Raw genomic sequence first — 44,572 nt, forward strand, 5'->3', positions numbered from 1 at the left:
CGTGCGGCGCCGTCGGCGTTTCAAGGGTTGGTGCGCGCGTCAGTCCTGGCGCACGAGACCCAATACCGTGTCCCGCACGCGCTCCATGGTTGCGGTGTCCGGGGCCTCTACGTTCAGGCGCAGGAACGGCTCGGTGTTGGAAGGGCGCAGATTGAACCACCAGCCCTCGCCCGGGTGGGTGAAGGTGGTGCCGTCCATGTCCTCGACCGTGACGGAGGGATCCTGCTCGGCGTAGTGGGCGCGTACCCGATCCACGGCGGCGGCTTTGTCCTCGATTTCGGAGTTGATCTCCCCGGAGGCCACGTACGGGTCGTAGCGTTCCATCAGATCGCTGAGCGTGCCCTGCTGCTCGCCGAGGGCGGCCAGCACGTGCATGGCTGCAAGCATTCCGGTGTCCGCGTTGTAGAAATCCTTGAAGTAGTAGTGCGCCGAGTGCTCACCGCCGAAGACGGCCTTCTCGGATGCCATGACGGCCTTGATGAAGGAGTGGCCCACTCGCGTGCGGACCGCGCGGCCGCCGCTGGCTTCAACGAGTTCCGGCACAGCTTTGGACGTGATCAGGTTGTGGATCACCACGGGCTGCTCATTGCCTTCGGTCTGGGCGCGGGCAATCTCCCGCTCTGCCACGATGGCGGCAATGGCCGAGGGCGAGACGGGTTCGCCGCGCTCGTCGACCACGAAACAGCGGTCGGCGTCCCCGTCGAAGGCCAGCCCGATATCGGCTTGGTGCTCACGCACTGCGGCCTGCAGATCCACCAAGTTGGCGGGTTCGAGCGGGTTCGCGGGGTGATTGGGGAATGTGCCGTCCAATTCGAAGTACAAGGGCACGATCTCTAGGGGCAGTGCCTCGAGTTCGGCATCACCGAGGACGGCGGGAGTCGTGAGGCCGGCCATGCCGTTGCCTGCATCGACAACCACCTTGAGCGGGCGGCTCTCGCGCAAGTCCACTAATTCGCGCAGGTAGCGCGCGTAGTCTGCCAGCACGTCACGGCTGGTCTCGGTGCCCTGCTGCTCCGCCTGCGGGATGTCGCCGGAATCCAAGTACTGCTGGGCAAGGTCCCGAATGTCGAACAACCCCGTGTCCGAGGACACTGGTACGGCCCCGGCCATGGACATCTTGATGCCGTTGTAGGCAGCGGGGTTATGGCTAGCGGTGAAGGTCACACCGGCGCAATTGAGCGTGCCGCATGCAAAGTACAGCTCATCGGTGGAGATGTTGCCGATCTTGATCACATCCGCGCCCCGCATCATGGCGCCCTGTGCGAACGCGTCGATGAATTCCGGGGACGATGGGCGCATGTCGCCGCCCACGGCCACCGTGGAGCCGGCCAGGCCGAGCACGTCGACGTAAGCCGCACCGGTGGCTCGCACGCTGTCCGCAGTGATGGTGGAGCCCACGATGCCGCGCACGTCGTAGGCCTTGAACGAGGAAGAAAGATCTATGTTCACAAGGTCGAATTCTACGTGAGGCCACCGAAAGAGCGGACGAAGCCCTCACGAATCCTCAAGCCCGCTGTGGTTGGATGATCTGCATGGCAGAGTTCTTTCGGATGGACAATCCGATTCAGAATTACGCGTGGGGTTCACGATCGGTGTTGGCCACCATGCAGGGTAGGCCTGTCCCCAGCGACCAGCCGGAGGCTGAACTGTGGATGGGCGCCCACCCGAGCGCACCCTCCCGCATTGACCTGGGGGAGCACACTAAGAGTCTTGCGGAGGTCCTGCCCGATCTGCCCTTCCTGCTGAAGATTCTCGCCATCGCCGCGCCGTTGTCGATCCAGGTGCACCCTTCGACCCAGCAGGCGCAGGCTGGCTTCGCGCGGGACAACGAACGGCAAGTGCCACTGGATTCCCCGCAGCGCAACTACAAGGACGACCGCGCCAAACCGGAAACTGTGGTCGCCCTCACCAGCATGTGGCTCCTTGCGGGGCAACAATCCGGTGCAGAGTTGCGTGAACTTGCTCACGAATTGCGTCTGGACTGGCTGGCTTGGGCCGCCAATCAACCGTCAGCGCTGCAGGCCGCACTGACCCTGTCCGAGGACTATGCCCGGGACTCACTCCGGGCGTGTGTGAGCGCTGCAGCCAGGCTGCGCAAGACGCATCTGGCGCACCTGCCCGAAGCTGACGATGATTATGTGGCGTTGTGTCCCAAGGCCACGCAACTGGAGCGGGCGGTCTACCTCATCGAGCTGCTCGATCATCACTACCCGGGGGATCCGGGGATGCTCGTGGCGCTGTGCATGAACATGGTGCACTTGTATCCGGGGCAGGCTATGCATACCCCGCCCCAGCAGCTGCACGCCTATATGTCCGGTACGGCGGTGGAAATCATGGGCTGCTCGGACAACGTGCTGCGCGCCGGCCTGACCGAGAAGCACATGGACGTGCCGGAGCTGCTGTCCGTGCTGGCACCCCAGCAGGCGCCCATCGAGATTCTGGATCCGGATTTCAGTCCGGACGGGTCAGTGGATTACCCCCTGTGGGACGCCAACCTGAGTTTGATTGCGTTCCAGGTCCACCGCAAACATGCCGTTCGGCGGCGGATCAGGGGCACATCCGTGGTGCTCGTTGCCGAGGGGAACGTGTCCGCCACACTGTCGGAACCGGAGGCTGAGACTCACGAGATTTTCGCGGGACATTCGCTGTTGTACTCCGGCGACCCCGGGTTCGTGGACTTTCAGGGAGAAGGCCTGGTGTTTGTCGTCACCGGCGAGATGGGGCCCTGACTCTAAAATCCCACCCCTTAAGGGGTGCCCCGAATTCCGAGGATTACGTTAAATATAAAGTGAGCGTACTATTTAACTTCTCATCGGATTTTGGAGTTTCCCATGGATCGACGGATTGAACGAACGCGGAGAGCGGTGGTTGACGCCACGGTCGATCTGGTGTCCCGCTGCGGATCACACGTGGGCATGACGGAAATTGCGCAGGCTGCGGGGGTGAGTCGCAAGGCCGTGTACGAAAATTTCGGCTCCCGGGACCAAGTCCTCCTGCAAACCACCGTGAACCTACTGCGGGCCGAATTGTCCTTGAAGAGCGCAACCACTCATAGCGAAGGCGACATCCTGGAGCGACTCGCACATACTGTGGCCGATCATATGATCGGCTACAAGGACTACTACGCGGCCGTGCTCTCCGGCCCCGGTGGCTACCTGGCCGGTAACGCCCTGGTCGTACAACTTGCCGCGGCATGCCGCCAACTGCGCAGTGAACAGCACCAGCCCAGCGCATCCAATCTGCAGGAACGGTTCATGATCCACGGACTGTTGGGTGTGTTGACGGAAGCTCTGGTGGAACATGACAGTGCTGACTTGCACGCCGTGGTGACGCGGCTCTATCACGAGATGGTGGCGTCCCACAGACATTCGTAGGAGGCCCCGACTTGGCACAGGAATACAGGCTCACTGGAGCTGATCGCCCCAACGTTCCCATTCCCTCACTGGAATGGGTGGACAAAGTGTGGAAGCGCCGCGTGACGGTGGTGGGGATCGTCGCGCTGGTTGCAGCTATCGCCGGTGTGTTGTTCAACGAGCAGCTGGATCGGACCGGACTTTTCGACACCGCTTGGCAATGGCCGGTGCTCCTCGCGGGGGTCGTGGTTTCACTGGGCGGTGTGATCCTCTCGTTCATGCGCGTGGATCAAGTGCCCCACGTGGGAATGATGGAAGAACGCTCCACCGGATCCAAAGGTGTCCGAGCCAGCGCTCGTACGGGCCGTCTGCCGCAGGACAGTGCGCATCTGAGGGTTCAGGACTACATGGCCGTGGAGATGGTGCAGTACGGCTGGCCAATGATTCCGGCGCTGGTGGGAATGATCTTGGTACTCATCGCGCTATGGACAGTGGCACCCGCCGTGGTCGTCGCCCTGCTGCTCGTAGCGGTGTGGGCCGCCATCCGAATCAACGGAACGGCTACGGCTCGGAAGTACTACCGTCTACGGAAGGATTAATCCATGTCGGACATCATGATCATCGGAGGCCACGGAAAGGTGGCCCTCAAGCTCAGCCAGATTCTGACGGGCGAGGGGCACCGTGTGAACTCGGTGATCCGCTCCGCATCACAGGTCCAGGACGTCGAGGACACCGGTGCTAACGCGGTCGTCGCGGACGTGCAGGATCTTGACACGGACGGTCTCACCAAGTTGCTGGCCGACCAGGACGCCGTCGTGTGGTCCGCGGGAGCTGGTGGCGGGGACCCGGAGCGTACCTACGCCGTGGATCGTGACGCCGCCATTCGTTCCATGGACGCGGCCCAGGCCGCGGGCGTGGAACGTTACGTCATGGTCTCCTACATCGGGGCTGGCCAGGACCACGGTGTTCCTGAGGGCGACTCTTTCTACGCATACGCGCAGTCCAAGGCTGACGCCGACGACCACTTGCGCGCCAGCTCGCTCAAGTGGACCATTCTGGGGCCGGGCACGCTCACTGATGACGAGGCCAGTGGCATGATCACCACCGAGCCGGGCCAGAACGACGACGGCGCCGACACGGCGCGCGGCAACGTGGCCTTGGTCGCCGCGGCGGTTTTGACCGCCCCCGACACCACAATCGGTCAGAAGATCGACTTCGCGGACGGGGACACCATCATCACCGAGGCGTTGGCGAACCTCTCCTAGGAGATAGCCGCCAGAAAATCACTCATACCCAGGTCACGCTGGGAAGCACCCCCGGGGTCGTTCTCCCAGCGTTGACCGCGGGACACCCGACGCTGATTGATTCGCCACCCTTGCTCGGTGCGGATCCACTCGTCCAGGTAATCGCCTGAGGCCAGCGACCCGTCGTGTCTCACAATGAGGTACTTGCTCCACGATCGCGCGCACTCCCTGCCATCCGATGTGGCGGGGAGGCGCGCGATCACCGTATCCGTGGTGTAGTGCGGATGGTACGGGGCGACCTGTTCGATGCGTCCGGGAATGTCATCGCGTGACCGTGTGTAATTGCCGGGTGCCCCGAAACGCGCGTCTGCGGTGAAAATCAGGTGCAGCCTGTCCCAATCGCGGTTGTCGATGCAGTGCGCGTACCGCGCGAGCGTTTCGTGAATCTGCACGGCATCCTCGGCGGTGACGCGCTCCCAACCTTGCTGGCTCATCGGGGCAATTCACCGTCCTGGTGCGCGCTCGCGTCTGTGACCGCTTGCTGGGCCTGGACGATGGCCTCGTCGAAATGCATGAACGTGTAGGGGCCGGGCACGTAACCGCCGCCCTGGCGTTGCTGATCGCGCAGCATGTTGCGCGCGTGAACCACCCGCCGTGAGATGCGCCAACCAGCCGGGGTACGGATCAGGGTGTCCACGACATCCGCGCCCACCGCGCGCTGATCGAAGGACACCATGATCAATCGGCTCCATGTGACCGCTGTGTCCTGGTCGATGGGTTCAATCACGGTGTTGAGCGTGTGCACGCTGCCGTACTGGGCCAGCTGGGAGAGCTCGTAGCCCTGGCGGATCCCCGCGGGGCCAGGCAAAGCCATGACGGGAGCCAGATCCTCCAGCGTTTCGGGGGCATCGGTGCGCGGGGACAGGAATTCGACGTCTTCGGTGACAGCGTCGGCCAGGTGGTCCCATTCCCGATTGTCGATCACGTGAGACAGAAAATGCAGGGTCTCCAGAATGTCGAGTCGATCCTGGGGGTTGAGCACTGGGCTTCCGGTCATGGATGGAGCAACCTTTCACGGGTTCTGCCGAACATCAGCAGTATGTTCTTCCAGCAGTATCTCCTAATCTGGGCCTATGGAGATGCCATCACTGCACCCGCGTCCGTCTGAAGACCGTGAACGCGAAGAAATCGATCTCAACGAATCGCTCGCCATGACAGCCGTGATCCACGGGACTGTCCAGGGCGTGGGTTTTCGGTACTGGGCCTGGAGGCACGCCGAGAAACTGGGATTGGTGGGCCACGCAACCAACAACTCGGACGGCACCGTGACCATCGAGGTGGAAGGTCCGCGCTGGGCGTTGCAAGAACTACTCAAGTCGCTGAACTCGAGCGACACTCCAGGAGTCGTCATGACCGTTGATGCGCATTACGGCCCGGCCACCGGACGTTTCAGCGAGTTCACCCGGAACTGATCTGACCCTGTTCACCTCGCGTAAATCTGTTGTTACTACGGTGATTGAACACCATCGGACCAGGGGGTTGAAACGATCATGAGCCAAGTGCCGGAGCATGTGTTCCAGCAACGCAGTGAACAGGCGTCGCACGCTATGGATGCGGTGGAGGAGCTGTTCCGCGTGGTTCGGTCCGCTCGGTCCGCGCAATTGGACCGGATCAACAGGGTGCAGCCCCGCCACCGCTGGTCAGCGGTCAACCTGGTGGACTACACCGCCGTTCGCAGCCAGGACGTGCGGCAGTTGCAAGCGGACCTTTCGGATCTGGGGCTCTCCTCGCTGGGCCGTATGGAAGCCGGCGTGGAAGACCACCTCAAAGCGGTTCTACTGAGCCTGGCCGCCATTGCGGGGCGTCCCGAACCCAACCTGGACATGCTTGATGTGGGCATCGACCCCGGAGAGGATCACGGCAGCGGGCAGGAAGTCCTTGAGCGCAATTCGGTGCAGCTGCTCGGCCACAGCCCCGAGGATCGCGAAACTCGGATCATGGTCACGCTGCCCTCGGAGGCCGCCAACGACGCCGCCCTGGTCCGGGACATGGTGGCCGCCGGGATGAACGTGGCGCGCGTGAACTGCGCGCACGACGGCCCCGAGGAATGGGGGCGCATGATCGATCACGTGCGCGCGGCGGCGTCGGACTTGGACAAGGATCTTCGCGTCTCAATGGATCTGGGTGGGCCCAAGGTGCGTACCGGACCGATCGAACCGGGCCCGCGGGTCGAGAAAATCAAGCCCGAGCGCGATGCCACGGGGCAGGTCACCGAACGGGCTCGATTGTGGCTGGGGTCCTCGCCCCATGACGACGTGATTCCCTCCGTTCCGGTGAGCCCCGAAACGTGGTTGTCCGAACGAACTGTGGGGGAGCGGATTCGGCTCCGGGACGCGCGTGATTCGGGGCGCTCCTTGCGCGTGATGGCCGTGGAAGATGGCGGTGTGTTGGTGGAGTTCGCCAAGACCGTGTACTTCGCGACCGGGTTGGTGCTCAAAGCCGGTAACGGAGACGAAGTAACCCTCGGCGAGTTACCGGAAACCGAACAAGCCCTGCGCCTGAATATCGGGGACACCCTGCGCCTGGTGCGCAGCCTGGAACCGGTGCCGGCTGTCACTCAATCCCCGTTCACCATTGGCTGCACCCTGCCCGAGGCCTTCCACGACGTAGCGCCCGGGGACCGGGTGTGGCTGGACGACGGCAAGATCGGCGGGGTCGTGCGAACCTCGACCCCGGACAGCATGGACATCGAGGTGCTGCACACCGGCCCCAATGGTTCCAATCTCAAGGCCGAGAAGGGCATCAACTTCCCGGATACGGACCTGCAGATCCGTTCCCTCACCCCGCAGGACCGGAAGGACCTGGAGTTCGTGGCGCGCCACGCGGACATCGTGAACATGTCCTTTGTGCGTAGCCGCACGGACGTCACGGATCTGCTGGACGAACTCACCCGGTTGAAAGCCACCGAGGTGGATGTGACCCTCAAGATCGAGACGGTGGGCGGATTCGAACAGCTGCCCCAAATGCTGTTGGAGGTCATGCGCTGGAAGGACGCCGGGGTCATGATCGCCCGCGGTGACTTGGCAGTGGAGACCGGTTTCGAGCGTCTCGCGGAAGTTCAACAGGAAATCCTGTGGCTGTGCGAGGCCGCTCATGTGCCGGTCATCTGGGCCACCCAAGTGCTCGAAAGCCTGGCCAAGAAGGGCATTCCCTCCCGCGCCGAAGTCACGGACGCGGCCGAGGGTCAACGCGCGGAGTGCGTGATGCTCAACAAGGGTCCGTTCATCATCGAAACCATCGAGGCCCTCGCCTCGATCCTGGGGCGGATGTCGGGGCACGTCATCAAGAAGACGGATCTGCTGCGCAAACTGCATGCGTGGCGCGAATTCGTGAGCGCTTAGGCGACCACCCGGCCGGGTGGGAGATTCTGCGGAGCGGGCCGGGGCGGCGTCGTCGTCGGATAGCGAACGCACGCGCGGTGATCAGCGGGCTTGTGGAATAGTTGACCCGAGTGACAGGCGAGACCCGCCCCAACCGATCAGTAAGCCTTGAGGAGTGCACCGTCATGGACATGAACCCGCTGAATAAGGCCTTTGACGAGGACGGCAAGCCCAAGCCGGGCGTCAACAAATTCTTGAACCACGTGCTGCGCGCGCAGCGACCCATGGTGATCAAGGCGCTGCAGCGTGAACGCGAGCAGCACCCCAATGACTCTCCCGCGCAGATCGCCAAGCGGATGACCAAGACCTACCAGCGCACCGTGACCATGGGTGGCGGGGCCGTGGGCGCTACCGCCATGGTTCCCGGAATTGGCACCATCGCCTCTCTGGGACTCTCATCCGTGGCCGTGGTGGGTTATCTCGAGGCCACCGCGCTGTACGCGCAGGCCATGGCCGAGCTGCACGGTGTATTCCCGGACAACGAGGAGCAGAACCGCGCCATGGTCATGGCCCTGATGCTGGGTGAGGACGGCAACCAGCTGATGAGCCAGATCCTGGCCAACTCCAGCCGCTCCAAGGGCCTCACCAACAAGTGGGGCCTCATGCTCGGCAAGGGCGACAACGACAAGAAGTTCGACGCCGGCCGCACCATCCGCAACATGTTCGTCAAGCGCTTCTTGGCCAAGCAGACCGGTGCGGTCATGGGCCGTGCCCTGCCGTTCGGTATCGGTGCCGTGGTGGGTGGCGGCGCCAACCTGGCTATGTCGCGCCAGGTCATCAAGGCCGCAGAAGAGGCCTTCGGCGAGTTGCCCGCCGAGTTCCCGTCAGCCTTGGACACGGAAGACCGTGCCGAGGCCTTCAAGGACGGCACCAAGGTCAAGGACCCGGAGTCGATCGAGAAGAAGAAGTAGCCCGACCAGTCGGTTGAGTAGTACGCCCCGGGGTGCCATGCAAGATGGCCCCGGGGCGTTCACATTCCCGTCACATGCATTTAGCCGGTGTCTCAGTGGGGCTTTAGTCCCGGGTGATACGGTGGCCGCGTGTTCACCACAAGTGGCTCCCACGGACATTCCTCCGCCCCCACGCTGCCGGACCCATCACGGACCGACTCTCGACGCCCGGAACGCCCCCTGGTCTACGCCCACCGTGGCTCATCAGCGGCCTACCCCGAACTCACCCGGTCCGCTTATGTGCAGGCGCTCCTGGACGGGGCGGACGGCGTGGAGTGCGATGTTCAACTCACCCGCGACGGGCACTTGGTCCTGCACCACGACACCCAGTTGGGCCGCACTTCCAACGGCACAGGTCCCGTTGCACACCACACGCTCGCGCAGCTGCGGGGGTTGGACTTCACGTCCTGGAGGGGCATGTCGATTCCTCCGTCCCACGGCGGTCTGGACGAGCAGCTCCTGACGTTGGACGAGCTGTTGGACCTGTTGGAAGCCGCCGGCCGCCCCGTTGGTCTGGCGGTAGAGACCAAACACCCCAGCTCGTTCGGGCACGGCCTGGAAGAGGCCGTCCTGGTGTTGCTCATGCGCCGGGGGTGGGATCCCGAGACCGGCTGGCTGGGAAACATCAAGGTGTCCATCATGAGCTTTCACCCCGACGGCGTTCGCTACCTTCTGCAGTCGGTCTCCCCCCGACACGTGTGCCAGCTGGTTGCGGACACCACGGCGAGCACCGTGCGCGACAGCATGCGTGTGAGCCCGGCCGCAGCCATGGTCTACCGGGCAGGGATGCGGCTCGTGCTGCCCCCGGCCGTGCCGATCATCGCGCAGGGAGAAGTGGAACTGGCCGGTCCTGGAATCCAATTCGTGCGGGATCACCTCCGGGATGTCACCACCTGGCTCTCCAACGGGTCGGTGCTGCGGGTGTGGACGGTCGACACGTTCGTTGACACGCACCTGTGCCTGGCCATCGGCGTTCAGCAGATCACCACCAACGTGCCCGCGGACGTGTTGCGCTGGGTCGGTGCGGCCACGGATGCTTTGGGCGCCACAACGCCCGCGGTCCGTCTCACCGCCGAGCTGGACGGGGCCGGTAATCGGCGTGCCACTGTGCAGGTGAAGAGCCGAGGGCCACACGTTATCGGCAACCCCGTGTATGCGTAGCCCCCGGCACCCGTTGCTCAGAGCCCTGTCTGACCAGCTCCGTACGTCGCTTGCTCCTGTGTGAATCCCTCGAAGACCAACTGATCGATCAGGCCGGCCCGGGAGAAGGACGAATAATCAAGGTATTCCTGGGCCTTCTTCGCGGCTTGCTCGTTGTAGTCGATGTTCAAGCTGTCGACCGCAGCGGCCGAATCTTCGGGCGAGAAATCTTCAAACTCCAGCTGCTCGATCAGCCCGCTCCGAGAAAAGGCCGAATAGTCGATGTAATCTTCAGCCTTTTTCTTTGCTTGCTCACCGTAATCGACATCAAGGGAGTCAACCGCAAGAGTTGCTTCCTCGGGTGAGAACCCCTCGTATTCCAGCTGCTCGATCAGCCCACTCCGAGAAAAGGCCGAGAACCGCAGATAACTCTCTGCTTTGTCCACAGCATTCTGCTGAGACAACGACGTTGAATCAGAACCCTCGTTCTGCTCGGTCTCGGCGGAATCCCCTTCCGTCTCTTCGAGGGGCTGTTCGCTGGCGACAGCGCTTTCTTCGGATGTGGGTTGCGTGGCTTCCGCCAGTTCAGCCGGTTCTTCGCTGGGAGCATCTTCCGTCACCGCCGCGGCAGGAGGTTCCGTAGTGCTCTCCGGGGCAGTTTCAGGGGCGGTTGAAGGAGTTCCGACTGGACTCTCGGACGGAGAGGCGCTTGAGGTCTCGCTGCTTACTGGTGCGGGATCGTCAGCTCCGCCGCCGAACAGGGCCGCACACCCGGCGAACAAGAGGATGACCAGTACAAATAAACCCAAGCAGCCTATGGCCCATTTCTTCTTGCCAGTCTTGCGGGGCGGTACCTGGCCGTTCCCGCTTTGAGGGTATTGCTGGGGGTACGAATCGTACTGGCCATTGTGCGGCCCTGGTTGATTCGGGGGGATTTGTGACATGACAGTCTCTTTCTCAGGGGAGTGACTTCATGTTCACTATAGGGACCGACACGAGCTGGAGCGGAGCACCCGATCGGCAGGATTCGTGTCGGTCCCTATATTTCAATTCGCGTAGCGGTCCACCAGCTGCTCGGCCAAACCGGTGTACTGACCGGGTGTCAGACCCTTGAGTCGCTGCTCCGCGGCGTCGGACAGGCCCAGGCCGCCGATGAACTCGCGCATGCGCTCGCCGTCCACGCGGTGACCGCGGGTCAGTTCCTTGAGACGCTCGTAGGGGTTGTCCATGCCTTCGCGGCCAGCGATGGCCTCGGCGCGCATGGCGGTCTGCACAGCTTCGCCCAGCACTTCCCAGTTCTCGTCGAGGTCCTCGGCCAGGAGGTCCTCGGCCACGTCCAGGCGCTCCAGGCCCTTGACCACGTTGGAGATGGCGAGCATCGAGTGACCGAAGGCCACACCGATGTTGCGCTGTGACGAGGAGTCCGTGAGGTCACGCTGCCAACGCGAGGTCACCAGCGTGGCGCCCAGGGTGTCCAGGAGCGAGCAGGAAATCTCCGCATTGGCCTCGGCATTTTCGAAGCGAATGGGGTTGACCTTGTGCGGCATGGTGGAGGAACCGGTGGCACCCTCGACCGGGATCTGCTGGAAGTACCCGATGGAAATGTAGGACCACACGTCCGTGCACAGGTTGTGCAGGATCCGGTTGAACCGCGCAATGTCCGAGTAGAGCTCGGCCTGCCAGTCGTGGGATTCGATCTGGGTGGTCAGCGGGTTCCAGTCCAGTCCCAGACCCTCCACGAAGGATCGGGAGATGGCCGGCCAATCGGTGTCCGGGGCCGCCGCAACGTGGGCGGCGAACGTGCCGGTGGCGCCGTTGATCTTGCCCAGGAATTCGGTTTTGGCAATGCGATTCAGCTGGCGGTTCAGGCGGTGCGCGAAGACCGCGAGTTCTTTGCCCAGTGTGGTGGGGGTCGCCGGCTGACCGTGCGTGCGAGAGAGCATGGGGGTCGCCTTGGCTTCCTGGGCCATGGCGCTGACCGCGGCCACGAGCTTGCGAGCGGCGGGCAGCCAGGCATCCTGCACGGCGTCCTTGATGCCCAACGCGTAGGAGAGGTTGTTGATGTCCTCGGAGGTGCACGCGAAGTGCACGAGGGCCTTGAGGTGCTCCAGTCCCAGCTCCGGCAGGCGGCGGCCGATGTAGTACTCCACGGCCTTTACATCGTGCACGGTCACGGCTTCGATCTCGGCCAGCTCCGCTACGGACTGCGCGTCGAAATCAGCGACGATGGCCCGCAGACCATCCTTCTGGTCCTGTGTCAGCGATTCCAAGCCGGGCAAGGCGCGCTGTTCACACAGATGAATGAACCATTCGACCTCCACGTGCACGCGCTCGCGGTTCAGCGATGCTTCCGAGAGGTAATCGACCAGGATGCCGGCCTGGGGGCGGTAGCGGCCGTCCAAAGGTCCCAACGCAATGGGAGGGGTCTGCTGGCTCAGGGCCACGCGTCCGGAGGGGAGAGTGTGTGGAGTCTTCGACATGGTCTTCATTCTTCCACGCCTCCGTTGACGCTCCGGCTCGGTGTCCATCCACGACGACGCCGCGGTGCCCGTACTCCACGGGCGTTCCGGGACGCGTGGGCTTCGGTGGCTCATCCCCAAACGGTCCTGTTCGACCCATCGAGTCACGGGCGGGTTCTAGCGTGAAGTTCTCCGCGGAATCCGCGCCTGGAAGGAAACTGGCATGTCGTCACTGATTGCACCGAGCGGCTCGGGCTCACCCGGGTCCGGGGTCCACGAACCAGCTGGACCCTCGCCGGCGGGTGTGGCGGGTCTCGTGCACGAACGCATCGTGATGCTCGCTGTAACGTACGAGCGCACTGCCGATGAATTGCTGGCCCTGGCCGCGGTACTCGCCGGTGCGCAATCGCCGGAATGGAAGGGACAAGCGGCTCAGTCATATCGGACTCGGCTGGACGAGGTGATGGCAGACATCCGGAGAGTGGCACATGGATACCGGAATGTGGCGGCGGAGCTGCGAATGGGCGCTTCCGGTCTTTCGGCCCAACTCGGGGCCGTGGAGCAGTTCCTGGACCTGGGCGCCCTGGGTGCTTCCGTGTTGGGGGTGCTCGCGCAAGCCGGTCAGCCGGTGCCCCACCACGGACTCGCGGGATTGCTGCGATGACTGGGAACGTGGAGCGGGACATCACGGGGCGCGCAGAAGACGTCCAGGCCACGCTGTTCGGTGTGACTTCGGGCGGTAGGCCTCCACTGGAACATGCCAACGTCCCGTCCAGTACCCGTGCGGCCATCACATCAGCCACGGAATCCATGCGGGTGAGCGGCGGCGGCGCACCCGGGGCCATGGAGGTCAACACCGGGGCCATCGTCTCGGCGATCGGCGCGTTGTCACGGGTGAACGAGCAAACCGGTGATGCGCTCCTGGGAACAACAGCCGCGGACGCGGAAGTCGCTGCGTGGAGCATGACGGGACATCCGCTGCTTGTGGCCGCCGCGGCGTCGGCGGCGGTGTCGAAAGCCGCGTTGATCGCTGCCCAGGCGCGTCTCACGCTCATCCATGTGCAGTTGGCGAGCGCGAAACAGCACTACGACATGGTGGAGGCGAGTGTGGGGTCCTTGTTCGGGCCGCGCATTCTGACCATGCCGGGATGGAATCTGAGCGGTTCGGCGACTCGTGGGCTGCGCACAGCCCTGGACGAATTCGGCACCGCCGTGAAACGTGCTGACATCACCACACCCGCGGAACTCGCGAGCAAGGTGCGCATCACGTCCTTCGGTGTGATGGTGGCCGGAGGCGGTCCGGAAGGCACCAACGCGGTGATCCGCGGCGTGGGCCTGGACGACGTGCTCGACTCGACTCTGCAAACCCCCATGCCCTCCGCGTTCATGAGCGGAACGCGGGCCTATGGGGAGCTCGGGGGTCAACCGGGGGACGGGTTCACCCTCGGGCAATACGCACGGGTGTGGGCGGAGAACCTGCTGACGGGGATCGGGGAGACCGAGGCGCAGGTGGGCACGGAAGAGGCGGCTCTGCAGGCCGAGCTGGGTGGCTCCTGGCCGGTGGTCCGCACCGCCATCAATGGCCTGAGCGGCAAACCTGGTTTCACCTGGCTCACGCCGTACTCGACCGGCAGGAGCCTCTCACCGGCGGAGCGGCTGCTGTACCCGTTCGTGCACGGTCACGCGGTGCGTCCGAAGGCCAAGGAGACGATGACCGGCATCACGCGGAAGAACGCCGCCGAGCACGGGATCGTGGGATTGGCCGAGCGGCCTCTTCCCGGAGGCATCAATTTCGACGGCGCCGCTCCAGCGACGGTCGCGGGCACGGCCGCGGTGCTCAAGGATGCCAAGAACATCGTTCAGGACCGGGAGAACAGCACGGTCATGGTGCAGAAGACCACCGATGGCTCCGGCCGAAGGGCGTTTTCGGTTGTGCTCACCGGCACGGAGGTGTGGCATGACGGCCAGGGCATCCACGACATCGCGGGGATCGTCGAAGGCATGAGGGTGCAACCCCACGATGCTCTGAATGAGTTACCTCCCGCCCAACGTGCGGTCCTTGAAGCGCTGAGGGATGCGGGGATTCAACCCGGCGATTCAGTGGTGCTGACCGGTCATAGCCTGGGAGGCATCGATGCGGCGGGGCTCGCGACGAACAAAGAGTTCCAGCGGCTGTACTCGGTGAAGGCTTTAACCACCTTCGGTGCGCCCGTCGGCGGTTTTGAGTTCCCTCAGGACACCTCGGTCATGGCGGTTGAACACCACGACGACTTGGTTCCGCCGCTGGACGGCGTCAAGAACCCGGATGGGAAGAATCGCTCCACGGTCCGAGTGGACACCCAGTACAACGGTCAGTACTCGAACGTCGGCAGTCTCAGCGGGGTAGCGGCTCACGACATGTACACCTACACACTGGGGGCCCAGGGCATCAGCAACTCGGGGCACGCCGCAGTGGAGAAACATGAACGGGCCCTGCGGTCTGCGGTGCCCGCGGGATCCCAGGCCAACACCGAAACCTACATATACGCAGCCACGGAAGAACACATAGTCCACAACCCGGAGGACCGATAGCGAGAGTTAGCATTGGGCCCATGAGTAACGCCACGCCCTCAGCCGATTCATCAGGCGCCGAGCAGAATGCGGAGCGGGTCAGCCCCCGAGCCGCCTTGGCACAGCTACCCGCGTACGCCGCCGGGAAGCCCGCCGTGGAGGTTCCCGGGCTGGTGGCCTACAAGTTGGCGTCCAATGAGAACCCCTACGGGCCAGTCCCCGCGGTTCGTCAGGCTCTCCACGACTTCGACCTGTTCAACCGCTACCCGGACCCCTCGGCCACGGTGCTGTGCGAGGCGCTCGCGGGCTACCTCTCGGTTCCCGCCGCGGACATCGTGGCCGGTGCGGGCAGCTTGGGAGCACTGAATCAGCTATTGGCCGCATTTGCGGGAACCGGGCAGGACGGTCAGCCGGATGAAGTGATCTACGCCTGGCGTTCCTTCGAGGCCTATCCGATTTCGGTGGGATTGGCCGGGGCGCAGAGCGTGCAGGTTCCCAATTTGCCGGACGGATCCCACGACCTGGACGCCATGGCGGACGCGGTGAACGATCGCACCCGAGTGATCCTGCTGTGCACGCCCAACAACCCCACCGGGCCCAGCCTCCGCGCGCAGGACGTGCACGAGTTCATGAAGCGCATCCCGTCACGCGTGCTGGTGGTTATCGACGAGGCCTACTGGGAGTTCCAGCGGGCCGAGAATCTGGTCAACGGCATCGACTTCTATCGCCAGTACCCCAATGTGGTGGCGCTGCGCACCCTGTCCAAGGCCCACGGTCTGGCTGGTTTGCGCGTGGGGTACACGGTCTCCCAACCGCACGTGACCCAGTACCTGCGGCAAGCGACGCCCGCCTTCAGCGTCACGCAGGTGGCCCAATTGGCCGCGGTGGCATCCATCGAGAACATCGACCAGGTCGAGGAACGCGTCCAGCAGGTGGTCGACGAGCGTGAACGCGTCCTGGCGGGCCTGGACGAACTCGGATGGCAGTACCCGGAAACCCAGGCCAATTTCGTGTGGCTTCCGCTGGGTGAACACAGCCAGGGCTTTGCCGAATTGTGTGATGACCACGCGTTGTCGGTTCGGCGGTTCGGATCCGAAGGCGTGCGTGTGAGTTTCGGTGAGGCGGAGGCCAACACGCGGCTTCTCGAACTGTGCGCGCAGTACCCGCATCCCAGCACCATGCCCATGAGCAGCACCAACTAAGCCACTCGGAAGGACAATCCAACCATGGCAGCAAAGACGCACCCCGGGACGGTTGAGAGCACCGTGCCCCGGCTCCAGTTGCTCGACGAACAGGGCACGGTCCACGAGGACCCCAAACTCTCGCCGTTCGTCCAAGACATCGACACGGTGGAACTCAAGGGGCTGTACCGCTCCATGGCGTTGGCTCGGCGGGTGGACGAGGAAGCCACCTCCCTGCAGCGTCAGGGCCAACTGGTGCTGTGGGTTCCGCTGCGCGGTCAAGAAGCTGCGCAGGTGGGTTCCGCATGGGCCACCCAACCCACGGATCGCCTCTTCCCGTCCTACCGGGAGCACGCGGTGGTCTTTCACCGCGGCGTCAAACCCGGCCAGCTGTTGCAGTTGTTCCGCGGTCACACAGCTGGCGGCTGGGACCCCAACGAGTACAGGGTGAACCTTTACACCATGGTGTTGGCCGCTCAGGTGCCGCATGCCGTGGGCTACGCGATGGGCACGGCCCTTGATCGCAAGGCGGCCGAGGACGCGGGGGAGCCTGTGAACGAGACCCCGGAGGCTGTGGTGGCCTATTACGGTGACGGTGCCAGCACCGAAGGCGAGATTCACGAATCCATGGTGTTCGCCGCTTCTTACGATGCACCGGTGCTGTTCTTCGTGCAGAACAACCAGTGGGCCATCTCGGTGCCGTTCTCGACCCAGTCCCGCGTGCCCCTGGCCACTCGCGCTGCCGGATACGGATTCGAAGGACTGCGCGTGGACGGCAACGATATCCTTGCCGTGCTCGCCGCAACCCGCTACGCACTCGACAAGATCCGTCGCGGGGAAGGCCCCGTGATGATTGAAGCCGAAACCTATCGCATGGGTGCGCACACCACCGCGGACGACCCCACCAAGTACCGGCAACGGGACGAAGAAGAAGAGTGGGGCACCCTGGATCCGATCGAGCGGCTGGAGATGTATCTGCGCGAGACCCACCACGTGGGTGATGAGTTCTTCGACTCGGTGGCCAACGAAGGCCGCGAACTGGCGGATGAGCTGCGCGCGGATGTACTGGCCATGGTGCCGCCCACCTTGGATGAATTCTTCGCCAAGGCCTACGCGGACCCGCACACCCTGATCGAGGCGGAACGAGCCGAGTACCTGGACTACCAGGCCGGATTCGCGCCCCAGGAGGACCAGGAAGATTCCGGCTCGGAAGGAGCTCACGCGTGAAGCAGCTGACCATTGCCAAAGCGATCAACGCGGGGTTGTCCCGGGCCATGGCGGAAAACCCCAAGGTCATGCTCATGGGCGAAGATATCGGATCACTGGGCGGCGTCTACCGCGTGACCGAAGGCCTCAAGGACCACTACGGGGCTCACCGAGTCCTCGACACCCCCCTGGGCGAAGCGGGCATTGTGGGAACCGCCATCGGTCTGGCCGAACGGGGTTACCGGCCCGTGTGCGAAATCCAGTTCGACGGGTTCACGTTCCCCGCGTTCAACCAGATCACCACGCAGCTGGCGAAAATCCACGCCCGCTCCGACGGAAACCTGACGGTCCCCGTGACCATTCGCATTCCCTACGGCGGGGTGATCGGCTCGGTGGAACACCACTCGGAGTCCCCCGAAGCCCTGTTCGCCCACACCGCGGGGCTGCGGATTCTGACGCCCTCCAATGCGCAGGATGCGTACTGGATGTCCCAGCAGGCCATTGAATGCAACGATCCGGTCATCATTTTCGAACCCAAACGCCGTTACTGGCTCAAGGGTGAGGTGGACGAGGACCAGCCCACGGGCGATCCGTTCAGCGCAGCCGTGGTCCGTGAAGGCCAGGAAGCCACCATCGTTGCGTGGGGCCCCCTGGTCCCCGTGGCGCTCGCGGCTGCTCAAGCGGCACAGGAAGATGGCCGCAGCGTGGAGGTCATCGACCTGCGTAGCCTCTCACCCATCGACTTCGACACGGTCACCGCGTCCGTGCGCAAGACCGGTCGCCTCATCATTGCCCACGAGGCTCCCACCTTCGGTGGGTTAGGCGGGGAAATCGCCGCGCGCGTGACGGAACGGGCCTTCTATTCATTGGAAGCACCCGTGCTGCGAGTGGGGGCCTTCCACATGCCTTATCCGCCGGCGGCCGTGGAAGAGCATTACGTTCCGGACCTGGATCGCGTGTTGGAAGCACTCGACCGTTCCTTCGCCTACTAAATCGCCCTAAGTTACGAACCGCCCCGCGCAAGCGGTGTTGCAGGAGGTAGAACTCATGTCCCAGGTTTTCACGTTGCCCGATGTGGGCGAGGGCCTGACCGAAGCGGAGATCCTGTCCTGGAAGGTGGCCGAGGGGCAAACCGTCTCGGTCAATCAGGTGATCTGTGAGATCGAGACCGCCAAGTCCGTGGTGGAACTGCCTTCGCCGTTCGCCGGAACCGTTCTGAACATCATGGTGACCGAGGGCACCACGGTCGAGGTGGGCACGCCCATCATCACCGTGGGTGACTCCGAGTCCGCACCGTCGGGCACGCCCGATCCCGGGTACACCGGGTCCGCTCCCAAGGACGGGGTGGAGGGTGAGCCCAGGCCCGAACAGCTGGGCCCCAAGGAGGAATCCACGTCCGGAAGCGGGCGCAGCATGGATTCCAGTGAGTCCGGCAAAGCACTCGTGGGTGCGGGCCCCAAGGCTGACCCGGTGCGACGCCGCCAGCGCACCCGCACGGCCATGCGAATCGACGCTGAGCAGCCCCAGGGCCTCGACCAGCAGGGCAAACCCGCTCCCCGGCAGGACCAGGATTCGGCACGGGGAGGTGCGGCACGTGTGGCCGCAGGCTGGGCCGATCGGTTCTCCAAGTCGGGTCTGGGCACCGCGGCCCAGGACCTGGCCGACAAGGCCGGGAAGTTCCGCGACCGTGGGGAGACATGGTTGCGTTCCCTCGACGACACCGCGTCCCAACAGCAAGGTACCGCTCAGGCATCCATCCCGCGCCGCCCCAGCATGGCCAAACCGCCGGTTCGCAAGGCCGCCAAGGAAATGGGTATCGATCTTGCGGACGTAACCGCCACGGGTGAGGGCGGTCAGGTCACCAAACGTGACTTGCTGGCTTACGCCGCCCACCTGCGCGAAGTAGAGGACGGCCCGGACACGTTCTGGACCTCAACCAACGCGTCGGCCCGTTCTCGCGACGAGCGCATCCCGGTCAAGGGGGTGCGCAAGGTAACCGCGCAGAACATGGTGCGTTCGGCCTTCAGCGCTCCCCACGTATCCATTTTCGTGGATGTGGATGCGTCCCGGACCATGGAATTCATCAAGCGACTCAAGACCTCACCGCACTTCGAGGGGGTCAAGGTCACTCCGCTGTTGATCCTGGCCAAGGCCGTGATCTGGGCTGCCGCCCGCAACCCGCAGGTCAATGCCACGTGGACCGATTCCGAGATCATCATCAAGCGCTACATGAATCTGGGTATTGCAGCGGCCACCCCGCGCGGCCTGCTGGTGCCCAACATCAAGGATGCTCAGGACCTCAACCTGCGTGAGCTGGCCATTGCGCTCAATGAGTTGGCGCAGACGGCCCGCCAGGGAAAGACCCAGCCCGGTGATATGCAGGGTGGCACGCTGTCGATCACCAATATCGGAGCCTTGGGCATCGACACGGGTACACCCATCATTAATCCCGGGGAAGTGGCCATCGTGGCCTTCGGCACCATCAAGCAGAAGCCGTGGGTCGTTGATGGAGAGGTGATCCCACGCTGGATCACCACCCTGGGCGGTTCCTTCGACCACCGTGTGGTGGACGGGGATCTGTCCGCACGATTCATGGCGGATGTCGCCAGGATTCTCGAGGAACCCGCCCTGCTGCTCGACTAAGTCCGCTCCGCCTGCGCGCGGAAACAGCCCTGGACGTGTCCGGGGGCCAGGGCCGTGCGCTGCAACCACCGGTGCGCGGTGACGGGGCCGACGAGCTTGAACCCGTGTTCCCGGAAGAGCCCGGAGAGTTTCCGGGACTCCGGTGTGCTGTCCGCTAGATCCAAGGAACGCAGAGGCGGTGCGGCCAGGGGCGGGACGTGGGCCTCGGCCAATAGCTCCTGCCATTCCGTGAGCGACCAGTCTTCGCATACTTGTGCATTGTGGATTACTGCCTCAATTTTGGCCCTGTTGCGAATGAGCTCCGGGTTGAGGAGCAGGTCCTCCACATCGTCCTGGTCGAGACGTGCCACCCGTGATGGTTCGAGGTCTGCCATGTACAGGTACCACGATGGGTGTCTACCGGACTGCGACCAGCGCGCGAGGCCAGAGTCGAAGAGTTCGATGCTGAGCGCCTGGAAGTACTCCGTGGGCGTGCGCGGTGACACCGCCCATTCGTGATCGTGGTCGACGAGCGTGCCGGGAGTCGCCACGGCCCACGGGCATCGCGATTTTCCGTCCGCGCAGTCTATGGCGGCGAAGGCCGAATACGGGTGATCTTCGGGGTCGGACGGGTCGAAAGGGCCGGTCGAGGTATCCATGAGTATCTCCATGTAGCACACGCTAGGCAGCATCAGCGCCGGCGAACGCCGCCAGCTGGGCGGATCTGGACAACCGGCTGCCCCGTGGCAGAGGTGCGAGTCGGTGCAGTGCGGTCACCGCGGCGGCGTCGGCATTGCGAGCGGGGGAGGGTTGGAACGGGTGCCGTAGGCGGCGCTAGAAGCGCGAGACCTCGCCGGTGACGTCCGCGATCTCGATTGCGATCGGATCCTCGTTCTCGTCGTCATTGTCGTGCACGATGAACACTGCCGTGGGATCGCCTTTGGGGAAGGCCCGAATCGTGACCACGCCGCACTGGGCGTGATTGAGAACCTCGGCGACCTGCTCGGTGGTGGCCTCCATGACCTTGGGCGGCAGAGGTTGCCCTCGCTCATCCAGGATGTCCACCCGCACACCGCGGTCGCGGGCTGTGCGGGTGATTTCCAGGATGTAGGGCGTGGCAATTGAGCGGCCCCGAATGGTGTCCCGCAGCTGCGCCTCGGTGAGCCGGAACTGATCGATGTCGTACTCCGTGACCTCTGATGGGTCATGGGCGATGCGTTCGAGTAGACCACCGGCGAGCCGGCGCACATATTGCACACGCTGATAGGAGGCGTTCTTGGAATCCTGCTCGGCCTCGTCATTGGTGCGTGCAGTGAGGAGCATGCGCCGGATCTCACGTTTTCGCTGCGTGAACCGGATGAACTCCTGATATCCCATCCCCGTGGCCACGAAGACTCCCAGCGCCATTACGGCATAACTTTCCGTGGGTAGCAGACTCCCGTTCACCATGGTCCAGCGCCGCATGGACATGAGCGAGACGACCGCCCATAACAGCACCGCCCACCAGATCCGCTGCCGCAGGCACAGCGCGAAAACCATCACGGTGAAACCCATGGCGAACCAGGGAGTCTGCCCCGCAATGGGAACCACTGTGGTGGCTGCGTATCCTTGCTCGACCGCGAGCATGAAGAACAGCACGGCCAGCATGGTGGACAGCAGGGGCAACTGTTGCGTAGCCCATCGGGGAACCGCGACGATCACGGCGGCGGCTGCGTAGAACACGAGGGACATGATCATGGCGTTGGGGTCCTTGACCGAATCCACCTCGGTCACCCCTATGGCGAAGGGGACCCCGAAGCCCGCGATGGCCAGCGCCGTCAGAGCTTTGGGGCTGATTCCGGAGTTCCTCATGACAGTGCGTCCTTGGGCCACGTCAGAATCACCGCGGTGCCGCGGCCGGAGGAGGAGCGCAGTTCCACATCTCCGCCCACCTTTTCAATGTTCTCCACGATGGAAACCCGGACGCCCAAACGTTGTGTGTCCACATCGTGAAGGGCAAAACCACGGCCTTCGTCCCGAACGGTGAAGCGCAGATAGAAACCCTCGGGATTAATGGGGGTGGGTGGGCACTGCCCGCCATCCATGGAGACGTAGGTGACGTCCGTACCGGAGTGCCGGGCGCTGTTGGACACGGCCTCGGTGATGGCCTGCGTCAGACCCTGAGCCACGAACGTGGGAACGAAAACGCGAGGCTCACCCGCCGGGCGAATATGGGACCGAAGATTGCTGAAGCGCACCCTTGAACGCCAAGGGGAAAGGGACTCCATGAGCTCATCCATGAGTACGTGGACCATAGTGGTGGTCTTGCCGGAGAGCCGGTCGTTCTCGTCATCGAGGACTTCCAACGCTCGGGTGGCCAGTTCACGCGTGCGTTTTGCCAGAGGTCCCTCCGCGCGGGAGGCATCCAGCAGGGCGGCCATCACGTTGTCGTGAATGAGGCGGTCCATGCGTTCCTGGTCCGCGGTTTCGGAGCGGCTTCGGGTGAGGGCGAGTTCCTGCGAGAGTGCTTCGGTGTAGTCCTGGTCCAGGGTGTCAACCGCGCGTTTGGAAATCACGACCACCAGGATCGAGATGAGTCCAAAACAAATGCGGCTGAACGTCACCACACCCAGGGAATCGGCGCGAGAGTCCACGGGAATGAGTTGCACCATGATTAGTCCGTAGGCCAGCTCAATGCACAGCTGGTACAGCAGAGCCGCCCAAGGGCTCCAGGCGAGCGTGATGCTGCTGAGGCTCACAATGATGAAGCCGCTGATCCAGGGATACTGCAGTAGCACGCCGCCGTTCCACGCCAGGGGCAGGGTCAGAACCCCCAATGCCACCACACCGGCCAGAGACAGCAGAATCCACGGTTGCACCGAATGAAGGACCCCGAAGACGACCAGCATCGCCGCGATCACCAGAATCGCCGCCAGGAACGCCGTGTACCAGGGAGCAAAGGCCGTCTGTTGTTGTTGCAGCAGCGGCAGCGTTTCAATGAACAGCGCCACGGTGAGCAGAGAAATGCCGATCATCCACAGCCAGTACGCCCGGTAGGAATTGAGGCCGAGCTCCTGGGGGGATGTGGTGGCTAGGAACTTTTTCCGTCGAAGCCGCGTGGGGACCTTACGGTAGGTACCCAGACGGCTGTTTTTGGGGGCGACGTGTTTGTTCATTCCGCACCATTATTCAGTGGCGCGGAAACGCTACAAGTGTTTTTCAGCGGTGGTGATGTCCGCTTCAGGTTCGACCAACCCGTCTTCAATGGCACGGATGCGGAGGTCGATCTTGGTGGGCGCGGGGCGGCCGATGCGCGCGTACTTCTCGCGGATCCGGTCGATGTTGGTCTTGACGGCGGACTGCTTGATACCCATGCGCCGCGCCACCTGGACCTGAGCGAAGCCGGACGCGTACAAGCGCAATGTTTCTTGCTCTCGCGGGGACAGCGCGGCACGGGAGAACTCCACGTCGCCGTCGATCGCGGCGGCGAGTTCCTTGGTGATCACGGGCTTGCCGTCAGCGATGTTGCGTGCTTCTTCGATGGCGTGTTCGAGCGGTTCCGACTTGCGGACCAGTCCCAACGCGCCGGCGCGCAGGGCTTCACGAATCAGCGCGGCGTTCTCACCGATGCTGAAGATCAACACCTTCATGCCGGCGCTGCGCAACCGTTCCACATTGGTGGCCGGCCGTGAGCGGTCCTCGAGGGAGAGGTCCAACAGCACCACGTCGCACTCGATCCGCTTTGCCCCGCGCGCTGTGAGCGCCGGGTTATCGGGATCGCGACCCAGCTGGTCCAGCAGAGTTGAGACGGAGTCTGAGGAGCCCACGAGTTTAACGTCCGCCTGCGATGTCATGGACACCAGGCGAACTCCTTCGCGAACCACTTCATGATCATCGACAATGGCGACAAGAGTGGACGGCATGGGTTGAGACCTCCAAGTACTCCCCAGGTGATTCCGCCCCCCGGAATCACCTACAGATGTGAGTCTAGGTGTTAATGACGTTCGAATTGGTCCACGCATCGACTTTACGGTGGTACCGCATGCCCCACGTGCCACCCAGGATGGCGGCGATGAGATCCAGGATCACCACGGCGGCCAGTGCTACCAAGCCCCAGCCGAGAACCGGGCCGATCACGGACTGCGCGGCCAAGCTGTGGGGCGCTAATCCCACACTGTCAGCCCAGACCAGAGCGGCCACGGATGCGATCGCACGTGCCAACAGGGACCACAGCCAAACGCTGACACCCTGGGCCACGCCGGAGAACCGTGCCATGCGCCCCGCAACGTACCCGCCGGCGAGCAGCGCCAAGAATTCGACCACGGCAAAGACGGCCAGCGCCAACCACCCCGTGGTGTCCTGCGGGTTGAGGAGCCCGTGGTCGAGCGCGCGGCCGATCCCGTGGGCGGTTTCGATGCCCCATTGTGGGCCGAACAAACCGGACGCCAGCAGGAGCACACCGCTCACGGAGAGGGCAGCGAGCCAACCGAAGAGCCCGGGAAGTAACTGCATTCCACCGAACCGCTTCTTCTGAGCGCCGCGGACGTCCTCCGTGGTCAGTCTTCTCGCCCCGTTGCCGGGAGCCGGTACCGCCGGGCGCACGCTGTCCCACTCGGCGGTGGCCGTGACCCGTTCGTCCTGCGGGGTCAAATGCTCATTGCGGATGGGCTCGGTTACGCCGGTGTCCGGATCGCGGCGATGCAACCGCCCGGAGGCGACCCCTGAGCGGGAAGAACCAGCGTTGTCCGCTTGTGGAAGCGGCCTGGTGGTTTGGGCGTCAGTGGAGTCCAAGGGCGTGGCGTGCTGCTCGGTCCAGGGCGCATTGCCGTTGCCCAGCGGGTCACGTGAAGCGGAAGAGGGTGTCATGGGGGCTCGATTCATCCATGTGAGCGGTGATTCAACTGATCGGAGTCTATCGACTCGGGACCCGCTCGCGCGCGGACCCGGGCGGACCCAGTGCGGTCGCCGTCTGTGAGGGGGCCCACGGGAACGGGTAACCTCGACACCATGGCTAGCGAGACCTCCCGAGATTTTTTGGCAACCCGTCCGTGGACCCGGAGCTACAGCCCCGATGTCCCGCGAGACCTCAACCTCCCCGATACTTCCCTGATCCATATGCTCGAGAAGTCCGTGGCTCGCCACGGCGGTAAGACCGCGCTCGAATTCTTCGGCGCCGGCGTCAGCTACGCGGAACTGGGCGACCAGGTCCAGCGCGCGGCCGAAGGCCTGCGCCTGATGGGCGTGGAGGCTGGTGATCGCGTGGCCATCGTGCTGCCCAATTGCCCGCAGCACATCGTGGCGTACTACGCAGCCATGCGCCTGGGTGCGATCGTGGTTGAACACAATCCGCTGTACACCGCGCCCGAACTCCGGCACCAGTTCGAGGACCACGGTGCCCGTGTGGCGATCGTGTGGGACAAGATCGCCTCTCGTATTACCTCCATGCCCAAAGACCTCAATATTGAGCACATCGTGTCCGTGGACATTACGGCAGCCATGCCCAAGGTCATGCGGATCGCCTTGCAGTTGCCCATCAAGAAGCTCAAGCAGCAGCGGGCGGAGCTCACCGAATCCGCTCCGGGCACCGTTCCGTGGCGGAAACTGATCAGCGCAGACCCCATTCGCTCGGATCACAGGCGCCCTTCGGCCACTGACGTAGCGCTGTTGCAGTACACTTCGGGCACCACGGGCGCCCCCAAGGGTGCCATGCTCACGCATCGGAACCTGGAGTCCAACGCGGTCATGGGCCAGCACTGGCTGGGTACCACCTCGGATGAGGTGGTGTATGGGGTGCTCCCGCTCTTCCACGCGTTCGGACTGACTCTGGGAATGACGTTCGCGATGTCCCTGGGTGCCAAGCTCGTGCTGTTTCCCACGGTGCGAGCGGACCTGATCCTCAAGGCTATGAAGAAGTCCATGCCCACCGTTCTGCCCGCCGTTCCGCCGGTGTACCAGAAGGTCTTGGACGCGGCATCGGAGCAAGGAAAAGACCTGTCCGGAATTCGTGTGGCGGTCTCCGGTGCCATGACCCTGCCCGTCCCGCTGGTCAAGACGTGGGAAGATGCCACGGGCGGCATGCTTATCGAGGGCTACGGGCTCACCGAATGTTCACCGCTGGTCTCATGCAATCCGCTCAGTGATCACCGCGAAGCCGGCTCCATCGGCATCCCCTTCCCGAGCACCGATATCCGCCTGGTCGACCCGGAAACCTGTGAGGACGTGGCCCTGGGCGAGGAAGGGGAGCTCTGGGTCAAGGGTCCCCAGGTCGCTCAGGGTTATTGGAAGCGTCCTGAGGAGACCGCCAAGCTGATCACCGAGGACGGCTGGCTGCGCACCGGTGACATCGTCACCGTCGATGAAAAAGGGTTCCTGCGCGTGGTGGACCGCATCAAGGAAGTCATCATCACGGGTGGCTTCAACGTGGCACCCACCGAGGTGGAGACCGCTCTCAAACTCCACGACTCCATCGAGGACGCCGCCGTGGTCGGCATTGCCAACGACAAGGGCAACGAGTCCGTGGTGGCCGCGGTGGTCCTCGCCCCCGGCATGACTCTCAACGAGGACGAGCTGCGCGAGCATTGCTACGACAAGGTCACCCGTTACAAGGTCCCCCGTCGCATCGTGGCCATGGACGAGCTGCCGCGCACCATGCTGGGTAAGACACTGCGCCGCGCGGTCAAGGAACAGATCGTCCAGGAGAAGTTGCTGGACCGCTGAATCCGGTGGGGGCGGTTTCGGTGACGGTCCTGTCCTGCGCTAGCCCTGAACCACCACGATTGACGACGTCGCTGCGAGACTCTCGCGGCGGCGTCGTCAATTTTTGTTCGGACCAGACGCGGCCTCTGCGCAGCGGCGGGTCCTGTGGCGCGTTAGGCGGGATTCTTGATGCTGTCGTACGGGATGCGACGGATCGAGCGGATGTGGCCGAGACCTGCCCACTCGTCGTGGCCCAGGCGGGCGATGGGGTCGAGCCTGCGTGCGTCTGGGCCGCGCTCGCCGAGAGCTTCCGGGGCCACGGCTACGTGCTGGACCTCGCCGAAGACCACGTAACCGTTGCCCACCTTTAAGGGCTCGCCGTGCACGGTGCATTCCATGCTGGCCGGCGACTCTGCCACTCGAGGGGCAGAGACGGTACGGGATGGCTCCCGGGTGAGACCCACCTCGTCGAACTCGCTCACGTTCCGCGGGTAGTCGGTGCCCGTGGCGTTGATCTTCTCGAAGAGCTCTACGGGGGTGTGGTTGACCACGAATTCGCGGGTCTCCAGAACGTTGCGCAGCGTGTCCTTCACGCCGGTCGAGACGAACTGAATGATGACCGGATCGGAAGAGGCCATGGTGAAGTACGAGTGCGGTGAGAGATTGTCCACTCCGGCGGCCGAGCGCGATGAGACCCAGGCGATGGGGCGGGGAATCACCAGCGACTTCACGATGCTCGCCCACGAGCCATGGGCATCCGGGGTGAGTTCCTCTTTGGGCATGTCCGTCATGGGTTCCATTGCATCACGTGATCGCCGGATTCGGGGTCGGTGAAAATGTGTGCGATCAATAACTATTGACATTCACAACGATTGACGATTCCATGGTCTGCACGTGACGTCCGTCGCAGTGCTGCGCTCCCTCGGGAGCTGAGGAGGAAAACCGTGAACCTTGGAATCGGCACGTGGCCCGCTCGCCGCGTCATGGTCCGTCCGGATGCGACCGCCCTGGTGTTCGAGGGGCAGTCCGTGACCTATCGGGAATTCGAGGTGCGGGTCCGCAGGCTGGCAAACGCCCTGCGTGACTCCGGGGTGCGGCACGGTGATCGGATTGCCTACATGGGGTTCAACCACCCGTCGATCTTGGAAACTTTCTTTGCGGCCGGCCTACTCGATGCAGCCGCGGTGCTGATCAACCCCCGTTTGCGCCGGGCCGAGGTCGAGTACATTCTGCGCGACTGCGGTGCCAGCACGGTTGCCTTCGGGCAAGACCAGCGCGAGAACGCCACGGCGTTGGAGCCGGAGCTGACGGATGTGAGCACGTGGTTGAGCGTGGACGGGGGAGGTCCGGGGCAGGATTTCGAGACGTTCCTGCAGTCCGGAGGGGAGCGCGAGATCGACGAAGAGCTCGACCTCGATGAGCTGGCACTGATCATGTACACCTCGGGAACCACGGGCAAACCCAAGGGCGCCATGCTGACCCACAACAACCTGTTCTACCAGTACGTCAATGCGCTCATCGGTCAGGACCTACGCCAGGACGAGGTGCGCCTGGCCGTGGCACCGCTGTTTCATATAGCCGGTCTCAACATGATGGCTCTGCCCACGTTCATGCTGGGCGGCACGATCATCATTCAGCGCCAGTTCCGGGCCCCGGATGTGCTGCGTGAGATTCAAGAGTCCCGGATAACGTCCTCCTTCATGGTCTCGGCCATGCTGGACTCCCTGTCCCACGCGGAAGGTTTTGACGGCGCGGACTTCTCCTCCGTTCGAGCCTTCATGGTGGGCGGCTCGCCCCTGCCCGAGCGCATGCTGTGCACGTGGGCCGAACTGGATGTGGCCGTGATGCAGGGCTTCGGCATGACCGAAACGGCTCCCGGGGTGCGCATGCTCGAACCGCGCGACGGCGTGAGCAAACTCGGATCCGCCGGTCGACAGCACTTCTTCACGGAATCACGGCTCGTGGACCCGCTGGGCGATCCCGTGGATCCCGGGCAGCCGGGTGAAGTGATCGTGCGCGGCCCCAACGTGATGAGTGGGTACTGGAACAAGCCGGAGGAAACCGCCAAGGCTCTGGATGGCGGGTGGTATCACTCGGGTGATATCGCCGTGGAGGATGAGGATGGCTACCTGTTCATCAAGGACCGCATCAAGGACATGTACATCTCCGGAGGCGAGAACGTGTACCCGGCGGAAGTGGAGAACGCGCTGTTGGATGTCCCCGCCGTTCAGGAAGCAGCGGTCATCGGGGTTCCGGACGAGAAGTGGGACGAAACGGGCCGGGCCTTTGTGGTGCTCTTCCCGGAGGCAGCGGCTGTCACGGGGTCGGAAATCAGGGATCAGCTCAAGGGTCGGTTGGCCAGTTACAAGCTAGCGGCTTCGGTGGATGTGGTCGATGAACTGCCGCGCACGACCACCGGAAAGATCCAGAAACACATGCTGCGCGAACGGGCCTGAGACGGCGCATGGCGATGGAGGCTCCGTCGCCGCGTAAAACCATCGATTTTATCGAAACATGTTCCTAATTCGCCCGACTGTAGATACAATTCTAATGAAACAATGTCGGGAAGAAGCGGGACCTCATGGAGCTTCGACAACTGAACTACTTCATCGCCGTGGCCGAAGAACGTCACTTCGGGCGTGCGGCCAAGCGACTGCACATGGCCCAGCCGCCTCTGTCGCAACAGATCCGTCAGCTGGAAGAACAGCTGGGCGTGAAATTACTGGATCGCACCACGCGCCGCGTTGACCTCACCGCAGCGGGCCAGGAGCTTTTGGACCGCGGGCGCAAGATCGTCAACGAGGTGGAGACGCTCAAGGCGGATGTGTACCAGGTGGGCAACGGTGCCACCGGTGTACTGCGCGTGGGTTTCTCCGGCTCAGCGACATACGGGGTCATGCCCAAGATCGTGCGCCATGTGAAGCAGGCTCTGCCCGGGTTGTCCATGACGCTGCAGGGCGAAATGCTGACACCCGCCATGGAAGCGGGCTTGCGGGATCACACGTTGGACGCCGCTGTGCTGCGTCCCCCGGTGGCCTCCTCCGAAATTGAGTACAAGGTGGTGGCCCGCGAGAAGCTCGTGGTGGCGCTGCCTTCCCACAGCCCCCTGGCCACCGGGCGGCCCGTGGCCATCAACGAACTTCAGGAACAGCCCTTCATTACCTACCCACCGGAATCGGTGATGTACCGGATGGTCTCCGAGCTGTGCCGGCAGGGCGGATTCCAGGCCCGGATCGGCCAAGTGGCCAAGGAAACCTCCACCATGCTGTCGTTCGTGGCGGCCGGCGGGGGAGTGGCTGTGGTCCCGGAGGCCGTGCGTTCCTTCCAACTGGAGGGTGTGGTCTATGCGGCACTCGAAGATTCCCCCGACAGTGACCTCGCCGTGGCGTGGCGCAGAGAAGATCGCTCCACGCTGCTGCACAACTTTGTGAACCTCGTGATGGACGTCAGCGAGACAAACCCTGGCACGAAAGGCCAAGTATGAAAATCACCCGCATTGAGGCGGTCCCGTACTCGATTCCTTACGTACACCCCCTGCACTTCGCATCGGGCTCGGTGGACGAGGCTGATCACGTGCTGGTGCGCGTACACACGGACGAGGGAATTGTGGGCGTGGCCGACACCCCGCCCCGTCCGTACACCTACGGCGAGACACAGAAGTCCATCGTGGCGGTGGTCGAGGACATCTTCTCCCCTCAGCTGGCGGGGCTGGACATCTTCGCTCGTGACCGCATGCAAACCATCATGGACCGCACGGTGCACAACCAGACCGCCAAGGGCGCGGTGGACATCGCCGTGTGGGATGTCATTGGCAAGTACCTGAACCAGCCGGTGTCATCGCTGCTGGGCGGTTTCACGGATCACATGACGGTCTCGCACATGCTCGGTTTCAAGCCGGCCCAGGAACTCTTGCAGATTGCTCTGGAGTTCCGGGAGAAGCACGGCATCAACACCTTCAAGCTCAAGACGGGGCGTCGCCCCATCTCGCTGGACGTCGAAGCCGCCCGAGTACTGCGCGAGGGCCTCGGCCCCGAAGCGCACCTTTACATGGATGCCAATCGCGGTTGGTCGGCCAATGAATCTGCCGAGGTGCTACGCCAGACCGCGGACCTGGGCATGGAGTTCCTTGAGGAGCCCGACGACGCCCGCGAAGTTCTCGGACGACGCCGCCTGGTCACCAACTCACCCATCCCGATCGCCGCGGATGAGTCCGCGCCGGACCTCGGTAGCGCTGCCCGTGAGATCTTGACGGGAGGCGCAAACTTCCTGGCCATCAAGACCGCGCGCTCCGGTTTCACCGAAGCTACCAAGATCCTGGGTATGGCCCAGGGCATGGGCATTGACGTGTACGTGGGCAACCAGATCGACACCCAGGTGGGCACGATCGCCTCGGTGACTTTCGGAGCGGCGTTCGCACACACCTCCAAGCGAGCGGGTGAGCTGTCCAACTACCTGGACATGGCCGATGATCTGCTGGCCGAGCCGCTGAGCATCGAGGACGGCAAGATCTTTGTCCGGGACGTCCCGGGTGTGGGGACCGCCATTGATGAGGACAAGCTCGCGCACTACCGCAGCAACTGAGTTTCTGCCGGGCCTCGAACGGGGCCCGGCGATCATCCGCCCGCGCGTCAGCCGGAGCATCGACACGTCGGTCTCTCAGCGCTGCGGTGGGCACAGAAGTACAACCCAACACGTGAGGAGAACACCGTGAAGTACCTGGTTCACATGGAGATCAATATTCCCACCGATATGCCGGCCGACGAGGTCGCCGAGATCAAGGCCACCGAGAAGGCCTACTCGCAGGAGCTGCAGCGCGCGGGTAAGTGGCCCGAGATTTGGCGCGTGGTGGGCGAATACGCCAACTACTCCGTGTTCGACGTGGAATCCAACGACGAACTGCACGACACCCTGCAGAACCTGCCTCTGTTCCCGTACATGAACATCACCGTGGTGCCGCTGGCTAAGCACCCCTCCGACGTCAAGTAAAGACGCCCCGCGGAGATCCCCGTCGTGCCCACCGCGTTGGTGGAGCACGTCGGGGATTATTCGTTGTCGCGGTACCGTGCCGCCAGCTCACTGCGTGAGCGTATGCCGAACTTCGTATAGATCCGGGTCAGGTGGTACTGAACGGTTTTCTCCGCAATGAACAAGTGGCTCGCGACCTCTTTGTTGGTGGAACCCCCGGCCACGAGCTCGGCCACGGCAGTTTCCTGCGGGGTGAGCTGGACCCGTTCGCGTTGCACCGCCGCTAGTACGGGATCTGCGGGATCCGGAGCGGTTCCCTGGTCCACGCCGGTGGCCTTGAGTTCACGATCGCAGCGCTGCACGTAAGTGGTCGCCCCCAGCATCTCGTAGAGATCTCGAGCTGCGCGTAATACGGACGAGGCCAACCTCCGTTTACCGGCGCGGCGCATCGACTGCCCGAAGGCAAAGCTGATGCGAGCGTGCAGGTACGGGCGGTTCAGCGTGCGCAGCTCGTGCAACGCGTCTTCGAAGTAATCACGGGCTGTATCGGGGTCGCCCTGAGCCGCCAACAACCGGCCGCGGGCCCACTTGACCCGTGCCTGGTCGGTGGGAATGTGGTCGGGACGGTGCACGGTCTCGAACTCGTCCAGGAACTTCTGGGCGCGATCCAAGTTGTTAGTCATGACCAGCGCATTGACGTAGGTGTCCTGCCAGGACCAGAAGGAGACACGGGTGTTGGTCCAAGGGTCCAGCTCCGCTACCCGTGTCATGCATTCCAGGGAGCCCTCGTAATCGCCGCGAGCCTCGTGGAAACGCGCTTTCGCCAGGAGAGAGGGCACAGACATGCACAGGAAGCTGTCCGCAGGAACAGCCGCCAATGACACGTAGTGACGAGCCAACTGCCAATCACCGCGCATCGAGTACAGCTCCGCGGCTGTCCAGTACAGCAGGGGCCGCAGCATATCCATCTGCGCGGTCTCCAGTTGCGGTGCGGCGCGAGAGATGGTGGCCGCGGCGGCGTCCCAGTGGCCGAGCACCAATTGGGTCCGTGCCAACCAGGCTTCCGACCACAGGGAGATTCGCAAAGAGCCCCCGCGGAACTTGGTGGGCCCGGCGGATTCGAACTGGGCCTGTGCGGATTCCACCTCGTCCGTGCGCAGTGCGAGCCACCCCGAACCCATTTCCATGCGTTGCTTCTGAGCGTTCTCCTCACATCGTTCGAAGGCTTTCGCGTAGGCCTTGCGGGCCTCCTTGAGCTGCCCGGTGGCAAACAACCCCAAGCCATAGATGGCTTCGGTCTCGATGTAGGCGGGGGTGGTCTGATCGGTCAGGGACATGGCCTTCTCGGCCCAGGAGATCATTGCGGGACCGTCCCACTGGGCCACCCCGCGCAGTACCAACCGCTGGGCGATTTGTGCGGCCGTCCCCGGCTCCTGCTTGATGTTCACGCTGCGCCACGCGGCCCCGAGCTGGTTCTCAGCGCTGCGATTCTGACCGGTCACCACGGAAAGATAACCCAGCACCGACGAACGCAGGGCGGATGGCTGCATATCGTCCACGGCTGCGGCCCAAGCTTTGGCCTCGGCAATGTTGCCCGAACCGATGATCGCGTCCACGGCGCGCAGAAGAAGATTATTGCGCAGCCTCGCGTCGCTGGTCAGTCGGGATGCGGATAACAACGCGTTGGCGGCGTCGTGCCAGGCGCCCTGGGCAGCTTGTTCCGTGGCGAAGGTCTCCAGCCGAGTGGCGAGCTCGGGATTCGCCGACGGCGCCGAACTGACCAGGTGCCCCAACCTCCTGGATTCGTCGGAGACTGCCCGACTCGCACGATGGTGCAATTCCACTCTGCGGCTGGGAAGCATGCGTTCGTAGATGGCTCCGGCGGCGGAAGGTTCGAAGAACTTCACTTGGCTACTGGCCTGGTTCAGCTCCAAGGTCAGGAGATCGGCTCGGTGTCCCTCGTCCAAGGCAGCAAGCATGCGGGTCTGATCGGTGACACCGCACACCTCGGCGATCTCGGTCAGGGACGAATCATCTCCCAGCAGGGCCACTGCCTCTGCGACATTGGTGAGATCCTCCGAAGCAGCAGCCATAATGCTGCCCACACGAGCGCGCACCCGGCTGCTGGCAGGGAGGGCCGGAAACCAGGAATGCCACGTGTCCGGCGGCATTTCACGCAGCAGCTCGTTGATTTGCTGAGGGTTGCCTTGCGTGTGACGAACCAGCTCGTAACTGGCGGCCGAGGACAAGTCGATGTTGAAGCGGCGTCGCGCGAGTTCTTGGGTGCCGCGCGGATCCAGCGGTTCCAACGTGATCTGCTGAACCTCATGGCCAGTGAGCTGATCCAGCACCGTGGCCGGCATCCCCTGGGCTTGTTTGCGATCCAGGGCCAGGATGAACATGACCTTCTTGGCATGTAACCGGCGCAGCACAAAGGACAAAATGCGCAGACTTGCCTCATCGATCCAGTGGGCGTCATCGATGACCACCAAAACGGGGGAGCGTTCCTGAAGAGATTCCAAGTGGGTGCCCAGCGTGGCGGCGTGGTTCATGAGCCGGTCCGGGCTCAGGGTCTGCGAACCCACGGGGGTCTGGGCAATGTCCACGTCGTAGCCTTTACCCGACCGGACGGGCGAGGTCATGATCAGTTGGCTGTAGCCCGCCAACTGCAGTTGCGCCTCCCACTGGTCCCCCTGCGCGCGAAGAATTCTCGGGGGGCGAGCACCACCCCTCACCTGGGTAGTGAACTCAGAGATCAGCGAGGTCTTCCCCATGCCCGATTCGCCATTGATGACCACTGTGTTCACGCGGCCCCTGCGGGATTCCCTGAGCAGGTCACCCAGCCGCTCCAGCGCTGGATCCAGTCCGATCAACACACGGTGCATGGTGCCGTGAGTCGGCACTATGGGTTGCGGGGACTGGCTCACAATCACTCCTGAGGGTCATGGGCAGCTGTAGCCACCTGCGGATACTGTACGCGCCGGGTAAGTCTGTTCGACTCACCCGGCGCGTAGCCAGTGTGGGCTGTCAGCCCATATCACCACCGCTGACCTGGATCACCGACCCGGTCATGTAGGAGGCCTCGTCCGAGGCCAGGAACACGATGGGTGCGGCTTGTTCGTCCAGGGTGCCGTAGCGCTTGAAGAACGTGGATTCGGTGACCTGCTCCACCACGTCCTTGACCCACCCCTGCTCCTGCTCACTCTCGGGGCCGGGGCCGCGCTGAACCTTGCGCGGGGGAGCCTCGGTACCGCCCGGGGCAGTGGCCATTACGCGGATACCGCGGCCGGCGGTCTCCATGGCCAGCGCCTGGGTGATGCCGTTGACGCCACCCTTGGCCGCCGAATACGGCACGCGGTTGATGCCGCGCGTGGCATTCGAGGACACATTCACGATGGTTCCGGAACCCGCCTCCAACATGGTGGGCAGTACCGCGCGGCACATCCACAACGTGGGGAACAGGGACCGGTTGATTTCCTTCTGGATCTGTTCGGCATCGAAGTGCTCGAACGGACGCATCAGGATGGCACCGCCCACGTTGTTGATCAGGATGTCCACGCGACCGTGACGTTCCAGGGTTGCGGACACAGCTTGCTCAGCACCCGCGAACGTCTCGAGATCGACACCGGTTACTGAGCTGGCCGAGCCCTCTGAACCGTTCTTCGCGGCGTACTCATTGATGCCGTCTGCTACCTGCTCCGCCAACTCGGAACGGTCCACCAGCACCACGGTGCCGCCTTCGGCGCCGACGCGTTCTGCAACCCGCTGGCCGATGCCCTGGGCAGCGCCAGTCACCAGCACCACCTTGCCGTTGAAACGGCCAGGGCTCAGTGCGCTGAACGGTTCGGGCAACTGGGTCACTCGGACTCCTTCTTGTCAATGGCGCCTTCCATGGTCTCCTTGGCGTCACGTGCGTGGGCCATGATGACCTCGCGGGCGCGCTCGATGTCCTTCTTCTCGAACGCCTCGACGAAGTCCTCGTGGTCCTGGATGACACGATCGAAGATCACGGTTCCGGACTCGAACGTGGCCTGCATCTGGTCGGTCAGGTCCAGGCGACGGTAGGACTCCAGCAGCGAGGGGTTGTTGGAGACCGTGAAGAGGTACTCGTGGAACTCCTCGTTGTAACGCACGAAATCCTCGGGCTTCTTGACCTCGGAGCCGCTCACGCAGTCCGCCGTGGCCTCGGCCAAGCGACGCAGATTCTTGACCTGTTCGTCAGTGATCTTGGGCATCATGAGCTCGGTGATAGCCAATTCAAGACCCATGCGGGCGTCCAGCTGTGCGAAAGAATCTTCCTTGGCGAAGGAGAGACGACCGGTTTCCATGGAGGAAACGGCCTCGGACTGGGACATCGAGTCGCCGGACTCTGCAACATCCTCGGAGCTGGCGGGTGCGCCGGTCTCGGCGTCGCCTCCGGTCTTCTCCTTGGGCGCGAAGCGCTCGAAGTAGAAGTTGGCGGGCTCGATGCCCTCGGTCTCGAGCCACTTGGCCACGGCGTTGACCATGGGCGGGGGGCCGCACAGGTAGATGTCCACGTCGCCGTCATTGAGGTGACCCGGTTCGATGATCTGGGTGACGTAACCGGTGTGCGGTGCGGAGGTGCCCTCTTCGGAGGCGATGTAGTCCCACGTGAAGTTGGGCAGCTTGGCCTTGTACTCCTCGATCCAGTCCAAGCCCACGATGTCTTCCTCGCGGGTCACACCGTATATCAGGTGCACGGCGTGCTCCGGCGGATTCTCCGCGAGCTTCTCCAGGATCGACAGCAACGGCGCCAAACCGGTGCCGCCGGCCAACAGCAGCAGCGGACGCTTGGGGTCGCGGAGGAAGAAGGAACCGAACGGGCCGGACAAGGTGATCTCATCGCCCACCTCGGCGCGGTCACGCAAGTACTCGGACATCGCGCCCTTGGGGGCGGTACGCACCATGAAGGACGCAGCCTCGGTGTTCGGGCCGCTCGAGAAGGAGTACGAACGCTCGACATCGGCACCGGGGATCTTGAGGTTCACGTACTGGCCGGGCAGGTAAGCCAGCTCGGAGCGCTTGTCGATTTCCAGCGTGAAGGACGTGGTGGTCTCCGAGTGACGGTCCAGCTGCGTGATCCGCGAGGTGTACGAGGAGGCCGAGGTCTTGGCCGACTCAGAGGTCGCGGGGATGTTCACGGCCATGTCCGATTCCGGCATGGTCTGGCAAGTCAGGATGTAACCCTTCTCGAACTCTTCGTCGGTCAGGGCGTCCTCGATGAAGTCTCCGGGGTCGAACTCGCCGGACTCGCAGAAGGACTTACATGTACCGCACGCGCCGTCGCGGCAGTCGGAAGGAATGTTGATGCGTGCCTTGTAGGACGCGTCCATGATGGTCTCGTAGTCATCGACCTTGATGACCTTGGTGACGCCATCTTCGAAAGTTAGTGCAACCTGGTTCGACATGGGTGATCTTCTCCTACTAGCGGTGAGCCGTGGTCATGGGACGGGTGCGTTCACCGCAATAGCTGTGATGTGTAAATGGGCCAATCGGTACGGACAGCACCGGTGCCCGGACCCCTGAGGCGGGGGCCGGGCACCGGACCGTCCGTCACAGCGAGTGGACTCAGATCATGTAGATGTCGACTACGTGGTGAATGTAGTCGTTCTTCAGGACAACCTTCTTGTCCATGATCTTGGGCTGCTCGCCGGCCATGTTGATCGTGTACAGGCTGTAACCGAAGTAGGTCTCGGTCACGTTGTAACGGAAGTAAAGGTTGAACCAGTTGAACCGGACCTTCACCTCGTCACCGTTCTGCTCCAGAATCTCGACATCCGTGATGTTGTGACCGGTGCGCGGTTCCGGCAGGGACGTGGCCGAGGAACGGTCCGTCTTGATGCGGAACACGCGGTCCTCGATGCCACCGCGGTTGTCGTAGTAGATCAGGGAGATCTCGCGCTGCGGATCCTCGGTGAGCTCGCCGGTGTCATCCCAGGCGGGCATCCAGTAGGAGGCGCTCGGGTCGTAGCACTCGATCCAGGCATCGAAGTCGCGGTCGTCCAGCAGACGAGCCTCGCGGTACAGGAAGGCCCGCACCTTTTCGATGGTGGACGTGCGTTCTTCGGTCAACGTTTCAGTCATGGTCTCGCAATCTTTCGTCGTGTCAGGGAATGGCCGGGCGTGGATCAGGCAGAAGCCGGATCGTTGTCCTGCTCTTCCGCAGCCTTTTCCATGACCTGCTTCCAGTAACCGTGCTGCACGGGGTACAGGCCCTCGTCCTCGGTGCGAACACCGGAGGCGATCACGCTGTCCATGCCCAGTGCCGAAGCCTGCTCGTCCGGACCGGAGATCTCGTGGGCAACGCCGCGAGTCATGTCGTTCCAGGGAGCGGCCGAGGCCAGGTAGGTCTTCTGGCAGGAGCGGAACTCCTCGAGGTCATCCGGAGTGGCCATGCCGGTCGCGTTGAAGAAGTCTTCGTACTGGCGGATGCGGTGCGCGCGGGCCTTGTCCGACTCACCCTTGGGGGCGATGCAGTAGATGGTGACCTCGGTCTTGTCCACGCTGATGGGACGCACGTGGCGGATCTGCGAGGAGAACTGGTCCATCAGGTACACGTTCGGGTACAGGCACAGGTTGCGGGAGATGTTGATCATGAAGTTGGCCATCTCTTCGCCGTACTTCTCAACGAGCTCGTCGCGGCGGTCCCACAACGGGCGGTCCTGCGGGTTGCCCCACTCTTGCCAGAGCAGCAGGTGGCCGTGCTCGAAGGAGTAGAAGCCGCCCTTGGCCTTGCCCCACTTGCCGGCGTCCATGGCCTTGGTGGTGTTGGTGGAGTCACCGGCGGTACGACGCGAGGTGGTTGCGGCGTAGTTCCAGTGGGTGGCGGTGACGTGGTAGCCGTCAGCGCCGTTCTCCATCTGGACCTTCCAGTTGCCGTCGTAGGTGTACGTGGACGAACCGCGCAGCACCTCCAGGCCCTCGGGGGACTGGTCGACGATGGAGTCGATCACCTTGGTGGCGTCACCCAGGTGCTCCTCCAGCGGCAGGACGTCGGGGTTGAGCGAACCGAACAGGAAGCCCTTGTAGTTCTCGAAGCGAGCAACCTTGGTGAGGTCGTGGGAGCCTTCCTTGTTGAAGTTCTCCGGGTAGCCCGCGTTGCGCGAGTCCTTGACCTTGAGCAGTTCGCCGGTGTTACGGAAGGTCCAGCCGTGGAACGGGCAGGTGAAGGTGGTGCGGTTGTCGGTCTTGCGACGGCACAGCATGGCACCGCGGTGTGCACATGCGTTGATGAGAGCGTTGAGCTTCTCTTCCTTGTCGCGAGTAATCACGATGGGCTGGCGACCGATGTAGGTCGTGAAGTAATCGCCCACGTTGGGGATCTGGGACTCGTGAGCGAGGTACACCCAGTTGCCTTCGAAGATGTGCTTGATCTCGAGTTCGAAGATCTCCGGGTCGGTGAAGATCTCACGGTTGGCCCGGATGATGCCCTGTTCGCGGTCGTCGACGAGCGCGTTTTCGAGTACCTGGTGAAGGTGGCTGAGGGTTTCGGTCATGACGTAACTCCTTGGACTTCGGTGCACCGGGTGGACCCGGCGCATCTTGTGGTGCGGGCGGTACTGCTTAAAACCCGCAGGTGAACCACAGGTTGCGTATGTCTCATTCTTCCCTCTAGTGACACCACTCACATCAGGGTAAACCCTAGGGTGAGGTCAGGGGGTATCTGATCGCCTTACATAATCAATAAGGCCTGATTACATATTTGTAAGATATGGATTCCGTTCGTAAGCTTGAGACAAGCGTCACGGTGTGTCACTCACCACAGGTTCGCGCACTTTTGCTACCGGTGGGTTCGCACATCACCCCCGGGGCGTACAGCTTTTCAATGATGAGAAAGTGGAGGTCACCATGACTGAAACCCGCAAGGAAAACGAAGGCACCGCAGTCGAGGCTGGCTCGCTCGCCACTGAGCGTTTCACTCAGTCCGGCAAGCTGGCCAAGCTCGATGTTCCCAAGGAGCGTGTCTCCCAGCTCGCAGGTGAGCTGATCCAGGCCGCCAACGACATCGTGGTCAAGCACGAGGTCACCTACGAGGAGTACAACGCTCTCAAGGCGTGGCTGATCAAGGTCGGCACCGACGGCGAGTGGCCTCTGTTCCTCGATGTGTGGCTCGAGCACACCGTGGAGGACGTCAACTCCAAGGAACGCCCCGGCACTGTCGGCACCATTGAGGGCCCCTACTACGTCCCCAACGCTCCCGAGATGTCCACTCCGGCAACTCTGGAAATGCGCGAAGGTGAAGAGGGTACCCCGCTGCTCTTCCACGGCAACTTCACCGACACCGAGGGCAACCCCATCAATGACGCACAGGTTGAGATCTGGCACGCAGACGCTGCCGGTTTCTACTCCCAGTACGCTCCTGGCCTGCCCGAGTGGCTCTTCCGCGGCACCGTCAAGGCAGACGAAAACGGCCACTTCGAGATCAACACCATGCAGCCAGCGCCCTACCAGATCCCGACCGACGGCGCTTGCGGCCAGTTGATCGGCGCAGCCGGTTGGCACGCATGGCGTCCGGCCCACATCCACATAAAGGTCTCCGCTCCCGGTTACCAGCTGGTTACCCAGCAGCTCTACTTCCCGGGCGACCCGCACAACGAGGATGACATTGCTTCGGCAGTGAAGCCCGAGCTGATGCTGGACGTGAAGGAGCGCCAGGACGGTCAGGGCAACCAGGTCGAGTACAACTATGTGCTGGCCAAGGAAAATGAGAGCAAGTAAGTAGCTCTCGGCCTGTAGCGATCATGCGTGATCGCTGAGTCTTCAAAAGCACCCCGATTCTCTGGAATCGGGGTGCTTTTCTCTGTTCCTACCGCGGTGTGTCGTGGGCGGGTTGAGACCTGGGATCAGCCAACACGGCGAGTCGCCCACGATTACTGCAACAATTGGGACTTCGTGTCAGGATTTCCTACTATTGAGTAGTCATAATTCATTATGTGAAGTCATGAGAATCACCGTGCTTGTTACTTGCATCTGGATGTAATTGATGCGTACAGTGACGATGTCAGTCGAAGAGGCCCGGGTGTATCCCCCCAAGTGCGCCCGGAAGTTCCCCCGATTGGCCGGCGTCCCGTATTTCCCCCGATCGGGATGTCCGACGGGTCCTGTCGATTCCCCCAAGCGACAGGACCCGTCCCCTGTTTAAGGGTGTATTCGCCCCACTCCTCGAGCGCCCATCGGAATGTTCGCGGGTTGCTGTCAGGGCTGTTAGACGAGGTTCATTTTCTCTAGCTGCGGGATTACTCGGCCCGCCACAGACACCAGAGTCTTCAGTTCGTCGCTGCTTAGCTGATCCATGAAAGCCTCGCGCACCATGGCCAGGTGCCAGGGGGCCGCTGCATTGATGACTTGGCGGCCGTGGTCGGTGATTTCCACGATGAGTCCGCGGGCGTCCTGAGTGCTCGGCTTGCGGCAGACCATGCCGCGCTTCTCCATACGGGACAGCATGTGTGACAGGCGGGAGCGTTCCCAGTCCAGGTGTCGCAGCAATTCGCGGGACGCCATGCTGCCGTCCTTCGACTCGGAGAGGGGGACCAGTACGTGGTACTCGGAACTGGACAGTTCGCTGTCGCGTTGGAGCTGCCGGTCGATGGCGCGCTCCATGCCTCGCGACAGCGCCAGGAAACTGCGCCAAGCGGCGTCCTCGTGCTCTGAGAGCCAGGGCACGGAATTCGCGGAGGAGGGCGTCTGCATGATGTGGAGAACTTTCTGTTCTGGGAGTTCTTGCCGGTTCCGGTGCGTGTGAAAAAGTAGCGCTTCTCAGTCGCGGGGGCCGCGTCTGATCCAATCCGAATCGTAGTAGCTGGGGCGGTCGTTACGGTCGCGCTGGCGTGCCCGCTCCGCATAATCGGTGGGCCGCAGGGGTGAGTCGTCGTCATCGTGGCGGGTCAACATTGCCATGGCCACCAGGCCGAATCCGAGCGCTGAACCCACCACCATGGTCATGCCGGCCACGATGAAGGCCAGGATGTAGTCGTCCACGAGATCCTCGGGTATCGAGCTACCCATGACGGGCTCCACCAGGAATGATCCGCCGATACCCAGCAGCCCGATGAGCAGTAGGGAGCCTGGAATCAACCACAGTTTGGATCGCCGGCGGATCGCCACGGCGTCCGGGTCGCGGAACAGGGGGATGATCTGGAACTGGACCATCACGTATCCCAGCACGCCCAGCAGGGCGAGGGTGGCTCCTACGATCCAGCCCTCGGAAAAACCGATGGCCATCAGTCCAAGGCCCACTAGCGCCCCCAGCAGGATGACGGTGAAGGATAGGCCGCGTCCCATGCGGCGCGCGGCCTTGGGGGATACGCCCGCCTGCTGGTCCGGTACGGCGGATGGTGCCGTGGGCGGTGCGGATGCGGTCGGGCTGTGCGATTCCGACCGGGGCACCCGCACGCCGTACTGCGGACGCTCCGTATTGTTCTCCCGGGAGTTCTCGGGCGGATTGTTCGTTGAGTTCATGAGGTTCACTCCGACAAATGAAGCGGCCGTTCGCCGCGTTCCACGCGGTATGTATGCAGCCACTGTAGTCCCGCTGGGCGCTGCCGATTACGGTGGTCTGAGTCATAGCAAGCTCGCATAATGATGACGTATCATCAAAATAAACCATTGATGTGAGGAGCGCACCGTGAGCGACGCAAAAAACCAGGAGAAGGATCAGTACTCGACTGCCGGGGCCTACGTCCATGCCGGCGAGGAATACACCCGCGACACCACCTACATCGAGGATCGGGTTGTCGCGGACCCGGAGACAGTGGAGCTCAGCGAGAGGGCCCAGGCGTGGCCCGTTGAAGCCGGCCGTTACCGCCTGGTGGCCGCGCGCGCATGTCCGTGGGCCAACCGGACCCTGATCGTGCGCCGACTGCTGGGCCTTGAGGACGCCATCTCCTTGGGACTGCCCGGGCCCACTCACGACGTTCGCTCGTGGAAGTTCGACCTGGACCCCGAGGGCAAGGACCCGGTGCTGGGCACTGAGCGTCTGCAGGAGAACTACTTCAAGCGCTTCCCCGACTACCCCCGGGGCATCACAGTGCCGGCCATCGTGGACATCCCCACCGGTGAGATCGTGACCAACAACTTCCCGCAGATCACCGAGGACTTCGCCAAGGAGTGGACCGAGTTCCACCGCGAGGGCGCCCCGGACCTGTGGCCCGCCGAGCTGGAGGACGAGATGCGCGAGGTCATGAAGCGCGTCTACACCGAGGTCAACAACGGTGTGTACCGTTGTGGATTCGCGGGCTCCCAGGAGGCGTACGAGAAGGCCTACGATCGACTCTGGGTGGCCATGGACTGGCTCGAGGAACGCCTGGCCGACAAGCGTTACCTGATGGGTGACCACATCACCGAGGCGGACGTCCGACTGTTCACCACCCTGGTCCGTTTCGACCCCGTGTACTACTCGCACTTCAAGTGCTCCCGTCAGAAACTGACCGAGCTGCCCAACCTGTGGGGCTATGCTCGCGATTTGTTCCAGACCCCGGGCTTCGGCGACACCGTGGACTTCCAGCAGATCAAGGAGCACTACTTCATCGTGCACGAGGACATCAACCCGTCCCAGATCGTTCCCGTGGGTCCGGATCTGAGCAATTGGATGTCGGAGCACGGTCGTGAAAAAATGGGTGGTTCCCCGTTCGCGGATGGTGCTACTGCGCCGGGTCCGGTGCGTTCCGGTGAAGAGGTTGATCCCGCGCACACGCCCCTGAGCTAGTCCCTGTCCATCAGAATTTCTTGAAGTAAAGGGAGAGTAGTGACTCCGTATCGTAATCAGCGCGCCGCAGACCTGCCCGCTCGGTTGTCGCGTTCATGGCTGTTGACCTCCGCGGCGGACACGTCGTTGTTCGCCCCGGCGTTGGCCTCGGAAGCGGATTCGGTGATCTTCGACATCGAAGATGCCGTGCCCGAAGAGGATAAGGACACGGCCCGCGCGAACATGATCCAGGCCATGCAGGATGGCGCGAGCGCGTGGGTGCGCGTCAACGACATCACCAGCCCACACTGGGAGAAGGATTTGGCTGCGCTGAGCGAGGTCAAGAACCTCCGCGGCATCGTGCTGGCTAAGACCGAGCACCCCGACCACATCACCAAGACGGCCATGATGAGTCGCGCGGGCACTCCCGTGGTGGCATTGATCGAATCCGCCGTGGGCCTCATGAACGCTTATGACATCGCCCGGGCTCCTGGCGTGTTCCGCTTGGCGTTCGGTGTGGGTGACTTCCGCAAGGACACGGGCGCTTCGGGTGATCCCATGGCACTCGCGTTCGCACGGTCTACGCTGGTCACCGCGTCTCGCGTGGGCGAGCTGCCCGGTCCGATCGACGGCCCCAGTAATGGCGCCACCGGTGATGAGCTCGAGGCCGCGTGCAAGGTCACGCAGTCCATGGGTATGACCGGCAAGCTCTCCCTGGATCCCGATCAGGCGGACTCCATCAACCACCTGCTGGCCCCCAGCGAGCAGGAGATCCGGTGGGCCCGCGAAATGATCGAGAAGGCCAACTCCGGTTACGCAGGTGCGGACGGTTCCTACCTCCCCCGATTGGCTCGCGCCAAGAAGGTTTCCGAACTGGCCGAGACCTACGGTCTCTGGAACAGCTAAGAGGTTCCGCCGATAGGCGTGGAACGGCTGTGGCATGAGACAGGCACGAGGCCTGGTAGACACGGATTTGTCGAGAATCATCATGTCTGTCAGGAGCACTCGTGCCTGCTGTTCCATCGTGCATCATCGAGCCCATCTGGGACCAGTTCCAGGTGTTGATCCCTGCTGTGGCGGACG

At 63.2% G+C, this 44,572-nt stretch carries 40 protein-coding genes; 22 read left to right on the plus strand and 18 right to left on the minus strand.

Going from position 1 to position 44,572, the window contains the following annotated elements:
- Window positions 1–39 precede the first annotated feature (39 nt).
- Window positions 40–1,449 carry a phosphomannomutase/phosphoglucomutase gene (locus ABD283_RS10470; RefSeq protein WP_344224941.1) on the minus strand — a complete coding sequence of 470 codons (1,410 nt, stop codon included), beginning with the start codon at window positions 1,447–1,449 and terminating at the stop codon, window positions 40–42.
- 101 nt (window positions 1,450–1,550) lie between these two features.
- On the opposite strand from ABD283_RS10470, the gene manA reads away from it, so the two are divergent.
- The 4 genes from manA to ABD283_RS10490 all read left to right on the plus strand — a co-directional run bounded on the left by manA (window position 1,551) and on the right by ABD283_RS10490 (window position 4,618).
- Window positions 1,551–2,729, plus strand: a complete 1,179-nt coding sequence (gene manA, locus ABD283_RS10475; protein ID WP_344224942.1) for a mannose-6-phosphate isomerase, class I — start codon at window positions 1,551–1,553, stop codon at window positions 2,727–2,729.
- Window positions 2,730–2,831: 102 nt separating this feature from the next.
- Window positions 2,832–3,374 (plus strand): TetR/AcrR family transcriptional regulator, encoded by a 543-nt coding sequence (locus tag ABD283_RS10480; RefSeq protein ID WP_344224943.1) that lies wholly within the window; start codon window positions 2,832–2,834, stop codon window positions 3,372–3,374.
- An 11-nt stretch (window positions 3,375–3,385) separates the two neighbouring features.
- Complete coding sequence (locus ABD283_RS10485) at window positions 3,386–3,952, plus strand: hypothetical protein (RefSeq protein WP_344224944.1); 567 nt, start codon at window positions 3,386–3,388, stop codon at window positions 3,950–3,952.
- A 3-nt stretch (window positions 3,953–3,955) separates the two neighbouring features.
- Window positions 3,956–4,618, plus strand: a complete 663-nt coding sequence (locus ABD283_RS10490; protein ID WP_344224946.1) for an SDR family oxidoreductase — start codon at window positions 3,956–3,958, stop codon at window positions 4,616–4,618.
- On the opposite strand, the gene ABD283_RS10495 is transcribed toward ABD283_RS10490, so the two are convergent.
- Both ABD283_RS10495 and ABD283_RS10500 read right to left on the minus strand, forming a co-directional pair.
- Window positions 4,615–5,091 carry a nuclear transport factor 2 family protein gene (locus ABD283_RS10495; RefSeq protein WP_344224947.1) on the minus strand — a complete coding sequence of 159 codons (477 nt, stop codon included), beginning with the start codon at window positions 5,089–5,091 and terminating at the stop codon, window positions 4,615–4,617. The two genes, ABD283_RS10490 and ABD283_RS10495, sit on opposite strands and share 4 nt — an antisense overlap.
- Complete coding sequence (locus tag ABD283_RS10500; RefSeq protein WP_344224949.1) at window positions 5,088–5,654, minus strand: nuclear transport factor 2 family protein; 567 nt, start codon at window positions 5,652–5,654, stop codon at window positions 5,088–5,090. The genes ABD283_RS10495 and ABD283_RS10500 overlap by 4 nt, the downstream gene beginning before the upstream one ends.
- Window positions 5,655–5,730: 76 nt before the next feature.
- Between ABD283_RS10500 and ABD283_RS10505 the strand changes: the two genes are divergently transcribed.
- The 4 genes from ABD283_RS10505 (at window position 5,731) to ABD283_RS10520 (ending at window position 10,148) form a co-directional block, all read left to right on the plus strand.
- Window positions 5,731–6,069 (plus strand): acylphosphatase, encoded by a 339-nt coding sequence (locus tag ABD283_RS10505; RefSeq protein WP_344224951.1) that lies wholly within the window; start codon window positions 5,731–5,733, stop codon window positions 6,067–6,069.
- Between the two features lie 78 nt (window positions 6,070–6,147).
- The gene (locus ABD283_RS10510) at window positions 6,148–7,998 is read left to right on the plus strand and encodes a pyruvate kinase (RefSeq protein WP_344224953.1); all 1,851 of its coding nucleotides are present in this window, start codon (window positions 6,148–6,150) and stop codon (window positions 7,996–7,998) included.
- Window positions 7,999–8,162: 164 nt separating this feature from the next.
- Window positions 8,163–8,948, plus strand: a complete 786-nt coding sequence (locus ABD283_RS10515) for a di- and tripeptidase (protein ID WP_344224955.1) — start codon at window positions 8,163–8,165, stop codon at window positions 8,946–8,948.
- Between the two features lie 219 nt (window positions 8,949–9,167).
- A complete protein-coding gene (locus ABD283_RS10520) occupies window positions 9,168–10,148 on the plus strand; it encodes a glycerophosphodiester phosphodiesterase (protein ID WP_344224988.1) in 981 nt (326 codons plus the stop codon).
- A gap of 17 nt (window positions 10,149–10,165) precedes the next feature.
- On the opposite strand, the gene ABD283_RS10525 is transcribed toward ABD283_RS10520, so the two are convergent.
- Complete coding sequence (locus ABD283_RS10525; protein WP_344224957.1) at window positions 10,166–11,071, minus strand: Ltp family lipoprotein; 906 nt, start codon at window positions 11,069–11,071, stop codon at window positions 10,166–10,168.
- Window positions 11,072–11,173: 102 nt separating this feature from the next.
- Complete coding sequence (gene purB / locus ABD283_RS10530; protein ID WP_344224959.1) at window positions 11,174–12,607, minus strand: adenylosuccinate lyase; 1,434 nt, start codon at window positions 12,605–12,607, stop codon at window positions 11,174–11,176.
- Window positions 12,608–12,809: 202 nt separating this feature from the next.
- Here purB and ABD283_RS10535 point away from each other — a divergent pair, with 202 nt between their 5' ends.
- Genes ABD283_RS10535 through ABD283_RS10560 form a run of 6 tightly spaced genes read left to right on the plus strand, consistent with a single transcriptional unit; the run spans window position 12,810 to window position 20,166 of the window.
- Window positions 12,810–13,250: a hypothetical protein gene (locus tag ABD283_RS10535; RefSeq protein WP_344224960.1), complete on the plus strand. Its 441-nt coding sequence runs from the start codon at window positions 12,810–12,812 to the stop codon at window positions 13,248–13,250.
- Window positions 13,247–15,157 (plus strand): lipase family protein, encoded by a 1,911-nt coding sequence (locus tag ABD283_RS10540; RefSeq protein ID WP_344224961.1) that lies wholly within the window; start codon window positions 13,247–13,249, stop codon window positions 15,155–15,157. The genes ABD283_RS10535 and ABD283_RS10540 overlap by 4 nt, the downstream gene beginning before the upstream one ends.
- A 20-nt stretch (window positions 15,158–15,177) precedes the next feature.
- Window positions 15,178–16,338, plus strand: coding sequence for a histidinol-phosphate transaminase (locus tag ABD283_RS10545; RefSeq protein WP_344224962.1), 1,161 nt, complete (start codon window positions 15,178–15,180; stop codon window positions 16,336–16,338).
- Window positions 16,339–16,362: 24 nt separating this feature from the next.
- The gene (locus tag ABD283_RS10550; protein WP_344224963.1) at window positions 16,363–17,544 is read left to right on the plus strand and encodes a thiamine pyrophosphate-dependent enzyme; all 1,182 of its coding nucleotides are present in this window, start codon (window positions 16,363–16,365) and stop codon (window positions 17,542–17,544) included.
- A complete protein-coding gene (locus tag ABD283_RS10555) occupies window positions 17,541–18,515 on the plus strand; it encodes an alpha-ketoacid dehydrogenase subunit beta (RefSeq protein ID WP_344224964.1) in 975 nt (324 codons plus the stop codon). The genes ABD283_RS10550 and ABD283_RS10555 overlap by 4 nt, the downstream gene beginning before the upstream one ends.
- 55 nt (window positions 18,516–18,570) lie before the next feature.
- A complete protein-coding gene (locus tag ABD283_RS10560) occupies window positions 18,571–20,166 on the plus strand; it encodes a dihydrolipoamide acetyltransferase family protein (RefSeq protein WP_344224965.1) in 1,596 nt (531 codons plus the stop codon).
- Here the strand turns inward: ABD283_RS10560 and ABD283_RS10565 are convergent.
- The 5 genes from ABD283_RS10565 to ABD283_RS10585 form a co-directional block, all read right to left on the minus strand.
- Window positions 20,163–20,804 (minus strand): DNA-3-methyladenine glycosylase I, encoded by a 642-nt coding sequence (locus ABD283_RS10565; protein ID WP_344224966.1) that lies wholly within the window; start codon window positions 20,802–20,804, stop codon window positions 20,163–20,165. The two genes, ABD283_RS10560 and ABD283_RS10565, sit on opposite strands and share 4 nt — an antisense overlap.
- Before the next feature lie 175 nt (window positions 20,805–20,979).
- Window positions 20,980–21,996 carry a hypothetical protein gene (locus ABD283_RS10570; RefSeq protein WP_344224967.1) on the minus strand — a complete coding sequence of 339 codons (1,017 nt, stop codon included), beginning with the start codon at window positions 21,994–21,996 and terminating at the stop codon, window positions 20,980–20,982.
- Window positions 21,993–23,300: a sensor histidine kinase gene (locus tag ABD283_RS10575; RefSeq protein WP_344224968.1), complete on the minus strand. Its 1,308-nt coding sequence runs from the start codon at window positions 23,298–23,300 to the stop codon at window positions 21,993–21,995. Before ABD283_RS10575 ends, ABD283_RS10570 begins: the two co-directional genes overlap by 4 nt.
- Before the next feature lie 30 nt (window positions 23,301–23,330).
- Entirely contained in the window at window positions 23,331–24,047 is a 717-nt protein-coding gene (locus ABD283_RS10580; protein ID WP_344224969.1) for a LuxR C-terminal-related transcriptional regulator, read from the minus strand.
- Between the two features lie 64 nt (window positions 24,048–24,111).
- Window positions 24,112–24,990 (minus strand): hypothetical protein, encoded by an 879-nt coding sequence (locus tag ABD283_RS10585; protein ID WP_344224970.1) that lies wholly within the window; start codon window positions 24,988–24,990, stop codon window positions 24,112–24,114.
- Window positions 24,991–25,131: 141 nt separating this feature from the next.
- Here ABD283_RS10585 and ABD283_RS10590 point away from each other — a divergent pair, with 141 nt between their 5' ends.
- Window positions 25,132–26,841, plus strand: a complete 1,710-nt coding sequence (locus tag ABD283_RS10590) for a long-chain-fatty-acid--CoA ligase (protein WP_344224971.1) — start codon at window positions 25,132–25,134, stop codon at window positions 26,839–26,841.
- 152 nt (window positions 26,842–26,993) lie between these two features.
- On the opposite strand, the gene ABD283_RS10595 is transcribed toward ABD283_RS10590, so the two are convergent.
- Complete coding sequence (locus ABD283_RS10595; protein ID WP_344224972.1) at window positions 26,994–27,611, minus strand: flavin reductase family protein; 618 nt, start codon at window positions 27,609–27,611, stop codon at window positions 26,994–26,996.
- Between the two features lie 153 nt (window positions 27,612–27,764).
- Here ABD283_RS10595 and ABD283_RS10600 point away from each other — a divergent pair, with 153 nt between their 5' ends.
- The 4 genes from ABD283_RS10600 to catC all read left to right on the plus strand — a co-directional run bounded on the left by ABD283_RS10600 (window position 27,765) and on the right by catC (window position 31,806).
- A complete protein-coding gene (locus ABD283_RS10600; RefSeq protein WP_344224973.1) occupies window positions 27,765–29,276 on the plus strand; it encodes an acyl-CoA synthetase in 1,512 nt (503 codons plus the stop codon).
- Between the two features lie 125 nt (window positions 29,277–29,401).
- Entirely contained in the window at window positions 29,402–30,304 is a 903-nt protein-coding gene (locus ABD283_RS10605) for a LysR family transcriptional regulator (protein WP_344224974.1), read from the plus strand.
- Window positions 30,301–31,401 carry a mandelate racemase/muconate lactonizing enzyme family protein gene (locus ABD283_RS10610; RefSeq protein WP_344224975.1) on the plus strand — a complete coding sequence of 367 codons (1,101 nt, stop codon included), beginning with the start codon at window positions 30,301–30,303 and terminating at the stop codon, window positions 31,399–31,401. Before ABD283_RS10605 ends, ABD283_RS10610 begins: the two co-directional genes overlap by 4 nt.
- A 126-nt stretch (window positions 31,402–31,527) precedes the next feature.
- On the plus strand, window positions 31,528–31,806 hold the full coding sequence (gene catC / locus ABD283_RS10615; protein ID WP_344224976.1) for a muconolactone Delta-isomerase: 279 nt from the start codon (window positions 31,528–31,530) through the stop codon (window positions 31,804–31,806).
- 56 nt (window positions 31,807–31,862) lie between these two features.
- On the opposite strand, the gene ABD283_RS10620 is transcribed toward catC, so the two are convergent.
- From ABD283_RS10620 to benA, 5 genes are all read right to left on the minus strand, one after another.
- Entirely contained in the window at window positions 31,863–34,712 is a 2,850-nt protein-coding gene (locus ABD283_RS10620; RefSeq protein WP_344224977.1) for a helix-turn-helix transcriptional regulator, read from the minus strand.
- A gap of 100 nt (window positions 34,713–34,812) precedes the next feature.
- Window positions 34,813–35,646, minus strand: a complete 834-nt coding sequence (locus ABD283_RS10625; RefSeq protein WP_344224978.1) for a 1,6-dihydroxycyclohexa-2,4-diene-1-carboxylate dehydrogenase — start codon at window positions 35,644–35,646, stop codon at window positions 34,813–34,815.
- Window positions 35,643–37,214, minus strand: coding sequence for a benzoate 1,2-dioxygenase electron transfer component BenC (benC, locus tag ABD283_RS10630; RefSeq protein ID WP_344224979.1), 1,572 nt, complete (start codon window positions 37,212–37,214; stop codon window positions 35,643–35,645). The genes ABD283_RS10625 and benC overlap by 4 nt, the downstream gene beginning before the upstream one ends.
- Window positions 37,215–37,374: 160 nt before the next feature.
- Complete coding sequence (gene benB, locus ABD283_RS10635) at window positions 37,375–37,890, minus strand: benzoate 1,2-dioxygenase small subunit (RefSeq protein WP_344224980.1); 516 nt, start codon at window positions 37,888–37,890, stop codon at window positions 37,375–37,377.
- Window positions 37,891–37,934: 44 nt separating this feature from the next.
- The gene (gene benA, locus ABD283_RS10640; RefSeq protein ID WP_016996195.1) at window positions 37,935–39,302 is read right to left on the minus strand and encodes a benzoate 1,2-dioxygenase large subunit; all 1,368 of its coding nucleotides are present in this window, start codon (window positions 39,300–39,302) and stop codon (window positions 37,935–37,937) included.
- Between the two features lie 352 nt (window positions 39,303–39,654).
- On the opposite strand from benA, the gene catA reads away from it, so the two are divergent.
- Window positions 39,655–40,524 (plus strand): catechol 1,2-dioxygenase, encoded by an 870-nt coding sequence (gene catA, locus ABD283_RS10645; protein WP_344224981.1) that lies wholly within the window; start codon window positions 39,655–39,657, stop codon window positions 40,522–40,524.
- Window positions 40,525–41,010: 486 nt separating this feature from the next.
- On the opposite strand, the gene ABD283_RS10650 is transcribed toward catA, so the two are convergent.
- Both ABD283_RS10650 and ABD283_RS10655 read right to left on the minus strand, forming a co-directional pair.
- Window positions 41,011–41,496, minus strand: coding sequence for a MarR family winged helix-turn-helix transcriptional regulator (locus ABD283_RS10650; protein WP_344224982.1), 486 nt, complete (start codon window positions 41,494–41,496; stop codon window positions 41,011–41,013).
- A gap of 66 nt (window positions 41,497–41,562) precedes the next feature.
- On the minus strand, window positions 41,563–42,264 hold the full coding sequence (locus ABD283_RS10655) for a hypothetical protein (RefSeq protein ID WP_344224983.1): 702 nt from the start codon (window positions 42,262–42,264) through the stop codon (window positions 41,563–41,565).
- 166 nt (window positions 42,265–42,430) lie between these two features.
- Between ABD283_RS10655 and ABD283_RS10660 the strand changes: the two genes are divergently transcribed.
- Together ABD283_RS10660 and ABD283_RS10665 are read left to right on the plus strand one after the other, a co-directional pair.
- Window positions 42,431–43,510 (plus strand): glutathione S-transferase family protein, encoded by a 1,080-nt coding sequence (locus tag ABD283_RS10660; protein ID WP_344224985.1) that lies wholly within the window; start codon window positions 42,431–42,433, stop codon window positions 43,508–43,510.
- Between the two features lie 39 nt (window positions 43,511–43,549).
- Entirely contained in the window at window positions 43,550–44,395 is an 846-nt protein-coding gene (locus ABD283_RS10665; RefSeq protein ID WP_344224986.1) for an HpcH/HpaI aldolase/citrate lyase family protein, read from the plus strand.
- Window positions 44,396–44,572: the final 177 nt, after the last annotated feature.

The organism is Kocuria atrinae, from assembly GCF_039531425.1.
GTDB classification, from domain to species: Bacteria; Actinomycetota; Actinomycetes; order Actinomycetales; family Micrococcaceae; genus Kocuria; species Kocuria atrinae.

Excerpts from the sequence above, each read along its gene's own strand:
- ABD283_RS10490 (WP_344224946.1), top strand. The coding sequence starts at position 3,956 with ATGTCGGACATCATGATCATCGGAGGCCACGGAAAGGTGGCCCTCAAG.
- benA (WP_016996195.1), bottom strand. The coding sequence starts at position 39,302 with ATGACCGAAACCCTCAGCCACCTTCACCAGGTACTCGAAAACGCGCTC.
- ABD283_RS10525 (WP_344224957.1), bottom strand. The coding sequence starts at position 11,071 with ATGTCACAAATCCCCCCGAATCAACCAGGGCCGCACAATGGCCAGTAC.
- ABD283_RS10545 (WP_344224962.1), top strand. The coding sequence starts at position 15,178 with ATGAGTAACGCCACGCCCTCAGCCGATTCATCAGGCGCCGAGCAGAAT.
- ABD283_RS10565 (WP_344224966.1), bottom strand. The coding sequence starts at position 20,804 with ATGGATACCTCGACCGGCCCTTTCGACCCGTCCGACCCCGAAGATCAC.
- ABD283_RS10650 (WP_344224982.1), bottom strand. The coding sequence starts at position 41,496 with ATGCAGACGCCCTCCTCCGCGAATTCCGTGCCCTGGCTCTCAGAGCAC.
- ABD283_RS10560 (WP_344224965.1), top strand. The coding sequence starts at position 18,571 with ATGTCCCAGGTTTTCACGTTGCCCGATGTGGGCGAGGGCCTGACCGAA.
- ABD283_RS10505 (WP_344224951.1), top strand. The coding sequence starts at position 5,731 with ATGGAGATGCCATCACTGCACCCGCGTCCGTCTGAAGACCGTGAACGC.
- catA (WP_344224981.1), top strand. The coding sequence starts at position 39,655 with ATGACTGAAACCCGCAAGGAAAACGAAGGCACCGCAGTCGAGGCTGGC.
- ABD283_RS10500 (WP_344224949.1), bottom strand. The coding sequence starts at position 5,654 with ATGACCGGAAGCCCAGTGCTCAACCCCCAGGATCGACTCGACATTCTG.
- ABD283_RS10610 (WP_344224975.1), top strand. The coding sequence starts at position 30,301 with ATGAAAATCACCCGCATTGAGGCGGTCCCGTACTCGATTCCTTACGTA.
- ABD283_RS10590 (WP_344224971.1), top strand. The coding sequence starts at position 25,132 with ATGGCTAGCGAGACCTCCCGAGATTTTTTGGCAACCCGTCCGTGGACC.
- ABD283_RS10595 (WP_344224972.1), bottom strand. The coding sequence starts at position 27,611 with ATGACGGACATGCCCAAAGAGGAACTCACCCCGGATGCCCATGGCTCG.
- ABD283_RS10535 (WP_344224960.1), top strand. The coding sequence starts at position 12,810 with ATGTCGTCACTGATTGCACCGAGCGGCTCGGGCTCACCCGGGTCCGGG.
- ABD283_RS10575 (WP_344224968.1), bottom strand. The coding sequence starts at position 23,300 with ATGAACAAACACGTCGCCCCCAAAAACAGCCGTCTGGGTACCTACCGT.
- ABD283_RS10570 (WP_344224967.1), bottom strand. The coding sequence starts at position 21,996 with ATGAGGAACTCCGGAATCAGCCCCAAAGCTCTGACGGCGCTGGCCATC.
- ABD283_RS10550 (WP_344224963.1), top strand. The coding sequence starts at position 16,363 with ATGGCAGCAAAGACGCACCCCGGGACGGTTGAGAGCACCGTGCCCCGG.
- manA (WP_344224942.1), top strand. The coding sequence starts at position 1,551 with ATGGACAATCCGATTCAGAATTACGCGTGGGGTTCACGATCGGTGTTG.
- purB (WP_344224959.1), bottom strand. The coding sequence starts at position 12,607 with ATGTCGAAGACTCCACACACTCTCCCCTCCGGACGCGTGGCCCTGAGC.
- ABD283_RS10540 (WP_344224961.1), top strand. The coding sequence starts at position 13,247 with ATGACTGGGAACGTGGAGCGGGACATCACGGGGCGCGCAGAAGACGTC.
- ABD283_RS10655 (WP_344224983.1), bottom strand. The coding sequence starts at position 42,264 with ATGAACTCAACGAACAATCCGCCCGAGAACTCCCGGGAGAACAATACG.
- ABD283_RS10480 (WP_344224943.1), top strand. The coding sequence starts at position 2,832 with ATGGATCGACGGATTGAACGAACGCGGAGAGCGGTGGTTGACGCCACG.
- ABD283_RS10510 (WP_344224953.1), top strand. The coding sequence starts at position 6,148 with ATGAGCCAAGTGCCGGAGCATGTGTTCCAGCAACGCAGTGAACAGGCG.
- ABD283_RS10585 (WP_344224970.1), bottom strand. The coding sequence starts at position 24,990 with ATGACACCCTCTTCCGCTTCACGTGACCCGCTGGGCAACGGCAATGCG.
- benB (WP_344224980.1), bottom strand. The coding sequence starts at position 37,890 with ATGACTGAAACGTTGACCGAAGAACGCACGTCCACCATCGAAAAGGTG.
- ABD283_RS10515 (WP_344224955.1), top strand. The coding sequence starts at position 8,163 with ATGGACATGAACCCGCTGAATAAGGCCTTTGACGAGGACGGCAAGCCC.
- benC (WP_344224979.1), bottom strand. The coding sequence starts at position 37,214 with ATGTCGAACCAGGTTGCACTAACTTTCGAAGATGGCGTCACCAAGGTC.
- ABD283_RS10605 (WP_344224974.1), top strand. The coding sequence starts at position 29,402 with ATGGAGCTTCGACAACTGAACTACTTCATCGCCGTGGCCGAAGAACGT.
- ABD283_RS10495 (WP_344224947.1), bottom strand. The coding sequence starts at position 5,091 with ATGAGCCAGCAAGGTTGGGAGCGCGTCACCGCCGAGGATGCCGTGCAG.
- ABD283_RS10580 (WP_344224969.1), bottom strand. The coding sequence starts at position 24,047 with ATGCCGTCCACTCTTGTCGCCATTGTCGATGATCATGAAGTGGTTCGC.